Origin of the sequence: Leptolinea tardivitalis (genome assembly GCF_001050275.1) — a bacterium.
GTDB lineage: Bacteria > Chloroflexota > Anaerolineae > Anaerolineales > Anaerolineaceae > Leptolinea > Leptolinea tardivitalis.
The window spans coordinates 1-57,671 of record NZ_BBYA01000004.1 but is presented as its reverse complement, the minus strand read 5'-3'; the positions used below and the strand labels follow the sequence as shown (position 1 = coordinate 57,671).

Below are 57,671 nucleotides of genomic sequence, written 5' to 3'. Positions count from 1 at the left end.
CACCAAATCCGGCAAGGAGATCACCGGCAGAAGCTATTGCTTCTGTTATGTTGATCCCTTCTATTGAACGGGCTGATCCACGCATAAGGCCATCTGTTGATTCATTTAAAAGAATTGCAGGTCTGTTAAATTTCCCGGAAATTTGCCCGGCTGCCAACCCGAGGACACCCCCTGGCCAGGAAGAATGGGAAAGTATGATCACGGGTGCATCCGACAATTCTTTTTGCCTATCAAGTTGTTCAACTGCGGCATGAAATACCTGGTCGCACAACCACTTCCGGTTGGCGTTCATACCTTCAAGCCGGTCAGCCAATGCTTTTCGTTCATCCGATGATCCCTGATCCATTAAAAAAGGCACCAATGGGTTGGCATCTTCCAGCCGGCCGGCAGCATTCAATCGTGGTGCCAGGAAATAACCAATTAACTGTTCATCCATCGTCGGGTTCTTCAGTTTGGCCGTTTCGATCAATGCGCGTATACACTGACGAGGATTTTCGCCAAGCCTTTTCAACCCGAGTTGGGCAATCAAACGAGAATCCTGTTTTAAAGGAGCCAGGTCAGCGATTAATCCAATAGCGGCCAGATCGATACTCTCAAAGGCAATCTCTTCTTTTCCTGAGCCTCGGCAAATGGCCAGCATTAATTCAAAGGCCACTCCGCTGCCGGATAATGAGCTCAGTGGATGATCTTCAGGCATACGGCGCGGGTTGACACAGGCCAGTGCTGGCGGCAGTACATCTGGCAGGGTATGATGGTCGGTGATAATTACGTCTACCCCATTATCTGCAGCATACTGTACGGCTTCGGCCTCAGAGATACCCGTATCACAGGTTATCAGCAATCGGATTCCCTGCTTCAGAAAGTTTTGCAGAGAAGAAACATTGATACCGTGAGATTCTTTCCCCCGGATGGGGAGGTAAAAAACCACATCGGCCCCGAGCTTTTGCAGGCTCTCAACCAGAACTGCTGTGGCCGTCTGCCCGTCAACATCGAAATCACCCCAGATGCCGATTTTTTCATGTTTATTAAGGGCATAACTAACACGGTCGACAGCCGTTGACATATCTGTCAGTAGTAGAGGATCTGTAAGATTATTGCGATCTGGTTTCAGATAGCGGGCTGCCTGTTCAGGTGAGGTTATTCCTCGCTGCATTAAATAACAGGCAATAGCCGTATTCTGCCCGACATACTCCAACAGTTCTGCCGGTGGAACGATTGACGGACGAATCTTCCAGATGCTTTCCATATGGGTTAAAAAGGAATCTCCTGAATATCATCGAAGTTTATTTCGGGGGATGCCTCTTCTTCGGCTTCGTTATCCTCATCTCCCAAATTTCCTGCTTTGATTCCCCGTTCACACAAAGAACGATACCGGCAGAACTGGCATTTGCGTGGATCGATTGTTAACGGGTATATTTCGCGATCCATTGTTGAAATTTCGTGAACCAATCGGGATAATGTCTGCCGGGTTTCTTTAAGCCAGTTTTGATCAAATGTAAGAAGCACAGGGGTATCGGGGTACACCGGATACCAGTAGATCATTGTGACTTGAGATGGATCAAAAGGCTGGTTGTTATTTAACGATGTTCCGGTTGAAATGACCAGAAATGGATACACCTGAGACTGAATTCGTTTGATAAGAAAGGACGGTTTAGGCAGATTCTGGGTGGTTTTCCAATCCACGATCACAGCCCGTTTCCCCGGTTCGACTGCCAGCAGGTCGATCTTTGCAGCCAGACGATAATTTTCGAACGGCATAGAAATATCCATTTCAGACCGGGTTGTCTCTGGAAGGTCTTTGGGTGGATTCTGCAAAAATGCATTCCACCAGGCTTTCAGGTTTTCATCACCCTGGAAGCGAGAAATCTCTTCATCTGAAATTCCAATATAATGCTGGTGAACCATTTGATGAAATTTCAATCCCAATCGGATAAGACGGTCGTTTTCTTCGATTGGTTCACTGACAGGTGCCGGCCAGACTGTTTTTTCGAGATATTTCAATTGAAACCGCCGTGGACAATCGACAAAGTCTTGAAGGTTATTCTGTGAAAAGATGAAGTCGGCTGGTAAAGTCATTTGAAACCTCGATTCACAAAATTCGCCAGTTCAGCGACCGGGAGAGCAATTATCTGATCACCCTGCCGGCCATTATTCCAGGTGATGGCCAGCTCTTTTTTTGCCCGGGTAATACCTACAAATAACAACCGCAGGCGTTCTGCACAGTATTTCCTGCGGGCTTCTAAAGTGGCGCTGCCCGGCGGAGAAAAGAAAGCCAGGGGATCACCATCTGCAAATCGTTGCAGGAACGCAACCGCTTCTGCGGGTAAATTGATTTGATCACGGATATACCATTTTTCGGATGTGTACCGGTCATTACTTTGTAGTGATGGAAAGTCATAATTATTGGCTGAAAGAAGATATACCCGATCCCATTCCAACCCTTTGGCTTTGTGAATGGTGGTTACCAGCACCCGGCCTTTATATTTTTCGGGATCAAATCCGAGGTCTTCATCGCTGAAACCAGATATCTTGGATTGATTTTTCGCAATACTATCAAGTTCAACAGAAAACTCACTTAATCCCCAATTGGGATTGTTCTTTGAGGCGCGTTCAAGGACAGCCGCCACTTTTTGCGCCAGAGCCAGATCAGCCGGTTCTGTAAAAACATCCTGTGAAATGGTCAATATGAGCTGGTCGATGGGTAAGAGCGTTGCCTGCATCCATCGTTCCATCCGTGTTTGAAACTGAGCCAGTATCACCAGTATTTCATCTGAAGAGGCAGTCTTCTGGATATGGGAGCGCCAATCTTGTACAGGAGTAGGCGAAAGGTACATCTCCAGAGGGTCCAACCTCAGGATCAATTGTGATAACATCGCCATACGGGCTTCGTCCAGTTCTTCTTCTTTTATTTGAAACCTGTAATACAGGTTAAACACATCTGCCAGAAATCGATTGGTTGGTCTGTAGAAAAATTTTAAACATTTTGACAGGAAGTCGGCGGTTTTACGCGTTGAACGGCTGACCCGAAGTAATTCCACTGGTTGGATGCCCATAGTGCGAAGTTTGTCAGCCACTGTTCCGCCGCGTTCATTGCTGGTGACCAGAATAGCGGCGGTTTCATCCTTGTGATCTGCCAGCCAGTTCTTTACGTTATTGCAAACCCGGTTAATTTCCTCTTCTGAATCGGCTTTGCGGGTATCGATGACGACATTATTGGGAGAGTCAGCTGGATTGGGTTTGGGGTCATTGGGATCGGTAGGCTGAATTAATGGCCTTACCAGGGCATTGCGCAATTCTTCTGCCGGGTGGTCTTTTTGCACCCACTCGATGAGATGGTTGGCCAGAGCAATGATCCGTCGTGCAGATCGGCCGGAATTTGGCAACTCCTTTGAGATAACATCCGGCTCATTTAAAAAGTTAATGAGAAATTTTGGATCGGCCGTCGTGAAGGTTTCATAAATTGCCTGGTTTGGGTCACCCACGCGAACCCAGTTGCCGCTCTTTGATGATAAACGTCGCAGAATCATTTCCTGCAACCGGCTGCTATCCTGAGCTTCATCTTCCAGAATATACGGCCAACGATATTGCAGCCGGGCCAGATATTCCGGATCAGTTTCTAAACAGCGCAAAGAAAGACGGATCAGATCGTCGAAATCAACGGCGCCGCGCATATGCAAGGCAAGCTGGTAGTCTGAATAGATACTGGCTGCCATCTTCAACAACAATGAATCACTTCGTTCCATCTGGTCGTTGATGGTTTGTGGTGTAAGTCCGAGGTCTTTAGCCTGGCTGATGAAATTTCCGGCTATGGAAACCAGCAGATAGGGCAAATCTTTTGACACCCTGTAAGGATCGACTCCTTCTATTATCCATTGTTGTTCAAAATCACTGTGGCCACGCCGCCAGGCCTCAATTTTGTCCAACAGGATGTGGTTGGCTTCCGTTTCATCCAGAATCCGAAAATCTGCGGGCAAACCGGCCAATTCTGGTCGTTCCCTGACAATATCATTGGAAAGTCCGTGCAGTGTCCTTACCCTGTAACCAAAATTTCGCGGTAAACCAAGAGCCTGCGTATATTTGCTGATTTCTTTGGAGAAATTGCCTACAGCACTATTGACCAGGGTGACGATCAGTATTTCCTGGTTATCTTGAAGAACGTTTTTCTGGATCAGGTTGGCGGCCAGATACGATAGCGTGAATGTTTTTCCGCTTCCTGGAACCGCGGAAACACCCATCTTCCCTCCGGAATAGGTGAGCACTTCTTCCTGTGCGCGTCGTAGTTTAGGCATCATAGAGAGTCAAACCTCCCGGGTTGTACCGGAGAAAACGGTTGATGGCCTGCAAGAGTGGTCCTCGAGGTTCATTACCCTGTTCATCCACCTGGATCAGGAAGATGTGCAGGCTGTCTGTACAGCGGTTTAGCAGTCCGCCTGTGTGGGAGACAAGTGAATTCTGATTATGGTTCAGTTCCTCCGCATCAGTCCACCTGGCATCCGGCGGCCAATTCAGGCTAAGTACAACAGGGTGGGTCAATGGTTGATTTAATCTTTCCCACCATCCGGTGTTGCCGGGGTCAAGCCATATCTGATAGGGGCAAGGTTGGTTACGCATGAGAAAAGTAAATGCCGGAGAAAGCAACACAGCATCTTTCCTTTCGTCTAACCAGGATGGTAAAAACTGTGCCCCGGTAATGCCATTCTCCAACAATTGAAGGAATTCCGCCCCCGAATTTTCCTGCGGAAGAACAGGTCTGATAACCGAATCGAACTCTCTGGCAGATTGAATTAATCGTTCGGTTGCATCTGCCATATCATACGACTGGTGAAATCCAAATCCCTTTTGCGAAAGCAATTCTCCAAAACATCGGGTAAAAAAAGCCGGTAAATCCTGCATCGTATTGTCATGTGATGCTGCCAACCATGCCCGAATAATTTCATATTTTTCGCCAACCTGGTATGTGATGCGTTCAGCCATTTCAGGTTTCAATTGAGAGAATGGATTAAGGACATCACCTTCGGTTTTATGGGAGAGTAATGTATTTGCCAAAAAATCGGCACGAATCAAATCAAGACCTTCAATGGCCGTCATCAATGCATTCCGCCATTCAAGTGATTTGATTTTTAGCTTCCATTGCGGGTGGGCTAATTTGGCCATAGCAAACAGGCATCGCACGGCCGGTTCATTACGCAATTCGCGCCCCGGGCGGTGGGTGGTCAGCTTGATGTTCTTCTCTTCCAAACGGGTCTGCAAAGAGAAACGCAGAGAATCAGAAACAAAGGGAGAGAGAACGGCAATATCACCCGGATTTGTTCCAGCCCTGGTCAGGTTTTCGATGCAATTGACTACGGAATCCAGCATTTGGGGGAAAAAGCGGCAGTAATGTAAATTTACATTCTCGACCCGCAATGGTTTCGCTGATGGCGGCACAGGTTCCATACGAATATGCACTGCCAATTGGTGACGAAAATCAACCAACGAAGGAGGCACATTAATAGGTTCAGTCAATCGGATGGTTTTTTCTGTCATGTCGGCGAGTGTAGCGGCTGAAAGTGGATCTGCCCCCAGGAATGACCGGTAACCCCCATTCTCGTCAAGGATCAATAGAGTTCCCCGTAATCTGGGGATCCATTCGCGAACTATGGTATGTGCGATGGGGTAATCCTCTTCTACATTGTCATAGATCAGATACTGATAATTTTCCTTTAGATATTTTTGAAAAATATCATTTTGCCAGAGATGATGGTAAAACACATCCAGTTGAAGAGAAAAATCCAACAGAGAATGTTCAAGACAATAATCTCGAAAGAGGTAAGCACATTCCTGTGCCTGATCAAAATAACGGGTATCCGCCTGACTGCCAATCCATGCAGAGCGAAGCCGGGGGGCGATCTCATTTATTGGAAAGCCAACTACTGCTGTTTTATTCAGGTTATCCAGAATCTGACTGTATAAACGCAGCGGTTCAATCGAAATCCCGTCGAAGTAGCCTTTTTCGCGCAAGGGATCTACAATCAGGCTGAGGAAATACTGGGTTGATTCCACGGTGAGGAATTGCGGTTCCATCTCCGGGTTTCTAAACCCAGCAGTTTCACGCAAGAGAGGCCAGAAAAGTTCGTCCATACGACGGGCTAAACCGCCAATTGTCAGAATGGATGGACGGGTGCCCGCAGGGAGATTTGGATTGGAAAGTGCCTGCATATACGGACGGGCAAGCGGTCTCTGGGGAACGAGCACAAGAATCGATTCAGATGGAATACCCTTTGAAATCATCTGTTCGAGATGGGCAATGGCAGCTGTGGATTTTCCGGTACCGGCCTCACCCCGAACGAAGATTTTCTTATCGAATGGTAAGTCTCTAAGCAGAATTTGCTGCGATGTCAGTTCCATTCGTTAAATGGTGCTCCATGCTTCTTAAGATTTGAATACATCCCGCCTTTCGGTGAATAAACCGTGAAGCTATATGATTGTCTCGACGATTTACTGGTTCCAGAAGGCAATTTCGTCCATATTTACCGTGAATTTGGGTGTGTTGACTGAAACGATGAAAGCACCGAACAGTCCGGCATCCATGAAGGTTGAATCTTTTGTTTCCTGAAGTTTCTTCCCATTGGCATAGAAGGCAAAGCGGTCATTCTGGGCAAGAATACCGATGCGATTTACCTGATTGGGACCTGAATTAATTGCCGGATTGCCTGTTGGTGAAATCAAGAATCCTTTTTGTGAATAGATGCGCAGGGAGAATTTTCCATCGCAGGTGATTCCAAGGAAATAACCATCTTTATAATCGGGTGACCGGAAAACCAGCCCGTACTGGTCAGCACCGGAACAGGTTTGCGTTTTGAATGTGGCTTCCAGATAGAAATTGTGCGGTTTGGGATAAGACATGCTCCAGCCTGTCCAACCGTTGGCGTTTTTAGCCGTGAGAGACAGAGCGCCATTTTCATAGAGGAACCGGGTTTGATCATCTTCGTACTGGTAGAAATTTTGATTGGGTTTATCAAACGTTTCCTTCCAGGTCGGTTCACCCAGACGAGTACGTGGGTCATCCGGCGAGAGGGTGGGCGTCAACGTGATGGTTGGTTCCAACGTTTCTGTTTCAGTGGGGGTGATGATTTCCGTGGCAGCCAGGGCTGTCTGGTCAATGGTTTGTGTTGGCAGGACGATGGGTGAGGCAGTCAATTGTTCGCTTACCTGAGTTGAGATGGCTTGCTTGTGTTCAGGGTTCATAGCTCCGATAAAATTACAGGCTATTAGCAGGCAGAGAGTGGCTGCCAGAATTAGTGTCTTTTTCATTCGAGGATTTTCCTATTTGTTTTTATAATTATAGTGTCACTGGTGACCCTTGGAAAAATCAAAAAGAAATCTCTATCTTATTCTCAATAAGCCATACGGAGTATTATCCAATTTTACTGACTCTGATGGCCGCCCGACGTTGAAATCTTATGTCCCTGTTCCGGGAGTATATGCCGCAGGACGCTTGGATTTTGACAGCGAAGGTGCTCTTATTCTAACAAATGATGGAGATTTGATTAGCAAGATTACACAGCCTGTACATCATATCCCAAAAACGTACTGGGTAATGGTTCTGGGAGAGATAACTGATAAAGCACTGGTAGATTTAAGCAATGGCGTTATTATTGAAGGTGTAAAAACAAGGCGGTGTTCGGTTATGGAAATACCGGATCCTGGCCTTGTCGAACGGGATATTGCGGGGACTCGAAAGGGAGCTGTCTGCTGGCTTCAGATTATCTTACGAGAAGGCCGGAAACGACAGGTCCGCCGGATGACAGCGGCTGTTGGATTACCCACTCTTCGGTTATTTCGGGCTGCTATCGGGAATGTGACGGTGGAAGGACTTGATCCGGGAGAGTGGCGTTACCTTACGGCGGAAGAAGTAGAAAGTTTGCGCCGGGGGAGCTGGCGTCATCGATGAAAACTCTGGTCATTCAACTTGACAGCTCTGAAGATACCGGTTCCATTCGAGATAAAGTCTCCTGGGGAAAAGCCAGCCGGGTACTTCTGGTCTGGCCGGTAAATTATTCATTATTTGATCGGAAGGTGGATCTCGTAACAATCAAACGGATATGTTCATCTCAGGGATCACGATTGGGTATCGTATGTGATGACCCTGTGGTATGTGCCGAAGCCGACGATCTACAAATTCCCGTGTTTGATTCTGTCAACCGTGCCATGCGTAAAGGATGGGATAGACGCAAGCATAGACGTATTCCTGTTTTACGAGACGAAGACCTGTCTGAAAAGCCAACGGTTGAAGAATTGCGGACTCATCCAGTCCTGCAAAAAGAAGACCACCCTATTTCAGCGTTGATGCGACGGGTTTTATTTACAGTTGGAATTATTGCCGTCCTGGCACTTATCCTTTACCTGGTGCCTTCAGCAACCGTGCGTCTCTATCCTGTTTCTCAGAATGAAGAATTGACGGTAGAATTCCAGGTTGACAGCCGTGAAGGCGGGGCAGAAAACCCCGGGATTCTTCATGGTTCTGTTGTGAATGTGACTATTGAAGGCAAAGCCAGCAAGGCGGTGACAGGCACCTCATCGGTGCCGGATAAAAAGGCAAAAGGAACAGTCTCCTTTACCAATCAAACCAATAAAGAAGTGATCATTCCTGCCAGGACTCTGGTGACCAATAACACCAATCCGCCAGTGCGTTACTATGTATTGAAAGATATACGTATTCCTCCCGATGAAACCGTATCTGGAATCGAAATTGAAGCGGTATACGGCGGAGAATCTGGGAACTCACCGGCCAATGCGATTACCCGGATTGATGGTGAGGTTGGCTTACAGGTACAGCTGACCAATCCAGAACCGGTTTCCGGTGGTACAGATAAAACCATTCCAGCGCCATCAAATGAAGATGCCATTGCCTTGCGGGCTGATTTACAGCAAAAACTTGCAATTGAGGCTCAAAAACAACTATCCGCCGGGTTGAAATCAGATGAGATCCTGTTACCGGTTTCTATAAAAGCAGGTGAATTGATTTCTGAAGAGATGACTCCAACCATCGGGCAGGCAGGAACAACAGCCACAATGCGCCAGAAAGTGGAATTTTCTGCCCTGGTTATCCATCATTCTTCCTTGACAGCACATGCAGAGGAGCTGTTGGCTGCCAACCGATTGCTCCCCGGGTGGATGATTTCCAATCGTGAAATGGTTGAAGTGCAGATTGTGGATCAGACATTTGATCATGTGTCAAACACTGTAAAAATGAGAACACAGATAAAAGGGCAGATGATCCCAAAAGTGAACACAGATTCCATTCGCCACAATATTGTTGGATTGAGCCGGCGCAGTGCATTATCTGCCATTTCTCTGCAAATGCTCTCAAAACAGCCTCCAGAAATTGAGACATGGCCAGTCTGGCTGCCTCTCTTACCCTGGCTTGAAACCAGAATAAATGTGGTTGTGCCATGAAGACCTACCTGTGCCTTGATCTGGGTGAGAAACACATTGGACTGGCTTCGGGTTCTGCCGAAGTTCGTCTTGCACAACCACTGGAAGTCATTGAACACACATCAAGAAAAGCGGATATTGAAAAAATTCTCAAAGCCTTACATAGAATTCAGGCCAGCCATGTAGTCATTGGTATTAGTTACCAGGAAGATGGCATACCGAATTCGATGGGAAGACATGCCCTGAGTTTTGGCACTGCCCTACAGGAGGCATGTGGTCTGCCTGTGGAATACTGTGATGAGGCACTTTCGACCAGAGATGCAAGGTTGATAACTCTTGAATCACGAAAATCCAAGAAAGATCGGCGCGGTCATCAAGATGCTCTCGCTGCTGCAGTGATCCTTCAATCTTTTTTTGATAACATGACAATACATGACTGAACCGACCGGAAAACCTACTCGACATACTGTCTTACGAATCACCGTGATTTTCTTTTTAATTTGTATTGCCACTTTGATATTTATTGGTGGACAGTTAATCCGCCAGCAGGTGCGTGAACTGGTTGGCAACCCGGATCCTGGATTGCGATCTTCACAACTTGTTTTCCTTGAAACAACCTTCTTTATAAAACAATCAAAAATTTCCCACAGAGGTGACATCGGACAACCTCGAGATTTCATCATCAGTGATGGCGAACCTTTAGATGATGTAATTAATGATCTGGTAAGCCAGGGATTAGTGACTGATCGGGCGTTATTTCGAAGTATGTTGATCTACACAGGGGCAGACAGGCGTATTCTGCCAGGGAAATACCTCATATCAGGCGGGAGCAGCCTGCGAGAGGTCTTATTTATCCTTCAAGATGCCAGTTCCAGTCTGGTAGATTTTGTGATATTACCCGGATGGCGAAAAGAAGAAATTGCCGAAGCCTTACCCACATCAGGTTTGAATATCTCGATAGAAGAATTTCTGGCAAAGGTAAACCAGCCAATAAATGATCCTGATCTGGTTGGAAGTGAAACACTTTCACTGGAAGGATTTCTTACGCCGGGAAATTATTCCTTTCGGCGTGATGTGACTATAGATGACCTTATTGCTGCCTTTGTCAATCGATTCAAACAGACGGTTACAGCAGAGATGCAGGAAGCATACACCAGCCGGGGATTGACGATCTACCAGGCGGTCATTCTTGCTTCCATAATTCAGCGAGAAGCCATGATCGATGAGGAAAAACCCCTGATAGCATCTGTCTTTTTAAACCGGCTGCAAACCGGTATGCCACTCCAAAGTGATCCCACCGTTCAATATTCTCTTGGGTATTCACCGGAGTGGGGATGGTGGAAAAGCCCTCTAAGTTTGCAAGACCTGGAAATCGATTCGCCCTATAATACATATAAGATTAATGGATTACCACCTGCACCCATATCCAATCCGGATTCTTCGTCATTGCAGGCAGTGGCATTCCCGGAGGATTCTACATACCTTTATTTCCGCGCCGAATGTGATAATTCTGGCAAGCATGTATTTTCCGAAACAATGGAAGAACATACTATGAACGGATGCTCAAAATCTGGTTCATAAATTCTCTGGAGGCAAAATGGAAGTACTGGGACTTGATATTGGTGGTTCTGGAATTAAGGGAGCAATGGTTGATGTGGCAACCGGTCTGCTCACGGCTGACAGGTTTCGATTGCCTACACCGGAAGAAGCCAGACCTAAAGATGTAGCAAACGTGGTCAACCAGGTAGTCAAACATTTTTCATACCAGGGAGTTTTAGGCGCAGGATTCCCTGCAGTGGTTCATCATGGCGTTGCCTATTCAGCCGCCAATATTGATAAAAGCTGGATAGGTACGGATGTAAGTGCTTTATTGACCGGAGAAACGGGATGTAAATCGTATGTTTTAAATGATGCCGATGCAGCAGGTCTGGCGGAGATGGAATTTGGGGCAGGAAAAGCCTATAAAAAAGGGGTGGTCGCCATGCTGACCATAGGAACGGGGATTGGATCAGCTCTATTTATAGACGGAAAGTTGTTCCCCAATACAGAATTTGGCCATATCGAAATTCGGGGGAAGGATGCAGAGCGCAGGGCATCTGATGCCACCCGGGAACGCAAGAAATGGACCTGGGAAGAATGGGCCATGCGGTTCCAGGAAGTCCTCAGCACGTACGAGAGGCTGTTTTCGCCGGATGTATTTATCATCGGCGGAGGAGCCAGTAAGAGTTTTGACCAGTATGTACGGTTTTTGCGTATCCGCGCCGAGATCATTCCAGCCAAGTTGCTAAACCAGGCGGGACTGGTAGGAGCAGCCGTGTATGCATACAGGAGCAATTCCCTGCTGAAATCAGCCCGAGGAACCAAGAAACCGGAATAAACTGATTTTACGACGCCATTAAACCGCCCCTGGTCATTGCATCAACTGACTGGAGGGCGGTTTTTATTTCTTCCAGAGTAACCGGAGTTCCATCCAGGCGGGATAATTGCCCATTCTTGATTTGCTGTTCAGCTACTGCCAGAATGGATACATCCTGTCGGCGGGCTTCCTGGGCCAGTTTTGCACCTGCCTGATAGCCAATAATGGGATTAAGCGCTGTTACAAGAATGGTATTGCGTTCCAACCAGAACCGGCAGCGTTCCGGGTTGGCTGATATACCATCAACACAACGGTTGGTGAAGGCGTTAATGCCGGATGTCATGATCTTCATCATTTCAAACAGGTTGTAGGCGATTGAAGGCATCATGACATTTAATTCAAGCTGACCGGCTCCGGATGCCAGGGCAACGGCTGTATCCATAGCGCAAACCTGAATCATGACCATATTCAACATTTCTGCCATCACCGGGTTGACTTTTCCCGGCATGATGCTTGAACCTGGTTGGACGGCCGGAAGGTGGATTTCATCCAGGCCGCTCGCTGGGCCGGATGAAAGCAGGCGGAGGTCATTGGCGATTTTCGTAAATGTAACAGCGCAGGTGCGCAGAGCCCCGCTGAAAGCTGTGAAATCTGCCATTGATTGCATGGATTCAAACAGGTTTTCGGAGAGTTCCAATGAAAATCCGGTGATGTTTGCCATCTCTGAAACCATACGGGAGGCGAAATCGGGGTGGGCATTTAAACCTGTGCCAGCGGCTGTTCCACCTATACCCAGGCGACCGAGATCTTCAGATGCCTCCAATATTCGATTACGATCACGTTGTATGGCAGAGGCATACGCACTGAATTCCTGTCCCAGTCGGACGGGCACAGCATCTTGCAGGTGTGTGCGCCCAGATTTAATCACATTGTCAAATTCGACAGATTTTCTTGTAAAGGCATTGGCAGCCGAAAGGAGTGCCTCATCCAGGTCATTTAAACGCCATAGACAGCCCAGTCGGATGGCTGTGGGGATAACGTCATTCGTTGATTGAGCCATGTTCACATGGTCATTCGGATGAACTTTACCCTGTATCTGGTTTTCCTCCAGAATCTGATTGGCGCGGGATGCCGTCACTTCGTTAATATTCATATGATGGCTGGTACCAGCACCAGCCTGGAAGGGATCAACGACAAAATGTTTATCCCATTTACCTTCCATAATTTCTTTTGATGCATCTTGAATGGCTTCCGCAATAGGCGGAAGGAGCAATCCGAGAGAGAGGTTTACCCGGGCAGCTGCCAGTTTGATCACCGCTATGGACCAGATGAATGCCCTGTCAGGAAGATATCCGCTGATGGGAAAATTTTCTACAGCCCTTTGAGTTTGAGCTCCGTAGAGCATGTCTGCCGGGACATTAATCTCTCCGAGGGAATCTTTTTCGATTCGATATTTTTTTTCTTCCGTCATCATGACCCATCCCTTCCAGAAGAGAATTTGTTTACATTCTACACCGAACCAATCCGGTTAATAATAAAAGAGGCGAACCCATTTTTTGAGTTCGCCTCTTTGTTGATCAATACTGATTCGCTTATCCTGCCGCTTTGTAACCTGGTCCGTCTTTAAAGAAACTGGCATTGGCTTCAATTGCTGGAGTCAAATCCACCACCTCGCCAGCCGTCAGTTTTCGTGTACTCTCCAGGTGAACCGGATCACCGTCATGATTCTTTCCGTTGAATACTTCGGAAAACCCCGGAGTACCTTTGGGCATGGAAAGATATTCACCTCCCTTAGCCGTATAGGCTGATGGGACTTCATCTTCTGTGAAAATGGCATTCCACGGGCATTCTGCCACGCAGGCATCACAATCAATACAGGTTTCCGGATCAATATAGAAGGTGGGATATTTATCTGTCGGCTTGCCGGGAACTATGCATTCAACCGGGCAGACTGTGGCACATCCACCATCGCGCAAACAAAGACTCGTGATTACGTGTGGCATGCATCCTCCATTATCTGAAAATCAGGATTTGAGATACCGTTTTTCTACTACATCCCAGTCTACCACATTCCAAAAAGCAGAAAGATAATCAGCCCGGCGATTCTGGTAGTTCAGATAATAGGCATGCTCCCAGACATCTACTGTGAAAAGAGGTTTTAGACCTTCAGCCAGAGGTGTATCCTGGTTGGGGGTAGATGTGATCACTAAAGATCCATCCTTCTTAACACTCAACCAGGCAAATCCACTGCCAAATCGAGCCAGACCGGCTTTTTCCATTTCCTGTTTGAAGGTATCGAAACTTCCAAACGATTTATTAATAGCTTCTGCCAGTTTACCTTTTGGTGCTCCGCCTTTTGGTCCCATCCCTTCAAAATAGAAATTATGATTGAAAACTCCACCGCCATTATTCCGTATAGCCAGACGGATATCTTCCGGTACTTTCTCAAGATCAGAGAGCAGGGATTCCAGGCTCTTCTCAAATAATTCTGGATGTTTTTCGACAGCCGAATTTAAATTTTTGAGGTAGGTGGCATGGTGCTTGGTATAATGGATTTCCATGGTTTTCGTGTCAATATGAGGTTCAAGAGCATTGAATTCATACGTTAACTTTACCTGTTCGAATGGCATAATAATCCTCCTGAGGATGCCTCGCGATAATGTAATTTTTTTCTTCTCCTAATTAGAGAAAAATAATCTTAATTAGAATTCTAGTCAGCAGGAATCTCTTTGTCAAGCAACGGTATACAACAAAAACCTCTACCTGATTCAATCTGGTACAAATCACCTGCCCTAATCCTGACAATTGGCATTCTGGCAGTTTCTTCGGCTTCCCTGTTCATCCGCTATGCCCAACAAGAGATGCCTTCTCTTGTGATTGCTGCTCTGCGCCTGGGGCTGGCTTCCATGTTGATGACTCCCTGGGTGGTTCGAAAACATGCGAAAGAAATTGGGAAAATTGGCAGGAAGGAATGGGGACTAATTCTTGCGGCTGGTTTCTTACTGGCTCTCCATTTTTCATCATGGATTACATCACTGGAATACACCAGCGTTTCAAGTTCTGTAGTTCTGGTGACAACAACGCCAATCTGGGTGGCACTTTTCTCGCCGTTTATCCTTAAGGAAAAATCAAGCCGGATGACTGTAATCGGGTTATTTGTTGCTATAGCCGGCGGCTTGATCGTGAGTCTGGCCAATGAATGCAGCGTTACTGTCAGTGGTCTTTCATGCACGATCCAAAATGTTTCGGGCAACCCCAATGCATTATGGGGGAATTTTTTAGCCCTGATGGGAGCTGTTTGTGCCGGGTTTTATCTAATCATCGGAAGAATATTGAGAAAGACGATTGATCTTTCAGTCTATGTCTATTGTATTTTTGCCTGTGCTGCCCTGTTTCTTGTATTGTTTGTTTTCCTTACGGGAAATAGTTTTTTCCCATATTCTGTGTCCGCCTATTTATTTTGCCTGGCCTTGGCGATATTTCCACAAATTGTCGGTCACACAAGCTTAAATTGGGCTCTGGCCTATTTACCGGTTGGATTGGTAGCCATTGTTTTGCTGGGTGAGCCGGTAGGTTCAACCATTCTTGCCGCCATATTCCTAAAAGAAATTCCCACCGTCTGGGAATTGATCGGTGGGATCATCATTTTGTTCGGGATTTTTCTGGCTTCACGGAAATAAATCAGCGTGGCTTCTTCTTTTTTACCTGCAACTCTGGAAGACGGTTGTAAAGCCAGTTGATTTCATGGATTCGCCGGATCAGATCATCTGAAAGACCATTGGTAGTCATTCGCCAGCTCCAATTGCCACCCGTGCGTCCTGGATAGTTCATGCGGGCACTTGTATCAAGGCTCAAAAAATCTTGCAGAGGTGCAATGGCAATTCGAGCTACCGATTGCCATACGGCACGAATCATCTCCCAGGGTATGCCGTTTGAATCACAGGCCAGGTATCGCCGACAAAAATCACGTTCCACTTCTGGGGCTGTTTGATACCATCCGATAGTTGTGTCATTATCATGTGTGCCAGTATACGCCACACAGTTTACCGGGTAATTATGAGGTAGAAATGGATCGGTTGGATCAGTGGCAAATGAGAATTGAAAGATTTTCATCCCTGGAAGATTGAACTTGTCACGCAATTCTACAACATCAGGTGTGATTTCCCCGAGGTCTTCTGCAATGATGGGAAGACTTCCCAGCACTCGGTTAACACTGGATAGAAAATCAGCTCCCGGACCATTTACCCACCGGCCTTTTTCTGCGGTGGGCATACCGGCAGGAATCTCCCAATAACCGGCAAAACCACGGAAGTGGTCAAGCCTGATGAAGTCAAACATCGCCAGGGTGGATTTAATCCGGGCAATCCACCAGGCATATCCAGTCTCACGATGGTAATTCCATTTGTAGAGTGGATTTCCCCAAAGTTGTCCGGTGGCAGAGAAATAATCTGGGGGCACTCCGGCAACAAATTGCGGGTTGCCTTCTGGATCGAGAAAGAACAGGTCTGGATTTGCCCAGACATCCGCAGAATCATAGGCTACAAATAATGGAATATCACCGATGATCTTGATACCGGTCTCGTTTACATAGGTGTGAACCTGATTCCATTGACGGAAGAACAGGAATTGTCTGAATTGATGGTATTGAATTTCATCCGAAAATTCATTGGTGAAGGCTGCCAAATCATCTGGTCTTCTCTTGCGAAGACCTTTCGGCCATTCATTCCAGGATCTACCACCCATTGATTCCTTTATGGCCATAAAAAGACTGAAATCGTTCAGCCATTCTTTTTCTTTGACTTGAAATTCATTGAATTCATCTGTCAAAAGAGGGGGGTGGATTCGGCAAAACCGGTTGTACGCTGTGTGAAGAAGTTTGTTTTTCCATTGAATCGCCGAACCATAATCCACCCGGTCAACTGGAAAGGAAGGGCGTTCGGCAAGGTCATCCCGGTGAAGAAGACCCTCATCCAATAATAACGCCGGGCTAACCAGGTATGGATTTCCCGCAAAAGCGGAAAAACACTGGTATGGGGAGTCGCCATAGCCAGTGGGCCCAAGTGGTAGTACCTGCCAGAGGGTAAATCCGGCTTTCTTGATCGAATCGACCCACTGATATACTGCCGGACCCAAATCTCCTATTCCATCTGGTCCGGGCAGACTGGTAGGATGAAGCAAAATACCGGCCTGACGATCATAACTCATGGGGTGATCTCCGAGTTTGCAGAATTTGATTATCCAGAACGATATTACTTGAATAATCGTTTTTTATCACATCCGGGCCGATCATGGCACCCGGAAGAAGGACTGATTTTTCCGGAACGATGCTGTTCTTACCCACCATCGCGATTTTCATTTGATCGGTTGCGCCCAGATTACAATTCTCACAAATATACACACTTTTATCTAATATTGTACGGCTAATGTGACTATTTTGCCCTATAAAGGCATCTGTGAGAATTATTGAGTCTTCGATTGTGACACCACTGGCTACTGTTACACCCGGCGACAGGATGCTGCGGATTATTCGTGCTCCACTGGAAATCTCACATCCGTCTGACACCATGCTGTTTTCTATCAAAGCATTTCGAGAAATACGCATTGGCGGTCGTTCTTCTGTACGGGTATGAATGACCCAGTTCCGGTCATTCAGGTTGAGGGAAGGCGGTTCGCTCAACAGGTCCATATGCGCCTGCCAGTAGGATTTTACTGTACCTACATCCACCCAGTAGCCGTCATATGGATACGCGTAAATACTCATTCCCTTATTAATCAGGGTTGGGATGATATCTTTACCGAAGTCGTGCGACGAATGTTCGTTTTGATGATCCGCCCATAAAGCGGCATCTAAAAATTCGCGCTTGAACAGATAAATACCCATATTCGCCAGATTGGATGGTGGTTCTTTGGGTTTTTCTACAAATCCTGTAACCCGTTGATTATCATCCACCGTGACAATACCAAAACGGGAGGCTTCATCCATTGGCACACGTATGGTTCCCATGGTCATGTCTGCCCCACGTGAAAGGTGGTATTCGATCATGGGTTCGTAATCCATGTTGTAAACATGGTCACCTGAGAGAATGAGGAGAAGATCGGGATCGCCGCGCTTGATAAAACTAAAATTCTGCTGGACGGCATCTGCTGTTCCCGTGAACCAGCCGGATTGTTGGGCTTTATACGGAGTATAGATACGAACGCCACCGGTAAAATCACGGTTCAAATCCCAGGGACCTCCAGAACCGATATGTTCAATCAAAGAATGAGGCCTGTACTGGGCGATGATCAAAACATCAAAAATCCTTGAATTTACACAGTTAGACAAAGGAAAATCAATAATCCGGTACTTACCCGCATAGGGGACTGCCGGTTTGGTTCGTTTGGCGGTCAGAACTCCGAGTCGAGTTCCTTCACCGCCGGCCAGAATGACGGCGCGTGTTTTCATAGATTATTCCAGAGATCGAGATATTCTTTTGCATACCTTGCAGCAGAATTTTTCCAGGAGAAGTCTGTCTTCATTCCATTCTTCTGGATTTTTTCCCATGTTGCCTGATTAATAAATGCGTTCAAGGCTCGTTCTACAGCTTCTTTGCAGGACTCCTCTTCTGCTTTTTCAAAGAGAAAACCCGTTTGACCTTCTTCTGGTGGTTGATCAATGATCGTGTCACTCAATCCTCCCGTATTACGGGCTACTGGTACACAACCGTACCGCATGGCGATCATTTGAGTCAGGCCGCAGGGTTCATAGCGGGAGGGGATGATGATCATATCTCCTGATCCGTAAAGTTGGTGTGAAAGCGCCTGGTCAAACCGCTGGAGGAAACGGACCCTTTCAGGGTAATTCTCTTCAAGAGCTTTGCAGGTATCTTCCAACACCGGGTCGCCGACTCCCAGAATAATCAACTGAAATTTCCGTTCCATCATATTCTGCAGAGCAAACAGGGCAATATCAATTCCTTTTTGCTGGTCAATCCGGGAAATCATGATAATCAGGGGCGTACGGGGATTAAATTCCAATCCAAGGCGGGAAAGCATTTCCTGTTTATTTTTAATTCGATTCTTCAACGTCAGCCGAGAGTAGGTTGAAACCAGGTACGGATCATGCGATGGATTCCATACTTTGGTATCCAATCCATTCAGGATACCGCCAACCTTTTCCTTGCAGGTAAACAGGAACCCATCCAGACCGCAGCCGAATTCTGGTGTGAGAATTTCCCTGGCATATCCAGGTGATACAGCCAGAATCCGGTCTGATTCTGCCAGTCCCATCGGGAGCGGCATATGACGGGCCCATTTGGGAAGGCGAAAATTCTGACTGGCAGAAATTCCCAATTCTACCAAACCTCCCTGCGTTCCTCCCCCCATGAATGGTAAGTTGTGAACACCTAGAATGGTCCGAGTTTGGGAGAAGATTTCTTTGTATTCTTTTTGAGTACGAATCAGATAGGGTAGTATTGCCGTATGCCAGTCATTGGCATGTACTATATCAGGCACCCAGTTTTGAAGCCGGCAGAATTCAAGGATAGACAGTGTGAAGAAGGTGAACTTTTTTCCATCCACAACCGGATTGGGATCATATACGGCGCCATCTGGTGGAAGCGGTTCTCCTGCAATTAAGTAAGCCGGGAATTTCAGGTCAGTACATAGATACACGCTGGATAAAAGTTCGGATTTCGCTGTCCGAATTGGAAAAGAGGCTACCTTTTCCAGATGGAAGCGGGAGGATTGGATTTTACTGTGGAAAGGAATGAAAAGCCGGATATCCAGAGTGGGTAGGTCTGGAGTCCCTTTGAAATAATCCACCAGAGCACCGGGCAGGGAACCTGCTACATCACCAAGACCACCAACTTTAATGAATGGTTCTGCTTCTGATGCGGCAAACAGAATTTTTAAGGTTTCAGATGGTGAGGCATTCATTCAAATCTTTCCTAACACACGAATCGGATCAAGATTTTGAGGCCATTTCAATATAATCGCTTGCGATTACATCACTTGGAGAGGCTCCCAGAGCTTTGATCAGGTCTTCAGCTAGATGCGCTTTCTTCTCGGCGTCCTGCTTGCTCCAGGTGCGGCTTTTGACTTCAAGGAATGATCCGAGGTTTGGTTCTGTAAAGTTATCGACATTGATAAAGAATTCGGTATCTTTGAAATTCACAAGATAGCGCATGCGATTCTTTTCTATTTCAACGGTCTTTTGTGGTTTGAAGTATTCTTTGTAAAACCTCAAACTCTGGGTGGCTGGCGCCAGGAAACGGCTGCGTGAAAGAAGAACATCTTCCCGGAAGGGGTGTTCACGAGTTTGTCCGACCAGAGTCAGCCGACTACGGACACCTGTAATTTCACCCGTATCTGTAATCGAGTGGTCTTCGCGGTAACGTACATAACCCTGGGATGGATCATCAAATTTCATGTAAGTGTCGAATTGATGATAATGGCGTGTACGAACAACCTTGATCTCAGGATTGGTCTTTATGGCGGTTAAGATTGGATCTACAGAAGGAATGGCAATCTTGGCCTGAACTTCGAAACTTTCTTCTTCGGTGGCGCCGCCAATGGCGATTAGTTTCGATAATACTGACTGTTCGCGCTGGATCAGGAAGGAATCAATTTTTCGAGCGTATTCGTTACCGGCAGTCAGCAGATCAGCCTCGTTGAGGGTCGTGAGTACTCTGTTTTGCATTACCCATTGACCATTGATGATGACATCGGTAACATCATTGGCTTTAGCGGCGTAAATAATTTGCGCATAGACATTGTGTGGATCACGTTTAAAACGGGGTGAATTATGCGTGGGAGAAACATCTACAAGAATCATATCTGCCCGTTTTCCGGGTTCCAATGAGCCGGTAATATTGCCTATATGCAGGGCTTCAGCACCCAACCGTGTGGCCATCAATAATGTGGTGCGTGCCGGAAGGGCAGTTGGGTCCCCTGAACTGACTTTGGCAAGAAATGAAGCCAGCCGCATCTCTTCGAACATATCCAGATCATTATTTGACGCCGGACCATCAGTGCCAATACCTACTTTGACGCCCAGTTCAATAAGGCGCTTGACAGGTGCAATGCCCGATGCCAGTTTCATATTTGAAGATGGATTGTGGGCTACACCTGCATTGGTATGCAGGAGAGTACGCATTTCACCTTCATCAATGTGAACACAGTGGGCGGCAATCACTTTAGCTTCAAATAAGTTTTGTTTCTTCATGTATGGAATTACTGGAATTCCATGCTCATTGCGCATATTTTCGACTTCACCGGCGGTCTCCGCCAGATGGGTATGCAGTGGAACGTCAAATTCTACCGCCAGAGAGGCCGATGCATTTAAGATTTCAGGAGTACAGGTGTAAGGCGCATGTGGTGCCACAGCGGGGACAATGAGGTCATTATCTTTCCACCGGATAATGAAGTCTCTTGCCAGAGCCAGTGAATCTTCGAAAGACTTGGCATCTGGTGTGGGAAATTTCATCACTGACTGGCCACAAACGGCGCGCATTCCCGCCGATTGGGTTGCCCGGGCAATATCATCTTCAAAATAATACATATCCGCAAAAGTTGTAACACCCGAACGGATCATTTCTGCACAGGCCAGCTTTGTCCCTAATTGGACAAAATCCGGTGAAACAAATTCACGTTCCACCGGCATCATATATCCCATCAACCATACGTCCAGGCGGAGATCATCCGCCAGTCCTCGCAGAAGTGTCATGGGCACATGGGTGTGCGCATTCACAAGTCCGGGCATCAAGACTTTATGGTTGCAATCAATTTTCTTTGAAGCTGAATAATCTTTCAGGATATCCGCTTCCATCCCTACTGCCGCGATCGAATTCCCTGAGACAGCAACAGCTCCGGGTTCAAACGTGTGGAATTCTTCATCCATAGTCAGAACGACCGCATTTGTAAGGATAAGATCAACAGTTTTCATTTTTCCCTTTCTCTATTCTTGTCTATTGTTTTTATTGTATAGATAACGCCGGATAAAATCCAGCAACATGTTTTCTGCCCAGGTCTGTGCCAATTCGGGGTGGCCGCCATGGGATCTGGTTATGGATTTTTCTTCCTCAGGTGTGATAAATGTAAACGCCAGATTTGTTTGGTCTGTCATTTTAAAGAGATCCGCCCGGATGATGATCTCATATCCTGATGTTCGAGCAATTTCCAATTCCGGCGAAGATGGATTATCTTCAGTAGATGTAAAAACAAAAATTTGTCTGGGTTCTAATTTTTCAATTCTGGTTTCAAAAGTTCTATCGAATCCATTTAGAAGGATAAATGCGCGCATATCTTTGTCAGCCAGCATCTGATTGACGACCTGTTCAAGGGTAGTCTCGTCATCGCCAAAGTAAGACTGGCCTATGCGCTTTATTACTTCTTCACGTAATCCGGCAATCATGTGATTGGCTTCTTCTTCCGAATCAGCACGGGCGGTGATACGGATATCTGTTATTCCCGGATGGGCCAGTAATCCAACTGTTGGATTGGCACCAGTTTCAAGGTCAGCGACCCATTCATCGATCTGAGATTCACCGGCTGTTGCTGCATGAATGACGACTGATCGGAGAACTGCTTTCAAATGAAAACGATCATGGAATAACGGAATGACCGTGTCAACCAACAAGGTTTCCAGTTCACGGGGTACACCGGGAAGACTGACCACGATACAGCCGTCAATTTCGATATAAAAAGCGGGGGCAGTGCCGACCGGGTTTGTTATGGCAGTAGCTCCACGCGGAATATAAGCCTGACGTCGGTTGTTTTCAGTGGGTTTTCTGCCATATCGACGAAAGCGGTCTTGAACCTGATTCCATAATTCCTCATGAAATTCCAATTCCACACCGGCTGCCAGGGCTATAGCTTCGCGGGTTGGATCATCCACGGTAGGACCCAACCCTCCCGAAGTGATCACAATATCTGCACGGGTTGCAGCTTCTTTGACCGCTTTGGCAATTCTGCCGGGATTGTCTCCCAACATTGTTGCCCGGTAAAAATCAATGCCCGCATTTCGAAGTTGTAGGGCAATAAAATGTGTATTTGTGTCTTGAATTTCTCCCAGAAGGAGTTCTGTTCCGATGGCAATAGTTTCAGCAATAGGCATTTTTATATTTGAATATAGCAGGTTAAGGGTAGAATAAAAAGTTAGTGTAGCACGATTTGGATAAAACTCCAAAATCACACTCAATCCGGGGATGCAGTGAATCGATTTCTCGTCGTTTATTTATCCATAGGCAGCGGACATTCCTCTGCAGCCAATGCCATAAAATCGGGCATTAGACTTGTGGGGGACAATTATAAAGTCTTTTGTGAAGACCTGTTCACACCTGCCATACGTGATTCAGTCCTTCCGGAATTTTTATCACTATCGTCAACAGTTTTTGCTCCAAGATTGTATGATGCTGCCTGGCAATCTGGTTCCATGATGCCGGGATATGAATTCCTACAAAGTATGCCGTTGCTGAAAAACCGGATGATGGAATTACTCGAAAACAGAAAGCCTGATTTGGTGATTTGCACTCATTCGCTGCCCTGTTCCATTCTTGTCAACCTGAAAAATGAGCGTGATGAAATTCCTCCGATAGCAGCAGTATCAACGGACTTTATGATTCATCCATATTGGCCGGTGACTGGAGTTGATGGTTATGTAGTAGGTTCCACAAAGGCTTATGAGCGGCTGATTGAGCTTGGCGCTCCGAAAAACAAGATAAAGTTATTCGGGATTCCTGTAGACCCGGCGGCAGAAATTTTGTCACATCAACGCAAGGAACGCCTGGATGGAAACGAACCTGCTTTACCACTCCAGGTTCTTGTTCTGGCTGGTGGAAAACGACTGGCTCCGTATGTGGCAACCTGGCCAAGAACTCTTTCATTGTTGGTTGACTCAATCTCCATGGAAGAGAAGTTGGTCCACTGGAATGTAGTGTGCGGAAGACCTTCCACTTTCAGCAAAATTCTGAAAGAAACGATAAGGGACCGGCAAGATATATCAATGTTTGATTATGTCAAAGATTTTCTGACCTTGTTAAGTCGGATGGATTTTGTCATTACCAAACCTGGTGGATTGATTCTGGCAGAGGCGATGGCACTTGGTGTACCAGCCATTCTGGTAAACCGTGGAAGCGGTCAGGAGGCGGCCAATAGTGAGGTTCTCTTAAATCATCGCAGCGGTTTCCTTATTGAAACTGAACAGGAGATTTTTGATTTTCTCACCGATGCTGTACGATACCCGTATATTTATCAGGATGCTTCACGGTCAGCATTTGCCCTGGGCAAACCGGCAGCAACAAGGCTGGCAGTAGATTGGTTTTTAAAGGGAATGCCAGAAGATTATGAACCATAATCAGAAAATCGGAAAATGGGGCGAAGAAATTGCCGATCAATACCTGCAAAGATGTGGATATACCATTCTGGCGCGGAATTGGAAGTCACCATATGGCGAAATTGACCTGATAGCCATCCGAGATAACGTAATTACCATGGTTGAGGTAAAGACCAGAATTGGCACCCGTTATGGCTGGCCAGAGGAAGCTGTAACACCCGTCAAACAGGAGCATTTAATGAATGCCGGTCAGACATACATGGATGGTTCGACTGAGTTTTCTCAATTACCCTGGCAGGTTGATGTGATTGCCATTCTGGTAGAATCGCTGAAAGATAACCGGTATCAACTCAAACATTACAGGAATGCTGTCAGCGGTATATGAACAAAAATAGCCAGGTTATAGTCATTGTTGGGCCTACAGCCAGTGGAAAGACTGAAGTGTCCATCAAGTTGGCGAAGCGGTTTAATGGTGAGATCATTTCTGCCGATTCACGTCAGTTCTATGAACGCATGGATATTGGAACGGCTAAACCTACCAATTCCGAATTATCCCAGGTTCCACATCATTTAATTAACGTTGCTCAACCAGAAGATATTTGGTCACTGGCCAGATTTAAAAAAGCTGCGATGGAGTGTATTGAAGACATTCACTCACGCAAGAAAATTCCTTTTGTTGTTGGAGGTACCGGACAATACATCTGGGGAATGATCGAAGGATGGACCATTCCATCTGAACCGGTTGATCAGAATCTACGAATTGCGCTGGAAAAATGGGCTGAAGACCTGGGACCGCAGGGAATACATGAAGTTGTATCCCGTTTGGATCCTGAAGCTGGTAAATTTATCCAGATTGAAAATGTCAGGAGGAGTATCCGAGCTTTGGAGGTTATCTTCAGCAGCGGTCAACGGTTTTCTGCTCAAAGGATGAAACAACCACCAGAAGATCTCGATTTCATCATACTCGGAATTGAGTGGGACAGGCCGGCTTTGTATCAGCGAGTGGATCTACGGATTGAAACCATGCTGAATATTGGTCTGGTGGAAGAAGTGCGCAGTCTTATCAATTCAGGAATTGACCCTGAATCGCCTGCCTTATCCGCCATCGGGTACAGAGAGATCACCGGATACCTCACCGGGAAACATAGTCTCGATGATGCTGTGATGCTCATCAAACGCAACACCCGGCAGTATATACGCCGTCAGGCAAACTGGTTTAAGAAAGACGATCCGCGCATCACCTGGTTTCCGGCAGGAGATGATTTGGCTGATCGCATGGAACAATTTTTGACAAATCTGAACTTATCACCTGCTTCATCAAGCTGACTGATTTGCCCAAACGGCAAATCACAGATGGTTGTATGTTGTATACGGAAAAACAAAAATGACCACCGTTCGAGTGGTCATTTTTGTTGTTGTTCTTAAGAATTATGAAGCATATGTTGGGGTGCCGCTCCGTTTTGGAGTGGGAGGTGGGAAAATCTTTTCAAATTCTTCCCTGGAGATCGTTTCCACTTCTAACAGACGATTGGCTACGGCATCCAGCTTATCGCGATGTTCTTTAAGGATATCTTTTGCTTTCGCATACGACTCGTTGACCAGTTTCCGGACTTCACCGTCAATCTGTTCGGCTACCTGTTCAGAATAGTCACGCTGTTCAGAAATTTCACGGCCGAGGAAGATCAATTCTTCTTTTTGACCGTATACCATGGGACCGAGTTTTTCGCTCATACCCAGGCGGGTGATCATGGAGCGGGCAAGCTGGGTTACGCGTTCAATATCGTTGGAAGCTCCGGATGTAATATCATCAAATACGATATCTTCTGCAGCACGTCCACCAAGCAGGCCGATAATCTCAGCCTGAAGTTTCTTTTTGGGTGTGAGCGTGCGGTCTTCAAGAGGAAGAGCCAGAGTGTAACCTGCCGCCATACCGCGGGCGATGATGGAAACTTTCTGAACCGGGTCAGCTTCAGGGAGTGAGTTCATTACCACAGCGTGACCAGCTTCGTGATACGCCACAATGCGTTTTTCTTCTTCACTGATGAGGCGGCTTTTGCGTTCCGGCCCGGCAATGACACGTTCAATGGATTCTTCAAATTCCGATTGTCCGATGGTAGTCTTGTTTCGACGGGCAGCCAGAATTGCAGATTCATTCACGAGATTTTCCAGATCAGCACCTACAAAACCAGGTGTGGCTTTGGCAATGACGCCCAGATCAACAACTGGTTCCAATGGCTTACCTTTGGAGTGGACTTTCAATATGGCTTCACGTCCGCGAACATCTGGACGGTCCAGAACAACACGGCGGTCAAAACGGCCGGGGCGCAGTAGAGCTGGATCGAGAATGTCGGGGCGGTTGGTGGCGGCCATGATAATGATATTGGTGTCTGTATCAAACCCATCCATCTCAACGAGCATCTGGTTAAGGGTTTGTTCTCGTTCGTCATGGCTTCCACCCAGACCGGCACCACGCTGTCGGCCAACAGCATCGATTTCATCAACAAAAACGATACAGGGAGAATGGCGTTTAGCCTGGTCAAACAGGTCGCGCACACGGCTGGCACCTACGCCGACAAACATTTCAACAAATTCAGAACCAGAAATGGAGAAGAAAGGCACTCCGGCTTCTCCTGAAACAGCTTTCGCCAGTAACGTCTTACCTGTACCCGGAGGACCTACAAGCAAAACACCCTTAGGAATACGGGCTCCCAGTTGGATGAACTTTTGCGGTTCGCGCAGAAATTCAACCACTTCCTGTAATTCTTCTTTGGATTCATCCACACCGGCTACGTCGGCAAAAGTAACAGTAGGTTGATCACCGGTGAACATGCGGGCACGCGACTTTCCAAATGACATGGCAGCATTGTTGCTGCCCTGTGCCTGCCGGAAAATGAAGAAGAATGCTCCCGCCAGCAACAGGAACGGAAGGATATATCCCAGAGCAGTGGCTACACCTAGCCAGGCACTGGGTGGTTTAATCTCAATCTCTACGTTATCCGGAGACAGTTTATCAGAGGTAACACCCAGCGCTGTCAGTTGATCTACAAGCGTGGCTCCAGTCTCTTTAGTGGATGTAGCAGATTTTTGAGTCCCGTCTTTGTAAGTAACCGTCAGCTTGTTTTCATCGGTCACAATACGGGCAACTTTTCCATTTTGAACTTCAGATGCTAGCTGATTAATAGTAAGCACCCCTGAAGTTGTGGCATTCTGGCTGAAACTGTAGATCACCATGGCAATAATGGCGATGAACAGCAACACATAAACCACATACGATTGATTGCGAGAATTCACTTACACCTCCAAAGCTGGAAAAATCTAATTTCCAGTGAGGATTATACCAATCTCCACCCCTGGATGATAGCGGATGGAGATTGATTGTCTAACAATTTGTATATGAATATTATTAATTCTTTCCGAAAATCCAATCATCTGAACAACGCTGCCATTCAACCAGCTCGGTAGGGGAAAACCAGAGGGCAATTTCTGCCTGTGCGTTTTCTACCGAATCTGAAGCATGGGTCAGATTTCGGCCAACTTCCAATGCAAAATCATGACGGATGCTGCCTGGTGCCGCTTCCCAAGGACGGGTGGCGCCCATAGTTTGACGGACCACTGCCACTGCATTGGTGCCTTCCCAGACCATTGCCATTACAGGTGCAGAGGTGATATAGCGAATCAAACCTGGATAGAAATCTTTTCCTTTATGAACCGCATAATGTTTTTCGGCCAGATCGTTGGAGACTGCCAGGAATTTGGCAGCAGTTAATTTCAAACCGCGTTTTTCGAGGCGGGCAATCACCTCACCAATCAAACCGCGTTGAACACCATCCGGTTTTACCAGCACAAATGTACGTTCCATGAGAACTCCAGAGGTAGTAGATTAATAGCCGGATTATTTTAACAGATCAGCAGCTTTCGCGTAGGCATCCAATGCTTCCTGAATGCGGTTTGAGCGCAGACGTGCATCACCGTACGTTTGCCAGGCAAGAAAGTTCTTCGGATTTTTCCGGGTTATTTCCTTCAAGTCAGCCGATACAGCATCCAGAGCCTTATTTGAATTGATCAACTTAATGTACCGGCGCAAGGCTGTGGCAAGATCACCATGGGTGACGGCCTCACGGGCTCGGGTGAGATCAGCCGCTCCGCTGCCTTTTCTGGGTGCGGTGGGAGTAGTGTAAACGGGGGTTGCTGGTTTTTTTTCAACTCGATAAACCGGCCGGGGTGTTGAAGGTGGTTTTACTACTTTTCTCGGAGCAACCTGTTTGGGTTCTGCCGGTTTTTGAACTACTTTGGCAGTCTCATAAACAGGTTCAGGTGAGGCTGGAATTTCGGGTTCAACAGGAATGGTTTTCTCTGCTTGAGGAGCTACTTCCACAGGAGCCGAAATTTCAACAGGTTTAACGAATTCTGCTGGAGCCGGTTTTTCTTCCATCGGTTTGGCAGGTTCAATGACAACAGCCGGTTCTTCTTCTTTCACAGGTGATGGAATATCTGGCTCAAGTTTGTGGCCAGGCATAACCAATATTTCATGGGTAGGCGTGATTTCTTCCGGCGTTTGCTCGGTTTCCAGGACATTTGTTTGATCTTCTGCCTCAAATCCATTGGCAAATTGAGGGGCCACTTCTGGTTGTGAAGGTTGAGCTTCATCACGGAAGATTTCAATGGAAGGTGCCGATTCTTCTTGAATTGGCGAAGTTTCTTCCATCAAAGGAACAGGGGCTTCCTCAACAGCCTTCAGATTGATGGATGGTGCAGGAATCGTCGGAACTTCAAATGATGCGGGAGCTTTTTCGATGGGTACAACAGGTTCTTCTGCTAATGGCTTCTCTTGTTCAATCGTTGTGGGGACTTCTGGTGCAGCAATTTCAGAAGTGGTTTCAATGGCAGGTTCGGCTGCGATGGGTGTCACACTGGACGGTACTTCCATTTCGGGTAAGGCAGTTTCACCAACACCAGTTTCTACCGCTGATTTGTCTTCCGATAATTCCGGGATATTCAAATCGAACGAGAGTCCGGGGGCTGGAGATGTTTCCACTTGTTCCCCTTCAAGCGGTGACGTGGTTATATCCTGCATAGCCTCTTCACGTAGCAGGGCAGCCAGATCTGCCGGTAAATTTTCTGCTGGCTCCGCTTTTGTAAAATCAAGTCCGCTGCCTGTTTCAACCTGTTCCGAAGCTGCCAGATTATCTTCCAAAGGTTCCCGGTCGGCTTTCATGAAATCTACCGGTTGAGACTGAAGGAAGCTAAGGTCAGGGGCTGCTGGTTCAGCTGCGGGTGTTTCTTTCGCCGGAGTCTCTGGTGGAGTCTCCTGGAGAAAACTGGAAAAATCAAACCCTGACGAAGTTGTCTCGGATTCAGCTGGGGCGGCTTTCTCAGTTTCTGATTCTTGATCGGAATCCAATATGTAATCTCGCGAGAAAATATCCGGACGGGCTGCCGCCAGCCAGTCTGGAGGTGGTTGGTGGGTAATAGGTGTCTCAGATTGAATGGGTGCGGTGGCACCATCGGTTTCTTCTGAGGCAAACAACCAGTCAGGAACATTACTGGGAAGAGGTTGTGAAGGTTCGGGTGCGGCAGACTTTGAAAGATCACCCGATTCTTCCTGTTTTAATTTGAGCATCCAATCGGGTTGTTCCGATTCAGGTTCAGGTTTGGGTTCTGGCGTCGCTGGTTTCCTGGTCTCTTCAAACAAAGCTTCAAGATCACTTCCCAGATTTTCTCTTTTCAACCAGTCTGGTTGGTCACTCGGGGTGATATCTTTACGCAATTGTTCAAGGTATTGTTCAATTTCGGGGGTTGGTACTTCTTCATCATGAACAGGTGCCGTGATTCCATCTTCAGGTTCCGGGATCTGAAATTGACTTTCAAACGACGGGGAAACCTTTGAAGGTTCGATTGGTGGCAGATTCTCCGGTATGAAATCCTGGCGGAGATCAGAAACAGATGCCGATTCTGCCGATGGTTCCACGGCCGACCGCAGCCAATCAGGCATCTCACGCTCAACGGGTTTGGGAGCTTCTGATGTGCTGCCTTCTACCGGTACAGGTTGGGTGGATTCACTCGATGATAGGAATGGGCTGGGAGGAAGGATGCCGGGTAATGATTCGATCGGGCCGGGAACAGGCGTTTCGAATTTTGGTTCAGGTGGTTTAGGAGTTGGAGATTCACCTGGAATATTCCTCAAAAAATCGAGGTTTTCTTCTCCAGTTTGCAGAACCCCTGTTTCCCCCGGTACGCGTAATGGTGCGGTCACCGCATCTGAAGATGCTGCCGGAGGTTCAGACGCGAGTGCCTTTAACCATTCAGGAATATCCCCGGGTTCAGCGGCCGGAATGGATTGACCGGGCACGGGAATAAATGGATTAGGATTCCCACCTTTATCTTCCGGTAACGGAAAGGGGGAATTGGGTTTTTCATCCGGGGATGGGAATTTGGAGGACGTATCTTCAGTTGTCATAGGTTTTCCAGAACCGTTTCCGAAATTTGGGGTGGCTGGTGTTTGCCCAGCTTTTATACCGGTATCCATGCCTTCATTCAATGATTGAAACGAGGGCTTCTGCCATTCTTCCATCCATGAAGGAAGGTTTTCTTCGCTTTTAAAGGCCGATTCAGATTGAGCTTGTTGTTTACCAAAAGCACCATTTGTTGCTTCAACAGAACCAAATGGCGAAAACACTTCTTTTGGCGTCTCGTTCTCTGTTGCAGTTTTTGGGCCTAAATCATCAGGAACCTCAATTTTCACATTTTCTTCGGGCACTTTTGCCGCATCCGGTTGGTTTGAACTGGTGAACTCATAATATGGGTCAAGTTCTCGAAGATGCTGCTGGAAGGTCTGCATCTCTTCAATTTTAATGGATGGGGATCTGTTTTCGTATAGCAACCGGTTAGCTTCAAAGCAATATGGATATTCGCTTAATATCTGACGGCAGATCTGGATGGCTTCATCCGTTTTACCGGCTTTAAAACAGGCAACGGCATGAAGGATTTTTATATCCATTCGGGATGGATCTTCTGCCAGAATGGCCTGGATTTCTGCCAATGCATTGGAGATCATATCACCGCGAATGTACATGCGCACAAGCGCCCCACGGGTTAGCAGGGTGCGGGTTGAATCTCTGCCATCTCTTTGGCGATATAATCTGCGAAGTTCGCTTTGAACAGCAGCATTGGATTGCTGGGCTTCATTGGCGCGTTCCATATGCCAGATGGTGCCTTCCAGGTTAGTTTGTTTCTCACGCAAAAGGCTCATACCGATATTGGCAATAAAATCATCGGGCACTGATGAAAGCACTTTTTTAAATGCATCTTCCGCTTTATCGTATTGATGAAGCTCAAGGTAGGCTTTTCCCATCAGCCTGAAAGTTTCCAGACAGCGCGGATAAATACTAATAATGCGTTGACAATGCTCAAGAGCTTCCTGCGAGCGTTCATTATCAATGAGTTGTTCAATTTCGAGGTGGTAGGCTCTTAATGGGATTTTTCTCATAAAAACATTTCCTCCCAATAGCCTAGTATGCACCAAACGAAAGATTAATGCAAGAAAAATTTAATAAAAAAGGAGCGCATAGGTTAATGCGCTCCTTTTGGTTGAGAAATTGCGGTTATTCACCCAGGTAATCACGCAAACGACGGCGGATGGTGGGATGGCGCAGCCGGCTGAGCGCCTGGGCTTCGATTTGACGGACACGCTCGCGGGTAACACCCATCTTACGACCAACTTCTTCCAGAGTGTAAGCCTGTCCATCCAACAAACCATACCGCAACTGTAGAATGCGCACTTCGCGCGGCGGCAGGGAATTCAATACATCTTCCAGATGTTCTTTAAGCAGATTGTATGTAGCGGTATCATCCGGCGGGGGAGCTTCATCATCTTCGATGAAATCGCCCAGGACAGAATCTTCTTCATCATCTGTAGGTGTTTCCAACGAAAGCGGCCGGCGGGCAACCTGGATCATGTTCTCAACTTTTTTGGGCGGCACTTCCAGGGCATCGGCGAGTTCGTCTACACTCGGTTCTCGACCCAACCGTTGGGTTAACTGGTGTTGAACGCGCAGCAATTTGTTGATTTGATCGCCCATATGGACTGGAACGCGAATAGTGCGTCCTTGATCGGCAATGGCGCGTGTGACCGCTTGACGGATCCACCAGGTGGCATATGTGCTGAATTTATGTCCGCGGCGATAGTCAAACTTCTTTGTGGCACGGATCAGACCGATGTTACCTTCCTGGATCAAATCTAGAAAAGGAACACCGCGCCCCATGTATTTTTTGGCTACAGAAATGACAAGGCGGGAATTGGCTGTGATTAAGTGCTCACGGGCAGCCCATCCATCTTCAATGAGGTGACGAAGTTCAAGACGACGGTGGGTGTTTACATTGCCCCGGGCCAATTCCTCACGAGCCATGCGGCCGCGCTCTATGCGCTGAGCCAGTTCCACTTCTTCTTCGGCAGTCAGCAGAGGAACCCGACTGACCTCTTTGAGGTACAGGCCAATGGTATCATCGGTATCAATGTTCGCCAGGTCATCCAGAAAAACAGACTGTCCCTGTTCCTCTTCTTCTGCAGCTTCTTCCTCTTCAAGAGTGAGTTCATCTTCTGCTGGTTCTTCAATTGCTGAAGGTTCTTCAATGTAATTGATCCCTGCACTTAACAAGGCAGCAAACGCTTCTTCAAGCTGTTCCACATCCTGTTCAGCTTCAGGGAAGAAGTGAAGAATATCATCTATAGTGACAAAAGATTTCTGGCGGCCAAGTTCGATCAATCTTGCGATTGCTGAATACTCTTCATCTTCATCAACTACATTCAAAATTGCATCATCCATAGAAATTTGTCATTACCTCATTCTTGAGAGTTCAATCAACCATTCTGGCACAAAATTACCAGTATTCAGAATACTCTTTTTCAGACGGGTTTTCAATACCTGAAACCCCAGGATTACGGGGTTGGGGTACCCGAAACTAAAGTGGGTGTTTCTGTCGGTTTGGCAAGACCTTCAACCGTCAAAATCTTGGTGATCTCTTCCACTACTGGTGTATTCACTATGTAATAACTATCGGCAACCTTTACATATGTTCCACTGGTTGTAGCAGTAGGCTGACCCAGTTTCATTTCAATTGTGGCACCTTTATCATCCACCAGGGTGATGATCTTTGCCCCGGCATCCAGTCCCATTGCGTCATCTGCTGTGGCTGATTCAAGTTTAGCAATAGGTTTCATGTATTGCAACTCCGAAATTAATTGCATCACCTTGCCGGAATTTACAGGTATGGCTGAATCCTGATCAATACTCCAGGAATTGAAATCCTTACCCATGCGCAGATCGAGTGGTGAACCATCAGGGTTCTGATACTTGATCAGGCGGGTGTTTTCAAATTTCCAGGCAGTGAATGGACTGGGGACTGTTGTGGGTGTGGCAGTCATATCTGCCTTCAAAAAGTCGGGCTGGGCTTTCTGAGTCCACCATGCAACCGCTCCCAAAATTATGAGAATTCCCAATAATATCAGAGTTGGTTTCTTAACCATGGCTTACCCTCTCTTTTTCCTTTGAATCCAGGTGATAATGCCTGCAGCCAGAATAGCTCCTGGAATAAGGAATACAGTCACAAGCATGACAGAGCCAGTTGTAAAGACGGTTGGAGGAACCAAAACCCGTTGTGTATTATCTCGCGGGGTCAGGTTGATGAGGTCTTCCTGCCCGGCAGCCCAGTCGATGGAATTGATTAACAGAATACCATTCCCATACTGGGGATAATTGTTATCGTTGGCGAACTCGGCATCGCCAATAATCACTAACCGTCCGTTGGTATCGATGTTCTTGGCTGCCAGCGCTACATCCAGAGGCCCCATACGGTCAGTTTTCTGATCGGGCGAAACCTTCTGACTGGCGATGCTAGCCTGGTCTGTTTCACCCCAGGAAGCCTGCGATGAGGAAACCAGCGGATACCCGACAACTTTTTCATGCTTGGAATCATATTGCACTGACCGTGCGCCGGGGAACAATGTCACCAGGTTTTGAAGTTTGTTGGTAATGGGGTGATTGCCATATTTATCTGCCACAATTACTGTTGGCGGATTGACATTGGTATCGATCACCAGATCATCGTCAACGGTGATGCCCCAATCAGACTTCAGGTAGGCGGCAAATAGATCATCAGATGATTTAATGCCGCTTTCTGCAGAGGGATTATCCAGCCAGACGACTGCCTTGCCTTTTTCAAGAAAGGCCTTAAGCAGATCAACTTCTTTATCGTTCAGGGCAACTTTCCCACCGGCTATGACAATCGCCAGGGCGTTATCCGGAATACTGGGAGTCTTCAGCAGATTCAGTGAGTTAACTGTGTAATTCTTGGCTTCGAGGGCGGCTTTTACCCGGCTGTATTTATTTTCCTGGGTGGTTGTTTCCAGCTCATATTCACCATGTCCGGTGAGGAAGTAAATATTGCGTTTATCCGGGTTGGATAGACGAATCAATGCACCGGAGATTTCTTTTTCATCCAGATAGGTGATCTGTTCTGAATGTCCGTCCATGGATAGTACCAGAGTACCATCGCGGGTGATCTGCGCTGCTTTCGCTGCTACGGGATCGGCATCTGGATCGACAAATTTATAGTCAAACTTGCCATTGGAGGAAGACTTGTAATTCTCCAACAATTGAGTGGCCGCTTCTTTGGACATGCGAGGAGAAAAATAACCGACCACTGATACTTTTGATGGTAATTTTTCCAGAATTTGCAGGGATTCTTGTGCCAGTGAATTCTGCTTGTCTTCCGTCAGATCCCAGCGGCGGGAATAAGTGTTTCCGAGGTAATTCAGTACAACCAGGATGCCCAGCACAGCGACCACCATCAGGAAAGCGTTGGATGTGTTCTTTCCCTGACGGCCTGTTATTGTCTCTTTCGCTTTCTGGGGATCCAGAAAAACGGCCAGCGCCAGACCAAGCACGATGACAGCCAGAGATATTTGAAGAGGCAGAGTCATCTTCCGTTGGACAATGAACAACCCCAGCGATGCGGCCGCTGCAAGCAACGATAGATAAAGCCCATAAGGGGCGAATTTTTTGTAGTTATTCATTACCGCCACCTTCTCGATTCAACAGATGCGCTCCCAAGGAAGAGAGCAAATGTAATTAAACTGAGAAAATAGACCAGGTCTTTAATTTCAATGACACCGGCATAAAACGAGTTGAAGTAATGCTGTGTTAACCCCAGGTATTGCATGACACTGCCGGCAACACCGCCAAAAGCCTGCCCGGGATAGTCAATTAACCAGAAGATCAACAGGATGCCCAGAGTGGTAAAGAATACGGCGATCTGGTTGGAAAACAGAGAAGAAGCAAAAACCCCGATGGCGATGAATGAACCAATCAGAAGGAGTAATCCAAGGTATCCTGTGATTACGCTGCCCATCTCGATTCCCGGTTTCACCACGATATTGAGGATCAAAGGATAAATCCAGGTGAGGAGCAGAATAACTATGAAGAAAAGCATGGCTCCCAGCCATTTACCCAGAACCAGTTCCCAATCACGAATGGGTTTGGTCATTAACACTTCCAGCGTGCCGGTCTTTTGTTCATCTGCCAGCAGACGCATGGTAATGGCTGGAGTAGTGAACAGGAAAATGGTCACCATGGGAGAAAGAATTTCTTTCATAGAGGGGACATACTGCTGTGTTGAAGCAGCAAAGTAAAAACTTGAATAAAAGATCAAACCAAGAACAAATAGGATCAAGAACATGACGGCATAAGCGATAGGACTTATGAAGTACAGTTTGAATTCCCGTTTGGCTATTACCCAGATATTTCTCATACGATTATTCTCCAGAGGTATCAGGCATCCACCGTGCCATCGAGCGACGGACGGGCGGGTTCATCCTGGGTTAATTGCATAAAGATATCTTCGAGGCTCAGGCTGGCAGCCTGCATTTCCAGTAAATCAAAGCCGTTCTTCACGATTAACCGGGCGATTTCTGGCCTGATATCCTGCCCGGCTGACATAGAGACTTCGAGTTCGTTTTCCTTCTTTGCTTCGACATTCATCACGCCTGGCAGGGGGGTGATGAGCGGCAGCAATTCGCTGGCTTCTCCCTTAATCTTGATGTTCACGCGGTCAGCACCGGTCAGGCGGGCCTGTAAGCCGGAGGGAGTATCTTCGGCTACGATATGGCCTTTGTTGATGATGATCACCCGGTTGCATACCTGCTGAACCTCGGTGAGAATGTGGGTGGAGAGCATGACTGTGTGCTCTTTACCAATTTCTCGGATCAGGTTGCGAACTTCAATAATCTGAGCGGGATCCAGTCCGATGGTGGGCTCATCGAGAATGAGCACTTCAGGGCGGTGCAGGATGGCCTGGGCAAGACCAAGGCGTTGACGCATACCTTTGGAAAGATTGCCCACATACCCGCCGGCACGATTATCGAGATGGACTTTCTCGAGGACTTCATCCACGCGGTCATCCAGGTCGGGGATGTTATGGAACTCGCCCATGTAGGTGAGATATTCCATAAGGGTCATCTCATTGTACAGGGGGACAGATTCCGGCATGTAACCGACCAGCTTGCGAACTTCGAGAGAATTCTCGACAACATCAAACCCGCCAATTTCAGCGGTACCACTTGTGGGGGGCATATAACCGGTAAGCATGCGCATGGTGGTTGTTTTCCCTGCGCCGTTTGGACCCAAAAAACCCAGGATTTCGCCTTTGGCAGCACTAAATGATATCTGATCCACTGCCCGGCGTGAACCATAGTCTTTGCTTAGACTCTTGACACGTATCATCCTTTACTCCTTGGAGCATGTCTTACAAACACAACAGCCGTAAAGGCTGCCGGTTGAATTGGGATCAATTTAAGTGATATAGAATGCAGTCTCTGAAAAGAATTTCACAATAGTCGCTATATTTTATACATCTTTCAGATACCGAAAGTCAATCACTTCAACCTGTTTCTAATCATTTCCTAATCTTTCTTATATCGGTGGAAATAAACGATCCCTTGCCAAAAGGAGGACGGATACACTATAATGTTGGCTGTTCGGGGTGTGGCTCAGTCCGGCTAGAGCACACGGTTCGGGACCGTGAGATCGGAGGTTCAAATCCTCTCGCCCCGACCAGAAGAAGACCTTTGAGTAATCGAAGGTCTTTTTTTATCTCAGCAAAAAAGAAAGCTAATTCTTCTCATTAAGCAAAAAACTTAATATGAAAAAAAGGTAATTATTACGTTCAAATTTCCGATTTTTCGTAATATATCAGGCTGTGTAAAATCTGCGTAAAATCCGGTTAACCAGCTGGCATAAATTTCAAAAATGTACTATACTCTTTTTTGCATGACCCTCGGCTGCCCCCCTCAGTCGAGGGTCATGCAGTTTTAATGTGCGGAAATATTCCTGGACTTCTTCATTCGGATTGTTGTCTGGTTCAGGCAATATACCAGGGTATTTATATTCATTAACTTGCGAAATTTATCATATTGGTATACACAGGTAGATATGATTAACTCAAGGGCAAAGTATTGTATGAAAAAACTTTTCCTTGGCTTTACTTTTTTTCTTATCTCGATAGCCTGCCTGGCCGCGCCCACCCCCGATATTGGAGCGGTAGAAACAGAAGCGTCAAGACAGTTGACGGATATTGCCGCGCAGGAACCAACTGACGTCATTCTGCCGGATCTACCCACATTGGAACCTCCCGCTGTAGGCGCGCCTACCCGGATGGCAACGGCCACATTCGATATGCTACCCTCCCCGATGAATTTCATGGTGGCCACGTTACCTTCCAGTACCCCCAAACCAACAGCAACGAGTACACCCGATCCGAATATCATTGACCAACAGGTTAGTTATACAGTATCCGGTGATGCGGCTGTTGTCGAAATCACCTTCACCAACCGGGATGGCAATATCGAGAAAGACCTTTTTTCTCTGCCCTTTGAACAAACGAATACCTTTAAGCAGGGAACTACGGTTACTCTTTCCGTAAAGATCATCAGCGAAAGCGGCACAGTCACCAGCCAGATAAAATCGGCTGATAAAGTACTCTGTCAGAAGGATGCTACAGGGAAAGACCAGACAGCCGCCTGCACAGATGTTGTGGTGGAATAGAGTTGGATGATGAACGGCCGGAAAACATTCTAAAACCTGGTTCACAGAATTAGCAATCTACAATGAACATGCCTGGCAAACGGTTAGGGCACACGGTTGACATCTGTATGATCGCAGGTTTGAGCTTTCCGTCCTCTTAAACAGGGGAGAATGAACCTGCCATTACACGGTTTTAAACCAGGGAAAATATATCCACTCCAATAAAATGTTAAGGAATATATCCACCTGGATCGCTGTAGAATATAGGCATCACTTACCTGGAGCATGAATCATGACTGAACTTCTCTGCCATACCGATGCATACCTGAAAACCTTTAAAGCCACCGTCACGGCTGTTGACGAAGAATTGCATGCCATCATCCTGGATAAAACGGCGTTTTACCCGGGCGGTGGTGGACAATTATGCGACACCGGTACTATCACGGCTGACGGAACGGTTTATCCTGTCATCAAAGTCAAGAAATCACCGGAGGGTATTCTGCACGAAATTGATGCCGCAGCAGGTCTGCCGGCTGTGGGAACAATCATCAATGGCGAAGTTGATTGGGAACGCCGCTATAAAATGATGCGCACTCACACGGCCATGCATATTCTGTGTGGTGTGGTTTTCCGCGATTATGGCGCTCAGGTGACCGGCGGCGATATGGAACCGCTAAAAGGGCGGATGGATTTTGAATTTGAGAACCTGTCAAAAGATCTGGTAGGTGTGATCGAAGAGGCTGTGAACAAAGAAGTGGCTGCTGCCCGGGATGTCAGAGTCAAGATACTGCCGCGTGAAGAGGCATTTCAGATCCCGGATCTGATCCGTACCAAGATCAATTTATTGCCGCCCGGCATCCCGGAAGTACGCACCATTGAGATTGTGGGACTGGATCTTCAAGCGGATGGGGGTACGCATGTAGCCAATACCCGTGAAGTGGGACGGATGCGGATTGTTGATTACAAATCAAAAGGCAAGATCAACAAACGCATATACGTTGAACTGGACGAATAATCCGTCACGGAACTTTTGGGCAGTCCACCTGGTTGAAGAATTCGGCTGCCTGGGCAGGTAAGCCGGTGGATGAATCCATTTTTTCATAACGCTGCCACAGGCTGCATAATACGGGTGTCATTCCATACGTCAGGGTGTTGGCGGTGAGGCTGGTTTCGAGAGCCTTGTCTGCCATGCCGGTTTGCGCATAGCCTTCGATGAAGGGTAGATATTCCATGCCATTCTTGCTGCGAAGTCCCTTATCGGCGGCTTCTTTTGCGAGTTTTGGGATTTCTGTCCATTGCTGGAATTGTCGTGCCAGGTCGGCTTTCTGGTAGTAATAACACCAGTCATGGGATGGTTCGGCCCCGAACACATCACTCCTCAGAAGCGGCGAATTGCTTTCCGGAAGAATACGGTCTATGTTGGATATGGGCTGCATGTCTTTTTCAATGCCGCCGAGGTCTTCTGATAAACGGGGAGGGGCTGACGCGTAGAACGGATCAAGCACCCGCAGGCATTCTCGTCCGGCGGCAAAAGACACACCAAGAGTCTGGTCAGTCGTCCCGTTGAAATGGATATCCCGGAGGGAATAGTCAACCGGCAGGCCGGGAAGGTATTCTTTGAAATAATCTCCCTGGGCGCGTGGACCTATGAAGAACCAGTATTGGGCTTGCTTGCCGACCGGTTCTTTTGCATACATAGCATTCAGTGCAAACCCGACAGCGTAATCAGAGATAAAGCTGGTGGGCAGTTTGGGGGCCACGATGGCGGTGTTTGGTTTCAGATCAGGAATACGCCATTTCATCTGCCAGTAGTAACTGCGTTGGATTTCCCAGTTATCGGCGTATTTTTCGGCGGTCAACATTTGCGCATAGGCTGCCATGGCGACGAACACCGAGAGGACAACGGTTGTGCGGGTGCGGTTTTGAGTCAACCAGGCGGCGGCAGCCATCAGGAGTAAGGCCGATCCGGCCATTGGAGCCAGCGTGAACCGGTCTGACCACAGTCCGACCAGTGCCTGCCGGTTGGTGCTCCAGACAGGAAGTCCGCCCAGAAGCAGGAAAAGAACGGCTGTTATGAAGGCCTGGGGAATAAACCTATTATGCAGTGAGGGTTGATCGTCTGATTCTGAAGAGGTTTTCCAGAACCATAGGGCAACCACAAAAGCTCCTGCAATGGCAAGTAATAGTTGAAAGATTGTCCGGAAATCCAGTGTAGACGGTTTGAAGGCATCCACCCAGACGCTGAAGGCGGTGGAGAAGGTATCCTGCAGGGCAAATTGGACAAATTGCTTGATGGTGTCCAATGGATGGGACATCAATGAACTTAAGAGGGTGGGGGAATTTTCCACCGATAGACGCGGATAATACCCGAACCGCCAGACACCAAACAGGATTAACGGGAGAAGATACGGCAGCCAGGTTCGTAATGATTTGCGAAGACAGGGTTTTGATGGCAGATGTTCCCTGTTCTGGATGGCGAAGAAAAGCAATACCGGGCGAATCAGCTCTGAAGCGGCAAAATACTCCATCGTCAACATTTGGATCAATGAGAAAAGACAGGCCAGCGTGACCAACCAGAGCCGGTTTTTTTCATCAGAAAATGCCTTAAGCATGAGCCACAGGCTGGCAAAAAACAGGGCTTGTGAGATGAAATGCTGACTGTAAGCAATTGAAATAGTGGTTTGTGAAAAGCCGGGAAAAACTAATAAGAGCAGAGCTGCCCAGCGGCATTCCCATTTTTGTTCAGGCCAGATGATTGATAAAGCGGCAGCAAAAAACCATGCGGCGACAATCCGTACGGCGAGAGTAAAAACTTGCCAGGGCAGCGGTGAAACCCCAAGAATGGGTACAGTCAGCAGATACGTCCAAATTGAAAAAGGACGGTCAAACATAAAGTAATTCCAGTAGTCAACCGGCCTGTGCATCAGGTTTAGAAAAACAACCTGCCAGTCATCCCAGTAGATTCCCAGCCTGGAGAAATACGGCAGATAAATCACAGCATAGGTGAAAACGAGGATGATAGGGAATAACCAGGGGGTTTTCCAGGTGATTTTATTTTTCATGGAACCTCAATGTGAACTGACTAACGGCTAGATTGTATCCGAAATGCCGTCAAATCAACCGGTGAATCTGAATATGCTACAATCAACACGAAGAAAAGGACATCTGCCATGACCCGAGATCACCGTCATTTGCCACTGATTATCATCAGCCTAGTACTGGCTGGTTCGTCAATTATGTGTTCCATCTTTACCATGGGCAATTCGCAGAAAGTTTCTCCTGGCGAAAAATCCGCCACCATAACCAGTCTGCAATTAACGGTGGCAAAACTGGAAAAACAGGCAATCACACCGACAATTGAACCGACGGATCCGATTACGTTTCCCACAATGGTTAAGCCGGAGACCGGGAATATTTCTGGCACATTATCTTATCCATCAGAACAAATCCCACCACTCAGAATTGTGGCGATAAATATAAAAACCGGTGAATATTATGCCACCGAAGTGACAGATAATAATCTGTATGGTTTGGATGGAATTCCCACAGGAACATATCACGTCATTGCATACCAGCTTACAGAATCTGGAACAACTATGAATATGGCTGGCGGGTACACGAAATATGTCACCTGTGGAATGTCAGTGGAATGTACGGATCATTCTCTGGTTGATGTGGCTGTTGAAGCCGGGAAATTGACTACTGGTATCGATCCGGCTGACTGGTATGCACCACAAGGTACCTTTCCTCCCGACCCCAGTCAATAAATCCGCAAGATTTGCATACAATTCACGCTTATTCTTTGACCGTTTGTGCTAGAATATTTGTGCTGAATTGAGTGGATTGGAATTTAGAGGAATACTATGGATTTTAAACTGACCGCCCCTTATATTCCGACTGGCGACCAGCCGACGGCTATCGCTCAACTGGTGGATGGGGTAAAAAAGGGTATGCAACATCAGGTCTTGCTGGGTGCCACGGCCACTGGTAAGACTTTTACAATGGCCAATATCATTCAGGAACTTCAGATGCCGGCACTGGTAATGGCTCATAACAAAACCCTGGCTGCCCAGCTTTATGCCGAGTTTAAGGAATTCTTTCCGGAAAACGCTGTCGAATATTTCATCTCTTACTACGATTATTATCAACCGGAAGCCTATGTACCGCAACGGGACCTCTATATTGAAAAAGAGACAGATATAAATGAAGAAATTGACCGTCTGCGGCTGGCAGCAACTGCTGCATTGATGTCACGGAAAGATGTTGTAATAGTGGCATCCGTTTCTTGCATCTATGGTCTGGGTGATCCGGCTAACTATGGCCGCGTGGTTGTTCATCTAGAAACTGGCACCATCTTCCGGCGGAATGCTTTGCTGCGGCAGCTTGTGGAGAGTCAATATCAGCGTAATGATATGGAACTTCGGCCAGGAACTTTCAGAGTACGCGGTGATACCCTGGAAATTTTTCCAGCCTATGAGGAAAAAAAGATCTACCGGGTTACATTCTTTGGCGATGACATCGAGAAAATCACTGCACTGAACCCGGTAACCGGGGAAGTATATGATCACCCAATGTCCGTTGATATTTATCCAGCCAAACACTATATTGCCAATGAAGACCGATTGAAGAAGGCTATAAGTGATATTGAAGAAGAATTGGAAAATCAATTGGCGTATTTCAAGGCAAACGGCAAACTGCTTGAAGCGCAGCGCATTGAGCAGCGAACCCGATACGACATCGAAATGTTGAAAGAAGTCGGGTATTGTGCCGGTATCGAAAATTATTCACGTCATCTTGACCAGCGTCCTGCCGGGTCAGCCCCATGGACCTTGATGGACTATCTGCCGAGTGAATATCTGTTGTTCATAGATGAGTCACACATGACCATTCCGCAGGTTCGGGGGATGTTCAACGGCGATCAATCCCGCAAGAAAGTATTACATGAATATGGATTCCGGCTGCCGTCGTGTCTTGATAACCGGCCGTTAATGTTTGAAGAATTTGAGTCTCGCATGGGGTACACCATTTACACATCCGCCACCCCTGGTCCGTATGAACTGGGACGGGCGGAACAGATTGCCGAGCAGATCATTCGTCCTACCGGATTGATCGATCCGAAGGTGGAGGTCAGACCAACAAAAGGGCAGGTGGATGACCTGATCGCCGAGATTAACAAGCGGATTGCCCAGGGTGAACGGACGTTGGTCACCACGCTGACTAAGCGCATGTCTGAAGATCTGGCTGATTATCTGAAGGAAATTGGAATAAAGGTACATTACCTTCATTCCGAGGTGGATACACTGGAACGCGTCAGCATTTTACGCGATCTGCGGTTGGGCACCTATGATGTATTGGTGGGAATCAACCTTTTGCGCGAAGGACTGGATTTGCCGGAAGTATCTCTTATTGGCATTCTGGATGCTGACAAGGAAGGATTTCTGCGGTCGGGGACGGCCCTTATTCAAACGATTGGGCGTGCTGCCCGCAATGTGAACGGTACGGTCATCATGTATGCCGATAAAATAACGGATTCCATGAAGTTTGCCATAGAAGAAACCAACCGACGCCGCGAAAAACAATCGGCTTATAACCGAGAAAACAATATACAACCGGTAACTGTGATGAAAGCAGTACATGATCTGACGGAACGGTTGAGTCAGTCACCGAGTATTGCTGAGAAGAAAGCAGAATACCATGCCGGGCAGGGTGATGGTGCTATGCCTGTGAAAGAAATCCAGCGAGTCATTCATGAAATGGAAAAACAAATGAAACAAGCAGCAAAAGACCTGGAATTTGAAAAAGCGGCTGCCCTTCGCGATCAGATTTATGAATTACGTAATGAACTGGCGGATGCTACTGAGATGCCACCATGGAAAAAAATTCGACTACTGACCGGTGAAGACTGATCAGAAGGATGATCGAACGTCGAAAATTCGAAATTCGCCGAGATGTGGTTCCCAGTTTTCCCGCACTCTGGTGACATATGATGATCGTGGTCCTTGATGGAGGGCTTCCAGAAGCACATCCAAGACCTCCCGTTCACCTTCGGCCACCACTTCCACATCTCCTTCGGCGGTATTGCGAACCCAACCGGTAAGGTTAAGTTCCTGGGCGCGGTTAAGGACGAAATAACGGAAACCGACACCTTGAACATGCCCTTCTACCAGGGCATGCAGGCGGGCGGGATGGGTAAAAGATTTCGGTTCAATCATAGTCATATCGGGCTGATTGTTCGGAAGGAGGCTCTTGATCATAATCATCATTGCCATAGCCTTCTTCATCCAATTCATCTTCTTCATAGAGTTCATCATCTGAATCCTGATATGTAGAAGCATTCTGGCGCAGATCGTCAAGATCAAGGAAATCAAGTCCCAGCGAGCTGTCACCGTAACCGATGTTGTCTATGGCGTCTTCAATAAAATCTGCTTCTTCATCTGTGGCAGCATTATCCAAAAGTGATTCAAGAGCGGCATTGGCTTTTTCTCCACCGATTTCAGAAAGTGCCCAAATAGCGGCAAATCGCAATTCTTTATTGGATTCACCGGCATCAAGAAGCTCCAGCAGCGGTTCCACAGCTCGGGTGAGGTTCAAGGAGCCTGCAGCTCGTATGGCTTCAATCCGGACGACGGGATCGGGGTGAAAAAGACTGCGCAGGATGTGCATTTCCCATTCGTCCGAAGCCGATCGGCCCATGGCAACCAGTGAACTGGCAACCCAATCGGGGTCATTCTCTTCAAAAGCCTCGGAAATCAGGTTCACCATCTCTTTTCGGCTGGAATATCCCATGGCCTCCAAGGCACTGCGTCTCACCAGGTCGTCATCAGTGCCAGTGATTCGGGAAAGCAACACTCGCTCTATATGGGCCAATTTTTCAGCTGATATTTTATCGAGTTCACCTAGCAATACAAAAGGTCCTAATCCACCGGCAGCGGCAGCCCGAACAATCAACTGCTTGTCTTTTTCAAGCAATTTAATCAGACGTTCCACGATCCGTGGATCTTCCGATTCCCGGAGCAAACGAATGGCGGCAGTTCGGACGCGGGCATCATCGTCTGTTAGAAAGAAGACCGCCACGTCATCAAAGCAGGCAATTGTGGTTTTCTCATTGAATTTGATCAGGTCTTCCACCAGGTTAAGGCGGCGTTTTGGTTTTACATCTTCCCAGGTCTTCTTTAATAATGCTAGATCGGAAGATTGGATATCAGAAAATCGGGTCAGGTAGCTGGCGGGAAATGGCTTACCATTTTCCACCAGGGCATCGAGAACAGATTGAAATGGGATGGAATTGCTGTTTTGAGGCATGCGTGCAAAACCTATCAGGGAAGGATAATTCTGTTGGTAATATCCTGCGAGGTAATGTACACCATAAGAGCAATCAACGCAGCAAAACCAATCAGATGGACCATGTTTTCATATTGAGCGGGAACACGTTTGCGGAAAATCAATTCGGCCAGCACAAAAATGATACGGCCGCCATCAAGTGCAGGAATGGGGAGCAAATTGGTGAAACCAAGAGCAACCGAAATGATCCCTAGCAGCCAAAAGCGATTCATGGTATCTGCGGCTGTACTGGCGGGTTTGGATTCGGCTGTGATATCGCGGGATCTCACCTGTGAGTAAATGTCATACATGCCTACCGGGCCAACCATACGGGCATCTTCGGCGGCTACCTGCCCGCGCATCAGTTGAATGGGCATGGTGATGAGGGCGGCACCCTGGGCGCCTGTGGTGATGAGTGAATACGGAATTGCCTGGAATACTGAGATTGGTTTGATGGGATTGCCCATCACAATCCCAAGCGAACCCTGATTGGGTGGCGGATTTAATCTGGGGGTTGCTTTTACATTAATTATTTTGTCCTGCCGAATAAGAGACATGGTAATCTCTTTTCCCAGATTCGCCTTTACTATTGTGGAAAGCTGTGTAGTACTGGTAATTTCTTCCCCATTGACTCTGGAGATAATATCGTTCGCCATAATCCCGGCAGTCTCGGCGGGGGAATTTTTAGCGACTTCCATAATCTGGACAGTTTTTACATCCGGAGCTCCGGTACGGGTGAAAAGGATGGTAAAAATAATTATTCCGGTCAGGATGTTAAAAAACGGTCCACCAACCAGTACAACCAGGCGTTTCCAGGGGTTGGCTGCAGCCAGACCTCCCGGTACCTCCGGGTCATTTTCACCTTTCGGACGGACAAATGCGCCAAAGGGAATCCAATTTAGCGTAAATTCGGTTCCTTTCCAGGTGAACAATTTTACCAACCGGGGAGGAAATCCAAATCCGAATTCTTCTACTTCAATTCCAAATAGTCTGGATGCAATGAAATGGCCAAACTCATGCAGAAAAAGTAAAAGCCCAAAGGCAATAATAAATTCGAAAATCGTTGCTAAAAAAGTTAAATTCATTTCTATTCCTGATAAAAACGGATCAGGTAATAAATACCTGCTTTTTGTATTATAGCCATTTTAGCGGTAATTTGAATCGTTCTTATAAACTTTTAATTAATCCACCAGATGAGTCGGGCCGCCGACTCCAGCTGTAAGTATCTGTGTGATGCCTTCCATTTTTGTTAGCCTTTTTTCTACATCCGGGGCGATACTGGCAGGGCAAAGAATGTGGACATTCGGACCTGCATCCAGAGTATATGCGCAGGGTAGGCCATTTTTGCGCCATTCTGGTACTGCTTTAATGATGCGAAGCGATGCCGGTTCCCAGTAAAACAGGGGAGGTTTTGAAGTCATCATAACTGAGTGCATCATATCGCTATCCAGTTCCATTACGGCGGCCAGAGAATAAAAATCTTGATGAAGGATTGCATCTCGGCATAATGCTATGCGGCGGGGAGCATCTGAAACACGAGCATTCTGAAATGGACTGGTATTTGCAAGATTATGGCCTTCACTTGAACCGACTTTCTTTTCACCTGCCGCTACAACGGCGATTACATCGACCAGATTCCAGGCATTGGCGGGAGCGATGGACATTGCATACGAATCTTCATCTGTTGTACCTGGAAGCCATTCGACAAAGCCATCTGGAATGGAACGGCAGGCAGAACCAGAACCCCGACGGGCAAGACGAGACAGAGCTTTTTCATCCAAAGAAAGTCCGGCTGCCCTGCTGCCAGCCAACGCCAGTGCTGAGAAGGCTGCCGCCGATGAAGCAATTCCAGCGCCTGTGGGGAAATTGTTGGTACTTGTGACGCGGGCATGTAATGTCAAATCCGCCAGAGAACGAATTAAATCAAGGAAGGTGGAAACACGTTGTGTGGCATTACTGTCTGCTGGAGCTTCATTCAGAACAAATTGGTCGGCGGATAATGCAGGATCGAATTTAACAAGAGTGCGGGTCTCTAAACCGGCCAGATTCATGGAGATGGATCCATTTAACGGTATGCGCAAGTCAGAATTGAGGTTCCCCCAGTATTTAATAAAGGCAATATTGGGATGTGAAACGGCAGTGGCAGTTAGATCAGTCATAAATGGTTATCCTGGGATTGTTCTCACATCAGTTTACCATCGGATTCTGAACTGAAAATCAACAATCCTGGATTTTTTGAACAAGGATTATTCGATAATCTCGATTTGTTCGAGAGCGGCATTCACATCCGGTACAATATTCGCATCCAATTTCTGCAATTCGCTCACCTTATTGGGATCTGTAGAAATTCCCCATTTGGTCAACCGAACAGTGACCCCCTGCATTTCAAGCAGATCGACAGCCCGCATGGTTCCCCTGATCCCTACGGGCGAATCTTCAAAAATATGAACATCCAACTCCGGAAAGCCGTTATAGAAACTTGTTTCTTCATTATTTAATAGATCCCAACCGGCTTGAATGGATGGCAGCAGACTATTAGTTACCACCATGCCGATGGCGCCCAGAGCATGTACCGGGGAGGGTTTGATTAAGTCGACAGAGACACATCCCAACTGGTCAGCCGCATATTGAAGCTGCCCCTGACCAATTACTGGAAAACGATTCCAGCCCAACTGGTCAACAATAATATCGGCTTCTGGGGAAAATTCAATACGTCCCTCACCAGCCGGATAATTATGATAAGAAGGTCTGGCTGTAATAATGGCTGGATCCACAAGTCCATCCTGCCAACGTTTTTTCAGGGTGGTATTCCATTCATCTGTAATTAATTGAGGATCGATGATGTGCTCGGTAACCCGGTCAAAACAGATTGCCGGTAGGTAAAACGTATTCTCAAAGGCGTTTTGCCCGAGGAAAACTTCTTGAAAAACCCGGGTGATCAGATTCTGGTGCACATTTCGTGATTTTTGCAGAATACTGTCAAGAAGTGAGGTGCCTGAAAGACGGCCGAATGCCTGCCGTGCAGGACCGGTTTCGATCAGATACAGGACCAGATCACAATAAGTGAAACCGGATTTCTTCAGGCTTGGGAGCTGCCCCACAATCTCCTTGACATTAAATTCTGGTTTAGGTATCCCAGATTTTTTTACATATTCACAAAAAGAAAGTAAATCCGGTGGTATAGGCCAATTGGAATACTGTTCAAGAACGCTCTCAACAACGCTGGCGATGTAAATCGGGGCGATATCCCATTCACTGATGATCCCCCTGGATTCAAACCAGGCGATCGTTTCTTCTCCGGGATAGAGCTCCTTCCACCCCATGATCCTGCCGAAATAATTAATGGTGCTTTGAAGCGAAGCCCGGTATCGTCTGGGCTCAACCAGAACACCATCCATATCAAACAGAAAAATCGTCTTTTTCATCTATGGCGTTTTTCCAGTTCTCCCAAAATATCATCCGGTGTGACCTGATTTTGTGCCATGAGAACAAGAACATGATAGGTCAGGTCTGATACTTCTTCCACCAGACGTTGTTTCCCCTGGCCTTTTGCCGCTATTATAACTTCAATCGCTTCTTCCCCAACTTTCTTGCAGATTTCATCCTGACCAGCTTTGAACAAACTGGTTGTATAGGATGATGTTGTGGGATTTTCTTTCCGATCCAAGATTACTGCGTATAGGTCATTGATATTCATATCCACCTTGATCTAATATAACTATTTTAACTCACGATAAAAGCATGATGTATTACCTGTATGACATGCCGGACCGGCAGGTTTCACCTTAACCAGAAGGGTATCGGCATCACAATCCAGCCAGAGAGAGACGAGTTCAAGCGTATTTCCCGAAGTGGCTCCTTTACGCCATATCTCCTGACGGGAACGCGACCAAAAATGCACCTGTCTTGTTTTCACTGTTAACTGGCAGGCTTCTTGATTCATCCAGGCAACCATTAAAACCATGTTGGTTTCAGCATCTTGAACCACAGCCGGAATCAAACCATGGGAATCATATTTCAGGTTTTTAATCTGATCCATTTTATTTTTCCTGATTATTCATATTTATACCCGGCGAATCGGGATTTTTCGTTCAAAGAGAAAACTTTTAAGAGCAGGAATTGGCAAGATACCATCATGAAAGAGGGAAGCGGCCAATGCAGCTTCGGCTTTGCCAATTGTCAAAACATCGGCGAAATCCTGCTCTTTACCTGCACCACCAGATGCAATGACCGGGACGGCAACCGCTTCTGCTACAGAACGAGTCAGTTCTAAATCGTATCCATTCAATGAGCCATCACGATCCATACTGGTCAACAGGATTTCTCCGGCGCCCAACTCAACACCACGTCGGGCCCATTCAACTGCATCCAGATCTACGGGGGTACGTCCGCCGTGAATCGTCACACCATATCCTGAACGACTATGGTCAGTCTGTTTCCGGGCATCAATAGCCAGGACAATACACTGGCTTCCGAAGGCTTTTGCCCCGGCGGAGATCAAATCGGGATTCTGAACGGCAGAGGTATTGATACTGATTTTATCGGCACCAGCCAGAAGGAGATTGCGCATATCCTCAACCGTTCGGATACCTCCACCCACAGTAAATGGAAGGAATACGGCTCGCGCTACCTTGCGAACTACATCCAGACAGGTATCTTTACCGGCTGCACTGGCAGAAATATCTAAAAATACCAGTTCGTCCGCACCGGATTGGTCGTAAATCTTTGCCTGTTCCACCGGATCACCGGCATCTCGAAGATTTACAAATTGCACACCTTTTACAACACGGCCGTCTTTAATGTCCAGACAGGGAATAATTCTTTTTGTCAGCATGATTGGTCTCCTACCTGGCACATTCCAGTAATTCTGGTAATCCAAGCGTTCCTTCATACAAGGCCCGCCCGATAATGGCACCGGCTGCTCCGCCGGTTTTCAGGGCTTTCACCTCTTGTATGGTGGAGACTCCGCCTGAGGCAATTATGTTCATTTTTGTCTTTCGGGCGAGGGAAATGGTTGTCTCAAAATTGCTGCCCGATTGCATTCCATCCCGGTCAATATCTGTGTAAACAATCCACGCAAGCCCCATGGACTTCAAGTTATCTGCAAGATCAAAAACAGTGATCCCTGATGCCTTTTGCCATCCAGAAACCATGATTTCGTTCTTACGGCCATCCAAACTTACGCCAATTTGTTGTGTGTTAAATTCCGAAAGAAGCGTGCGGATATTTTCAGGTTCTTTCACAGCCATACTTCCCAGGATAGCCCGGTCGATACCATTGGATAGTACCGCCCGAACCTGATCCAGCGTATGTAATCCACCTCCAAATTGGATATGGGCTTTGAATTCCCGGGCAGTCTGAATAATTTTCGCAAGGGCAGATAAATTCGATGTGGATGATTCTCCGAAAGCACCATCAAGGTTGATAACATGCAGCCATGTGGCGCCCTGTTCCAGCATTGATCGAGCCACAATTTCAGGATCAGAACTGTAAACCTTTTGTTTATCGGGATCACCCTGACTGAGACGGACTACCTGCCCGGCGCGCAGGTCAATAGCAGGGAAAATGGTAAAAGCGGTCATTGGTCTTTCCTGTTACGTATTTTATAGTTTAAGAAAATTATTCAGCAATATCTGGCCCATTTTCTGGCTTTTTTCAGGGTGGAATTGAACTCCGTAAACAGATCCTCTGGATATGGCAGATGAAAATGGCTGTATGTAATCTGTCAGTGTCAGAGTATCGGTATCATCCAGAGGCTGGCAATAATAGGAATGGTTGAAATAAAAGTATGACCCATCTTCAATGCCTGTCAACAACGGGGAAGGTTTGGCGGCTGTTATATTGTTCCATCCGGTATGTGGCACTTTGAAAGAGGTTTGATCTGGAAAACGTGTAACTTTTCCATGAATAATCCCCAGACCAGAAAATTCACCCAATTCTTCTCCTGTATCAAACATGGCTTGCATTCCCACACAAATACCTAACAGTGGTACGCCAGATTGCGCAATTTGATGTACAGGCTCCGAAAAACCACGACCTTGCAGGCCTTCCATAAATTGCCGAAATGCCCCCACGCCTGGCAGAATTGTGCGTAATCCTTTTTTTAATTCAACCGCTTGAGAAACCAACACAATCTGCGCTCCCAGGTTGGTAAGAGCATTATGGACAGATTGAAGGTTCCCGGTTCCTGCATCAATCAACTGTACGGTTGTGCTCATGGTCAGACTGTCCCTGAGAAACCGATAGTCCCTTTGCTTGAGGGAACAACACCGGCTCTTCGCGGATCGATGCGGGTGGCTGTCAATATGGCTCTTGCCGCTGACTTGAAAATGGCTTCAGCCATATGGTGGTTATCCTGACCTTCAAGAACCCGGATATGAATATTACAGCCAGATGTGATGGCAAAAGATGACCAGAAATGTTCCAGAAGACTGGTGGGAATGGCTGCGATCGATTCCCCCTGCCATTTTGATTTGATCACACAATATGGACGACCGGAAAAATCCACACAGGTGAAGGCCAGGCTTTCATCCATAGGGACAGTGGCTTCCCCCATACGTACGATGCCTTTTCGGGTTCCGAGTGCACGTGAAAACGCTTCTCCCAATGTTAATCCCACATCTTCGATGGTGTGATGGTTATCCACATTAAGATCACCGGCAGCCTTGATGTCAAGGTCAAACAGACCGTGACAGGCCAGTTGATTTAACATATGATCGAAGAATCCGATGCCTGTTTTAATATCACTTCGACCGATTCCATCCAGATTGATCTGGATGTTTACATCGGTTTCTGATGTTTTGCGTTTTACAGTTGATGAACGAGATATATCTGATTTTGTTTCCACAGTCATAAAATTCCCTCCAATTGATGAATTAACTCATCTGTATCTTCTGGTCTTCCTACAGAGATGCGGATGCAATCTTTCAGAAGAGCATTATCATAATGCCTGATAAAAACACCTCTGGATGCCAGTTTTCGTTTTATCTCTATGGCGGAGACATTTTTAGTTTTGCATAAAATGAAATTCGATTGTGATGGATAAGGTTGAAGTGTGGGTAGCGACTGCAATTTGGTAAATAGACGGGCACGTTCCTGTTGAATTCTGGCGACATTACCGGCAAGATATGCATCATCAGACAGGGAAGCCAAAGCAGCGGCAGATGCGGCAATATTCACATTGTATGGCTGTTTGGCTTTCCAAAGTGAATCCATCAGCCAGGATGGAAAGGCGCCAAATCCAACACGCAAACCTGCCAATCCAGCCCATTTACTAAAGGTTCGCAGAACCACCAGATTTTCACGTTTGGGTGTCTGTGTAATGATGGATCGGCTGCGGCCTAAATCAAGGTTTTGCTGGGTAAATTCAATATAGGCTTCATCCACTACAACCAATGTATGAAGCGATAACAAAAAGTCAATTTCCTCGCCGGTCAGCAATCGTCCGTCAGGATTGTTTGGGGAACAGGCAAAGATGATTTTCGGTTTATTCTTTCGGACAGCTACCTCGATTGCTTCCTGATCGAGTGAAAAATCTGCATTTCTCTGGATGCTAATACATGTGCCATAGTTCAAGAGAGTGTCAAAACTGTACATCCCGAAAGTGGGAACACAATTAATTACACAATCACCCGGTTCCAAAAGGACCCGTACCAACAGATCAATCAATTCATCTGCTCCAGAACCAGCCAGCAGATTTTCCATTGGGACTTTATGAAAGTTGGATAAACCGTCACGCAGTTTTCGGCTTTCCGGATCGGGGTATATATTGACCAGATCAAGCCGGGCGAGAGCCTCTTTCACCAAAGGTGACGGCCCATAGGGATTCTCGTTGGCATCCATCTTGACAATCTTTTCTGCCGGGATGTTCAGGCGGGCAGCCAATACGTCGATGGGTTCGATAGGAATATAGGCCGGCATTTCTACTATCCGTTTTCCGATACTGGCAGTCATGATTGATACTCCATCAATGTTTTCAATAAAGCTGTGTACCTGGGAGGTTCTTCATCAAAAATATATTTCACAGGTGTTACCACCACACCGCTGCCGCCAATGGAGCGAAGCTCTGTAATTGCCTGGAACAGATTACTCCGTTGAACAATGATATTAACGGCATACCAGTTTTCACCCGGCTCACGCACGATCACTCTAGAAATTGTAGGACCCTGCAAACCGGGGATATGACAGGATTTGAAAATCGATTCGGCGATTGCTTCCGGTGATTCTCCGCGTATATTGGCAAAAATGGAGAGGTTCTCGTTAGCTCGAAGGTGGGCTTCAAAAAATTCCAGTAGAAAACGAGCTGCCTGTAGAGCTTCGGGTCTGTTGACCAGAGAATCACGGTTTGCAATGAGTACTGCCTGTGAATTCAGAAGGCAGCCATCGGGAAGAGCCACCAGACGATTGTCTCGCAATGTTTGTCCTGACGAGACAATATCACAGATCATGTCGGCGTACCCGATGGATGGAGCAGTTTCCAGGGTGCCTTCTGCTGGGATCAAGATGTGTTCAATATTTTTTGATTGTAGAAATTTTCCCGTAAGCTCCGGGTATTTTGTAGCCACCCGAAGTTTTCGGTTAAAAGTTTTCACTTTTTGGGCTAAAGTATCTACAGTGGAAACATCCGACCAGGCTTCTGGAACAGCCAGATTCAGACGGCATTGACCGAAATTGAGTGCATCATGAATCACGAGAACTTCGTTCTGGTCACCTTTGCGCTCTTCCACCACATCCAGACCGGTTATGCCGAAATCGACTGTCCCTTCACGCACACTGACCACAATATCCGGCGGCCGTTGGAAGAGGACACGTACAGACGGGAGTGCCGGGATAACGGCTTCATATTGCCGGGGATTGGGTCGGTAGACTGTCAGACCGCAATCAGACATAAAATCCAATGTTTCTTCTGCTAATCTGCCTTTGGACGGAAGTGAGAGTCGAAGGTCGGTTGTTTCGCGATTGAGCATTATGTATTCCCTTCTGGATAAAAAAATCCCCCGGTTGACCGGGGGTTGATGTTTCTGCCTTATGGTAAACGAAAACAGCTCCGCCGATCAATTGGGGGAGAAATTGTGATGATGATGCAAGGCAATACAAATCTGTTCCATATAAATGAAATTATAAGGGAACGATGGCCCTTGTCAAGGAATAACGAAAAATTGATTTCTCAGATGGGATTATTCTTCAATTTAATGACATTCATTTACTGGAAAGCAATATCTTAAATCGTGAGCCATAATCTGGTTTATTAATGCCGGGAAAAACAGGACTTTCAACGGTGATCTTCCCACCGTGGGCTTCAACCAGCCTTTTCACGATGGCCAATCCCAGGCCGGCTCCTCCACTCAACCGTGTTCGTGATTTATCCACCCGGTAAAAACGGTCAAAAATATAAGGAAGATCTTCTGAAGAAATCCCAATCCCTGAGTCTGTTACACTGATCTCCAATTCATTATGTGTCGGATGATAGACGGCATCAACGATGATTTCTCCATTTTCCGGTGTATATCGAATCGCATTACTCAGCAGGTTGTTGAGAATCTGTGTAAAACGGTCAGGATCCAGCGACCAATCTGGAAGCCCGATTGGCAGATTCGTTTTCAAAGTGATGTTCTTGGGAATTGCCAGTGGTTTTAGGCTGTCCACAGTTTTCTGAATAAACTCTGAAGGCGAGAGAGAGATCTTATCCAATTTAAGATGACCTGTCTCTGCCAGTGAAAGCAGGCGCAGGTCGTTCACCAGACGGTTCAGTATGGTTGTTTGATTATGGAGAATTTCAAGTTGTTCATCATCCAGAGGAAGAATCCGATCTTGCATGGCTTCTATCGTTCCCTGAATGGCTGTAAGAGGAGTACGCAATTCATGGGCAATATCTGCCATATAATGAAGACGACTTTCTTCTGCTTTTTCAAGACTTTCCGTCATCTGATTGAAAGAATGCGCAACTTCGGCAAATTCGTCATGTGATTTGATGGTAACTCTCTGGTGGAAATTGCCATTTCCCACTTCCACGGCAGCTTTTTTTAATTGACGCAATGGAGAAGTAAACTGGTTGAAAAGCACAGCTCCAAGAATAATGGAAATAATGGCGCCGGCAAGAATGGAGAGAATAATGGAATGATTCACCGAATTAATAAATTCGGCTGCCGGTGTTCCGCTTCTCATCGATTCTGAAGAAACCAGGATCGTCCCTACCTGTTGATTCTCCAGAGAAATGGGAGTTCCGGATTGCAATTCTGTATCGGGTAATTTTTTCCCAGTCAGTTCAGCGGCTGAATCAAACAACACATTTGAATTGGCATCTGACAGGATCAATCGCTGGGTAGATTCCATCATGCCGCCCATGACGATTGGAAAACCCGTTCTTCCGTTTTTTCCCTTTCCCATCATCATGCCGGAATTATGGTTTCCTCTGGTGAATTCAGATGTTAGAACCTCATCAATTCCCTGCCAGCTGCCATTGGATTGGTAATAATCTGCCAGGTTCTCTGCCAATCGTTGAGTCCATGTTTGACGATTGTTGTCTGAATATCGAACAAACGCTTGTTTGGTAGCCTTTGTAGTTGCGGTAAAGATAATCAGAGCGCAGATTATGATCAGCAGAAAAAAAGCTCCCATCAATTTGACAATTAGACTATGACGCATGTTCGCTCACTTCAAATTTGTACCCAATACCGAAAACTGTTTGAATATATTGTGGTTTTCGTGGATTGGGTTCCAGCTTGTTCCTCAAATTTTTTATATGAGTATCAATGGTCCGATCATATCCTTCAAATGATTCCCCAATAGCGCTCTCGAGCAACTGCGCACGAGTGAATACCCGCTTTGGCTGTCTGGCCATGGTAACCAACAGGTCAAATTCGGTTGGAGTCAGGTCGATAATCTGGTCAGCCAGTCGGACAATATGTTTGTCGATATCAATAAAAAGATTTCCAACGCGAATAGTCTCTGGTCTGGCGGCATCACCGGAAACGCGGCGAAATATTGTCCGCACACGGGTGACAATCTCACGAGGGCTGAATGGTTTGACTATATAATCATCCGCTCCCAGTTCGAGGCCGATTATTTTATCTGCTTCTTCCGAACGAGCTGTTAACATTAGTATGGGGACATTTGATTTTTCGCGAATGGCTTTGCAGACTTCCAGACCGTCCATCCCAGGAAGATTCAAGTCGAGAATGACAAAATCGGGTTTTTCTACCATAGTAATTGAAAGGGCATCTTTCCCGTTCCCGGCACAAAGTACCCGATAGCCGGCATTTTCGAGATACCCTTTCAGAACCCGGATAATCTGGGGTTCATCATCCACGATTAGTATGTTCTTATCCACAGAAGTCATAGGTATAGGATAATCAAGGAATTTGAAGAAATTGTGAATATCATGTAATCTATTATCTAATATTTTCTCGATTCGATATAAAATCTACATCGGAAGTCCATGAAACGTATTGCATAATAATCCATCTAAAATACATGAACATTTTTGCCAGCAGGAGAAGACAATGACGACTTCACAAAACCGGAAAAAGAAAAAAGCAGAAAATACGAACCGTATCTGGTTATGGATTGCAGCAGGTGTAATTATTGTAATTCTGGCTGTCATTTTTCTGATTCCAGGAACACAAAAAGGTACAGGAAAAATGGCTGCTGAGATCAACGTTGCGGAAGTGGCAAAATTACGAGATCAGGGTGCATTCATCCTTGATGTGCGGGAGCAAAGTGAATGGGATGAGTTGCATATACCAGGTGCTACATTGATACCTTTGGGAACTTTACCAAACGAACTTACAAAAATACCCAAAGACAAAACTGTCGTGGTTGTTTGCCGAACAGGCCGTCGAAGTGCACAGGGGAGGGATATTCTTCTGAATGCAGGATTTGAAAATGTGACCAGTATGGCCGGTGGTGTGACAGAATGGAAAGCCAGCGGATACCCGATCGAAACAGGTAAATAAAACCCGGAGAAAAATCTGTTAATCATAAACGGCTGCCATTCATTGGCAGCCGTTTATTGATTCTCGCATTGCCTCAAATTAAAAGTAACTTTAGGAGAAACGTTGCCTCACAATAGATGTTACCTTGGGCAGAGAATAGAGAGCTGCCGAGGGAGCTATGATGAGTCAACAAAGCAAGCGAGAATTAGTAGAAACCATCCGACCCCGCTATCAAAAAGGGAACAAAACAGAAAAAG

General features: G+C 46.8%; 51 protein-coding genes and 1 tRNA gene (1 of these 52 running past the window's edge). 15 read left to right on the top strand and 37 right to left on the bottom strand.

Translation table 11 applies throughout. From position 1 onward, the window contains the following. From recJ to LTAR_RS03580, 5 genes are all read right to left on the bottom strand, one after another. A protein-coding gene (gene recJ, locus LTAR_RS03600) for a single-stranded-DNA-specific exonuclease RecJ (protein ID WP_062420805.1) crosses the window boundary here: on the bottom strand, window positions 1-1,246 show its 5' portion. The gene continues 1,127 nt to the left of window position 1, outside the view; 1,246 of the gene's 2,373 nt are visible here — the first part of the coding sequence; the start codon lies at window positions 1,244-1,246; the stop codon falls past the left edge of the window. A gap of 5 nt (window positions 1,247-1,251) precedes the next feature. Then, the gene (locus LTAR_RS03595; RefSeq protein WP_062420804.1) at window positions 1,252-2,076 is read right to left on the bottom strand and encodes a PD-(D/E)XK nuclease family protein; all 825 of its coding nucleotides are present in this window, start codon (window positions 2,074-2,076) and stop codon (window positions 1,252-1,254) included. Continuing rightward, the gene (locus LTAR_RS03590) at window positions 2,073-4,292 is read right to left on the bottom strand and encodes an ATP-dependent helicase (protein WP_081419779.1); all 2,220 of its coding nucleotides are present in this window, start codon (window positions 4,290-4,292) and stop codon (window positions 2,073-2,075) included. The genes LTAR_RS03595 and LTAR_RS03590 overlap by 4 nt, the downstream gene beginning before the upstream one ends. Then, a complete protein-coding gene (locus tag LTAR_RS03585; RefSeq protein WP_062420802.1) occupies window positions 4,282-6,387 on the bottom strand; it encodes a PD-(D/E)XK nuclease family protein in 2,106 nt (701 codons plus the stop codon). The genes LTAR_RS03590 and LTAR_RS03585 overlap by 11 nt, the downstream gene beginning before the upstream one ends. A gap of 90 nt (window positions 6,388-6,477) precedes the next feature. Then, the gene (locus LTAR_RS03580) at window positions 6,478-7,293 is read right to left on the bottom strand and encodes a hypothetical protein (RefSeq protein ID WP_062420801.1); all 816 of its coding nucleotides are present in this window, start codon (window positions 7,291-7,293) and stop codon (window positions 6,478-6,480) included. Window positions 7,294-7,342: 49 nt separating this feature from the next. On the opposite strand from LTAR_RS03580, the gene LTAR_RS03575 reads away from it, so the two are divergent. Genes LTAR_RS03575 through ppgK form a run of 5 tightly spaced genes read left to right on the top strand, consistent with a single transcriptional unit; the run spans window position 7,343 to window position 11,794 of the window. Continuing rightward, window positions 7,343-7,933: a pseudouridine synthase gene (locus tag LTAR_RS03575; protein ID WP_062420800.1), complete on the top strand. Its 591-nt coding sequence runs from the start codon at window positions 7,343-7,345 to the stop codon at window positions 7,931-7,933. Continuing rightward, the gene (locus LTAR_RS03570; RefSeq protein ID WP_062420799.1) at window positions 7,930-9,438 is read left to right on the top strand and encodes a baseplate J/gp47 family protein; all 1,509 of its coding nucleotides are present in this window, start codon (window positions 7,930-7,932) and stop codon (window positions 9,436-9,438) included. Before LTAR_RS03575 ends, LTAR_RS03570 begins: the two co-directional genes overlap by 4 nt. After that, window positions 9,435-9,857: a Holliday junction resolvase RuvX gene (gene ruvX / locus LTAR_RS03565; protein WP_062420798.1), complete on the top strand. Its 423-nt coding sequence runs from the start codon at window positions 9,435-9,437 to the stop codon at window positions 9,855-9,857. Before LTAR_RS03570 ends, ruvX begins: the two co-directional genes overlap by 4 nt. Continuing rightward, the gene (gene mltG / locus LTAR_RS03560) at window positions 9,850-10,998 is read left to right on the top strand and encodes an endolytic transglycosylase MltG (protein WP_062420797.1); all 1,149 of its coding nucleotides are present in this window, start codon (window positions 9,850-9,852) and stop codon (window positions 10,996-10,998) included. The genes ruvX and mltG overlap by 8 nt, the downstream gene beginning before the upstream one ends. A gap of 16 nt (window positions 10,999-11,014) precedes the next feature. Further along, window positions 11,015-11,794, top strand: a complete 780-nt coding sequence (ppgK, locus tag LTAR_RS03555; RefSeq protein WP_062420796.1) for a polyphosphate--glucose phosphotransferase — start codon at window positions 11,015-11,017, stop codon at window positions 11,792-11,794. A gap of 7 nt (window positions 11,795-11,801) precedes the next feature. Here ppgK and LTAR_RS03550 read toward each other — a convergent pair whose 3' ends face one another. The 3 genes from LTAR_RS03550 to LTAR_RS03540 form a co-directional block, all read right to left on the bottom strand. Next, window positions 11,802-13,244 (bottom strand): aspartate ammonia-lyase, encoded by a 1,443-nt coding sequence (locus LTAR_RS03550; protein WP_062420807.1) that lies wholly within the window; start codon window positions 13,242-13,244, stop codon window positions 11,802-11,804. A 121-nt stretch (window positions 13,245-13,365) separates the two neighbouring features. Then, window positions 13,366-13,776, bottom strand: coding sequence for a 4Fe-4S dicluster domain-containing protein (locus LTAR_RS16805; protein ID WP_081419778.1), 411 nt, complete (start codon window positions 13,774-13,776; stop codon window positions 13,366-13,368). A gap of 21 nt (window positions 13,777-13,797) precedes the next feature. Next, window positions 13,798-14,403: a superoxide dismutase gene (locus tag LTAR_RS03540; RefSeq protein ID WP_062420795.1), complete on the bottom strand. Its 606-nt coding sequence runs from the start codon at window positions 14,401-14,403 to the stop codon at window positions 13,798-13,800. Window positions 14,404-14,502: 99 nt separating this feature from the next. Here LTAR_RS03540 and LTAR_RS03535 point away from each other — a divergent pair, with 99 nt between their 5' ends. Further along, entirely contained in the window at window positions 14,503-15,453 is a 951-nt protein-coding gene (locus LTAR_RS03535) for a DMT family transporter (RefSeq protein WP_081419777.1), read from the top strand. Window position 15,454: 1 nt separating this feature from the next. On the opposite strand, the gene malQ is transcribed toward LTAR_RS03535, so the two are convergent. Genes malQ through LTAR_RS03510 form a run of 5 tightly spaced genes read right to left on the bottom strand, consistent with a single transcriptional unit; the run spans window position 15,455 to window position 22,868 of the window. Further along, the gene (gene malQ / locus LTAR_RS03530) at window positions 15,455-16,978 is read right to left on the bottom strand and encodes a 4-alpha-glucanotransferase (protein WP_062420794.1); all 1,524 of its coding nucleotides are present in this window, start codon (window positions 16,976-16,978) and stop codon (window positions 15,455-15,457) included. Then, complete coding sequence (locus tag LTAR_RS03525) at window positions 16,968-18,218, bottom strand: glucose-1-phosphate adenylyltransferase (RefSeq protein WP_062420793.1); 1,251 nt, start codon at window positions 18,216-18,218, stop codon at window positions 16,968-16,970. The genes malQ and LTAR_RS03525 overlap by 11 nt, the downstream gene beginning before the upstream one ends. Next, window positions 18,215-19,690 (bottom strand): glycogen synthase, encoded by a 1,476-nt coding sequence (locus tag LTAR_RS03520; RefSeq protein WP_062420792.1) that lies wholly within the window; start codon window positions 19,688-19,690, stop codon window positions 18,215-18,217. The genes LTAR_RS03525 and LTAR_RS03520 overlap by 4 nt, the downstream gene beginning before the upstream one ends. 28 nt (window positions 19,691-19,718) lie before the next feature. After that, window positions 19,719-21,698: an amidohydrolase family protein gene (locus LTAR_RS03515; RefSeq protein ID WP_062420791.1), complete on the bottom strand. Its 1,980-nt coding sequence runs from the start codon at window positions 21,696-21,698 to the stop codon at window positions 19,719-19,721. A gap of 12 nt (window positions 21,699-21,710) precedes the next feature. Beyond that, a complete protein-coding gene (locus LTAR_RS03510) occupies window positions 21,711-22,868 on the bottom strand; it encodes a competence/damage-inducible protein A (RefSeq protein ID WP_062420790.1) in 1,158 nt (385 codons plus the stop codon). A 96-nt stretch (window positions 22,869-22,964) separates the two neighbouring features. Here LTAR_RS03510 and LTAR_RS03505 point away from each other — a divergent pair, with 96 nt between their 5' ends. From LTAR_RS03505 to miaA, 3 genes are read left to right on the top strand one after another with little or no spacing between them, the layout of a single operon-like run. Continuing rightward, the gene (locus LTAR_RS03505) at window positions 22,965-24,107 is read left to right on the top strand and encodes an MGDG synthase family glycosyltransferase (protein WP_062420789.1); all 1,143 of its coding nucleotides are present in this window, start codon (window positions 22,965-22,967) and stop codon (window positions 24,105-24,107) included. Next, window positions 24,097-24,471: a YraN family protein gene (locus LTAR_RS03500; protein WP_062420788.1), complete on the top strand. Its 375-nt coding sequence runs from the start codon at window positions 24,097-24,099 to the stop codon at window positions 24,469-24,471. The genes LTAR_RS03505 and LTAR_RS03500 overlap by 11 nt, the downstream gene beginning before the upstream one ends. Then, window positions 24,468-25,412, top strand: coding sequence for a tRNA (adenosine(37)-N6)-dimethylallyltransferase MiaA (miaA, locus tag LTAR_RS03495; protein ID WP_062420787.1), 945 nt, complete (start codon window positions 24,468-24,470; stop codon window positions 25,410-25,412). The genes LTAR_RS03500 and miaA overlap by 4 nt, the downstream gene beginning before the upstream one ends. Window positions 25,413-25,514: 102 nt before the next feature. Here the strand turns inward: miaA and ftsH are convergent, their stop codons facing one another. The 8 genes from ftsH to LTAR_RS03455 form a co-directional block, all read right to left on the bottom strand. Further along, complete coding sequence (gene ftsH, locus LTAR_RS03490; protein WP_062420786.1) at window positions 25,515-27,377, bottom strand: ATP-dependent zinc metalloprotease FtsH; 1,863 nt, start codon at window positions 27,375-27,377, stop codon at window positions 25,515-25,517. 112 nt (window positions 27,378-27,489) lie between these two features. Beyond that, the gene (ndk, locus tag LTAR_RS03485; protein WP_062420785.1) at window positions 27,490-27,945 is read right to left on the bottom strand and encodes a nucleoside-diphosphate kinase; all 456 of its coding nucleotides are present in this window, start codon (window positions 27,943-27,945) and stop codon (window positions 27,490-27,492) included. 33 nt (window positions 27,946-27,978) lie between these two features. Beyond that, a complete protein-coding gene (locus tag LTAR_RS03480) occupies window positions 27,979-31,572 on the bottom strand; it encodes a tetratricopeptide repeat protein (RefSeq protein WP_062420784.1) in 3,594 nt (1,197 codons plus the stop codon). 115 nt (window positions 31,573-31,687) lie between these two features. Then, entirely contained in the window at window positions 31,688-32,908 is a 1,221-nt protein-coding gene (locus tag LTAR_RS03475) for a sigma-70 family RNA polymerase sigma factor (protein ID WP_062420783.1), read from the bottom strand. A gap of 113 nt (window positions 32,909-33,021) precedes the next feature. Continuing rightward, window positions 33,022-33,609, bottom strand: coding sequence for a DUF4340 domain-containing protein (locus LTAR_RS03470; RefSeq protein WP_062420782.1), 588 nt, complete (start codon window positions 33,607-33,609; stop codon window positions 33,022-33,024). Window positions 33,610-33,612: 3 nt separating this feature from the next. After that, entirely contained in the window at window positions 33,613-35,157 is a 1,545-nt protein-coding gene (locus LTAR_RS03465) for a GldG family protein (protein ID WP_062420781.1), read from the bottom strand. Beyond that, a complete protein-coding gene (locus LTAR_RS03460) occupies window positions 35,157-35,891 on the bottom strand; it encodes an ABC transporter permease subunit (protein WP_062420780.1) in 735 nt (244 codons plus the stop codon). Before LTAR_RS03460 ends, LTAR_RS03465 begins: the two co-directional genes overlap by 1 nt. Window positions 35,892-35,911: 20 nt before the next feature. After that, complete coding sequence (locus LTAR_RS03455) at window positions 35,912-36,862, bottom strand: ABC transporter ATP-binding protein (protein ID WP_062420779.1); 951 nt, start codon at window positions 36,860-36,862, stop codon at window positions 35,912-35,914. A gap of 255 nt (window positions 36,863-37,117) precedes the next feature. Between LTAR_RS03455 and LTAR_RS03450 the strand changes: the two genes are divergently transcribed. The 3 genes from LTAR_RS03450 (at window position 37,118) to LTAR_RS03440 (ending at window position 39,176) form a co-directional block, all read left to right on the top strand. Further along, a tRNA-Pro gene (locus LTAR_RS03450) sits at window positions 37,118-37,195 on the top strand. Between the two features lie 402 nt (window positions 37,196-37,597). Further along, window positions 37,598-38,182, top strand: a complete 585-nt coding sequence (locus LTAR_RS03445; RefSeq protein ID WP_062420778.1) for a hypothetical protein — start codon at window positions 37,598-37,600, stop codon at window positions 38,180-38,182. Window positions 38,183-38,453: 271 nt separating this feature from the next. After that, window positions 38,454-39,176, top strand: a complete 723-nt coding sequence (locus LTAR_RS03440; RefSeq protein ID WP_062420777.1) for an alanyl-tRNA editing protein — start codon at window positions 38,454-38,456, stop codon at window positions 39,174-39,176. Between the two features lie 4 nt (window positions 39,177-39,180). On the opposite strand, the gene LTAR_RS03435 is transcribed toward LTAR_RS03440, so the two are convergent. Beyond that, entirely contained in the window at window positions 39,181-41,223 is a 2,043-nt protein-coding gene (locus tag LTAR_RS03435; protein WP_062420776.1) for a hypothetical protein, read from the bottom strand. 108 nt (window positions 41,224-41,331) lie between these two features. Here LTAR_RS03435 and LTAR_RS03430 point away from each other — a divergent pair, with 108 nt between their 5' ends. Both LTAR_RS03430 and uvrB read left to right on the top strand, forming a co-directional pair. Then, window positions 41,332-41,928: a hypothetical protein gene (locus LTAR_RS03430; RefSeq protein WP_062420775.1), complete on the top strand. Its 597-nt coding sequence runs from the start codon at window positions 41,332-41,334 to the stop codon at window positions 41,926-41,928. A gap of 96 nt (window positions 41,929-42,024) precedes the next feature. Next, a complete protein-coding gene (gene uvrB, locus LTAR_RS03425) occupies window positions 42,025-44,067 on the top strand; it encodes an excinuclease ABC subunit UvrB (protein ID WP_062420774.1) in 2,043 nt (680 codons plus the stop codon). On the opposite strand, the gene LTAR_RS03420 is transcribed toward uvrB, so the two are convergent. The 15 genes from LTAR_RS03420 to LTAR_RS03345 all read right to left on the bottom strand — a co-directional run bounded on the left by LTAR_RS03420 (window position 44,068) and on the right by LTAR_RS03345 (window position 56,810). Then, entirely contained in the window at window positions 44,068-44,373 is a 306-nt protein-coding gene (locus LTAR_RS03420; RefSeq protein WP_062420773.1) for an acylphosphatase, read from the bottom strand. It lies immediately after the preceding gene. Next, a complete protein-coding gene (locus LTAR_RS03415; protein ID WP_062420772.1) occupies window positions 44,366-45,463 on the bottom strand; it encodes a HEAT repeat domain-containing protein in 1,098 nt (365 codons plus the stop codon). The genes LTAR_RS03420 and LTAR_RS03415 overlap by 8 nt, the downstream gene beginning before the upstream one ends. A gap of 14 nt (window positions 45,464-45,477) precedes the next feature. Next, window positions 45,478-46,566, bottom strand: coding sequence for a M50 family metallopeptidase (locus tag LTAR_RS03410; protein WP_062420771.1), 1,089 nt, complete (start codon window positions 46,564-46,566; stop codon window positions 45,478-45,480). Between the two features lie 96 nt (window positions 46,567-46,662). Further along, window positions 46,663-47,640: a diphosphomevalonate decarboxylase gene (mvaD, locus tag LTAR_RS03405; protein WP_062420770.1), complete on the bottom strand. Its 978-nt coding sequence runs from the start codon at window positions 47,638-47,640 to the stop codon at window positions 46,663-46,665. Between the two features lie 87 nt (window positions 47,641-47,727). Next, window positions 47,728-48,906, bottom strand: a complete 1,179-nt coding sequence (locus LTAR_RS03400; RefSeq protein ID WP_062420769.1) for a hypothetical protein — start codon at window positions 48,904-48,906, stop codon at window positions 47,728-47,730. Then, complete coding sequence (hisE, locus tag LTAR_RS03395) at window positions 48,903-49,178, bottom strand: phosphoribosyl-ATP diphosphatase (protein ID WP_062420768.1); 276 nt, start codon at window positions 49,176-49,178, stop codon at window positions 48,903-48,905. The genes LTAR_RS03400 and hisE overlap by 4 nt, the downstream gene beginning before the upstream one ends. Before the next feature lie 21 nt (window positions 49,179-49,199). Further along, window positions 49,200-49,520, bottom strand: coding sequence for a phosphoribosyl-AMP cyclohydrolase (gene hisI / locus LTAR_RS03390; RefSeq protein WP_062420767.1), 321 nt, complete (start codon window positions 49,518-49,520; stop codon window positions 49,200-49,202). Between the two features lie 24 nt (window positions 49,521-49,544). After that, complete coding sequence (gene hisF / locus LTAR_RS03385; protein ID WP_062420766.1) at window positions 49,545-50,315, bottom strand: imidazole glycerol phosphate synthase subunit HisF; 771 nt, start codon at window positions 50,313-50,315, stop codon at window positions 49,545-49,547. A 10-nt stretch (window positions 50,316-50,325) separates the two neighbouring features. Beyond that, entirely contained in the window at window positions 50,326-51,063 is a 738-nt protein-coding gene (gene hisA / locus LTAR_RS03380; protein WP_062420765.1) for a 1-(5-phosphoribosyl)-5-[(5-phosphoribosylamino)methylideneamino]imidazole-4-carboxamide isomerase, read from the bottom strand. A 21-nt stretch (window positions 51,064-51,084) separates the two neighbouring features. Then, complete coding sequence (gene hisH, locus LTAR_RS03375; protein WP_062420764.1) at window positions 51,085-51,699, bottom strand: imidazole glycerol phosphate synthase subunit HisH; 615 nt, start codon at window positions 51,697-51,699, stop codon at window positions 51,085-51,087. Between the two features lie 2 nt (window positions 51,700-51,701). Next, entirely contained in the window at window positions 51,702-52,334 is a 633-nt protein-coding gene (hisB, locus tag LTAR_RS03370; protein ID WP_062420763.1) for an imidazoleglycerol-phosphate dehydratase HisB, read from the bottom strand. Then, entirely contained in the window at window positions 52,331-53,434 is a 1,104-nt protein-coding gene (gene hisC, locus LTAR_RS03365; protein ID WP_062420762.1) for a histidinol-phosphate transaminase, read from the bottom strand. Before hisC ends, hisB begins: the two co-directional genes overlap by 4 nt. After that, window positions 53,431-54,447, bottom strand: coding sequence for an ATP phosphoribosyltransferase (gene hisG, locus LTAR_RS03360; RefSeq protein WP_062420761.1), 1,017 nt, complete (start codon window positions 54,445-54,447; stop codon window positions 53,431-53,433). The genes hisC and hisG overlap by 4 nt, the downstream gene beginning before the upstream one ends. 232 nt (window positions 54,448-54,679) lie before the next feature. Continuing rightward, entirely contained in the window at window positions 54,680-56,125 is a 1,446-nt protein-coding gene (locus tag LTAR_RS03350; RefSeq protein ID WP_062420759.1) for a sensor histidine kinase, read from the bottom strand. After that, window positions 56,115-56,810, bottom strand: a complete 696-nt coding sequence (locus tag LTAR_RS03345; RefSeq protein WP_081419780.1) for a response regulator — start codon at window positions 56,808-56,810, stop codon at window positions 56,115-56,117. Before LTAR_RS03345 ends, LTAR_RS03350 begins: the two co-directional genes overlap by 11 nt. 172 nt (window positions 56,811-56,982) lie before the next feature. On the opposite strand from LTAR_RS03345, the gene LTAR_RS03340 reads away from it, so the two are divergent. After that, window positions 56,983-57,435, top strand: coding sequence for a rhodanese-like domain-containing protein (locus tag LTAR_RS03340; protein WP_062420757.1), 453 nt, complete (start codon window positions 56,983-56,985; stop codon window positions 57,433-57,435). Window positions 57,436-57,671 lie beyond the last annotated feature (236 nt).

Coding starts and splice junctions, on each gene's coding strand:
- LTAR_RS03540 (WP_062420795.1), bottom strand. CDS start 14,403: ATGCCATTCGAACAGGTAAAGTTAACGTATGAATTCAATGCTCTTGAA.
- LTAR_RS03525 (WP_062420793.1), bottom strand. CDS start 18,218: ATGAAAACACGCGCCGTCATTCTGGCCGGCGGTGAAGGAACTCGACTC.
- hisB (WP_062420763.1), bottom strand. CDS start 52,334: ATGACTGTGGAAACAAAATCAGATATATCTCGTTCATCAACTGTAAAA.
- LTAR_RS03520 (WP_062420792.1), bottom strand. CDS start 19,690: ATGAATGCCTCACCATCTGAAACCTTAAAAATTCTGTTTGCCGCATCA.
- hisA (WP_062420765.1), bottom strand. CDS start 51,063: ATGACCGCTTTTACCATTTTCCCTGCTATTGACCTGCGCGCCGGGCAG.
- LTAR_RS03515 (WP_062420791.1), bottom strand. CDS start 21,698: ATGAAAACTGTTGATCTTATCCTTACAAATGCGGTCGTTCTGACTATG.
- hisF (WP_062420766.1), bottom strand. CDS start 50,315: ATGCTGACAAAAAGAATTATTCCCTGTCTGGACATTAAAGACGGCCGT.
- mvaD (WP_062420770.1), bottom strand. CDS start 47,640: ATGACTGATCTAACTGCCACTGCCGTTTCACATCCCAATATTGCCTTT.
- LTAR_RS03350 (WP_062420759.1), bottom strand. CDS start 56,125: ATGCGTCATAGTCTAATTGTCAAATTGATGGGAGCTTTTTTTCTGCTG.
- LTAR_RS03570 (WP_062420799.1), top strand. CDS start 7,930: ATGAAAACTCTGGTCATTCAACTTGACAGCTCTGAAGATACCGGTTCC.
- uvrB (WP_062420774.1), top strand. CDS start 42,025: ATGGATTTTAAACTGACCGCCCCTTATATTCCGACTGGCGACCAGCCG.
- LTAR_RS03435 (WP_062420776.1), bottom strand. CDS start 41,223: ATGAAAAATAAAATCACCTGGAAAACCCCCTGGTTATTCCCTATCATC.
- LTAR_RS03480 (WP_062420784.1), bottom strand. CDS start 31,572: ATGAGAAAAATCCCATTAAGAGCCTACCACCTCGAAATTGAACAACTC.
- hisC (WP_062420762.1), bottom strand. CDS start 53,434: ATGACTGCCAGTATCGGAAAACGGATAGTAGAAATGCCGGCCTATATT.
- ruvX (WP_062420798.1), top strand. CDS start 9,435: ATGAAGACCTACCTGTGCCTTGATCTGGGTGAGAAACACATTGGACTG.
- LTAR_RS03580 (WP_062420801.1), bottom strand. CDS start 7,293: ATGAAAAAGACACTAATTCTGGCAGCCACTCTCTGCCTGCTAATAGCC.
- LTAR_RS16805 (WP_081419778.1), bottom strand. CDS start 13,776: ATGCCACACGTAATCACGAGTCTTTGTTTGCGCGATGGTGGATGTGCC.
- hisI (WP_062420767.1), bottom strand. CDS start 49,520: ATGGATCAGATTAAAAACCTGAAATATGATTCCCATGGTTTGATTCCG.
- LTAR_RS03400 (WP_062420769.1), bottom strand. CDS start 48,906: ATGAAAAAGACGATTTTTCTGTTTGATATGGATGGTGTTCTGGTTGAG.
- hisG (WP_062420761.1), bottom strand. CDS start 54,447: ATGCTCAATCGCGAAACAACCGACCTTCGACTCTCACTTCCGTCCAAA.
- LTAR_RS03585 (WP_062420802.1), bottom strand. CDS start 6,387: ATGGAACTGACATCGCAGCAAATTCTGCTTAGAGACTTACCATTCGAT.
- LTAR_RS03445 (WP_062420778.1), top strand. CDS start 37,598: ATGAAAAAACTTTTCCTTGGCTTTACTTTTTTTCTTATCTCGATAGCC.
- mltG (WP_062420797.1), top strand. CDS start 9,850: ATGACTGAACCGACCGGAAAACCTACTCGACATACTGTCTTACGAATC.
- hisH (WP_062420764.1), bottom strand. CDS start 51,699: ATGAGCACAACCGTACAGTTGATTGATGCAGGAACCGGGAACCTTCAA.
- ppgK (WP_062420796.1), top strand. CDS start 11,015: ATGGAAGTACTGGGACTTGATATTGGTGGTTCTGGAATTAAGGGAGCA.
- LTAR_RS03470 (WP_062420782.1), bottom strand. CDS start 33,609: ATGGTTAAGAAACCAACTCTGATATTATTGGGAATTCTCATAATTTTG.
- LTAR_RS03460 (WP_062420780.1), bottom strand. CDS start 35,891: ATGAGAAATATCTGGGTAATAGCCAAACGGGAATTCAAACTGTACTTC.
- LTAR_RS03455 (WP_062420779.1), bottom strand. CDS start 36,862: ATGATACGTGTCAAGAGTCTAAGCAAAGACTATGGTTCACGCCGGGCA.
- LTAR_RS03595 (WP_062420804.1), bottom strand. CDS start 2,076: ATGACTTTACCAGCCGACTTCATCTTTTCACAGAATAACCTTCAAGAC.
- LTAR_RS03415 (WP_062420772.1), bottom strand. CDS start 45,463: ATGCCTCAAAACAGCAATTCCATCCCATTTCAATCTGTTCTCGATGCC.
- LTAR_RS03590 (WP_081419779.1), bottom strand. CDS start 4,292: ATGATGCCTAAACTACGACGCGCACAGGAAGAAGTGCTCACCTATTCC.
- LTAR_RS03465 (WP_062420781.1), bottom strand. CDS start 35,157: ATGAATAACTACAAAAAATTCGCCCCTTATGGGCTTTATCTATCGTTG.
- LTAR_RS03340 (WP_062420757.1), top strand. CDS start 56,983: ATGACGACTTCACAAAACCGGAAAAAGAAAAAAGCAGAAAATACGAAC.
- miaA (WP_062420787.1), top strand. CDS start 24,468: ATGAACAAAAATAGCCAGGTTATAGTCATTGTTGGGCCTACAGCCAGT.
- malQ (WP_062420794.1), bottom strand. CDS start 16,978: ATGAGTTATGATCGTCAGGCCGGTATTTTGCTTCATCCTACCAGTCTG.
- LTAR_RS03500 (WP_062420788.1), top strand. CDS start 24,097: ATGAACCATAATCAGAAAATCGGAAAATGGGGCGAAGAAATTGCCGAT.
- ndk (WP_062420785.1), bottom strand. CDS start 27,945: ATGGAACGTACATTTGTGCTGGTAAAACCGGATGGTGTTCAACGCGGT.
- LTAR_RS03420 (WP_062420773.1), bottom strand. CDS start 44,373: ATGATTGAACCGAAATCTTTTACCCATCCCGCCCGCCTGCATGCCCTG.
- LTAR_RS03475 (WP_062420783.1), bottom strand. CDS start 32,908: ATGGATGATGCAATTTTGAATGTAGTTGATGAAGATGAAGAGTATTCA.
- LTAR_RS03430 (WP_062420775.1), top strand. CDS start 41,332: ATGACCCGAGATCACCGTCATTTGCCACTGATTATCATCAGCCTAGTA.
- LTAR_RS03510 (WP_062420790.1), bottom strand. CDS start 22,868: ATGCCTATTGCTGAAACTATTGCCATCGGAACAGAACTCCTTCTGGGA.
- LTAR_RS03440 (WP_062420777.1), top strand. CDS start 38,454: ATGACTGAACTTCTCTGCCATACCGATGCATACCTGAAAACCTTTAAA.
- LTAR_RS03550 (WP_062420807.1), bottom strand. CDS start 13,244: ATGACGGAAGAAAAAAAATATCGAATCGAAAAAGATTCCCTCGGAGAG.
- hisE (WP_062420768.1), bottom strand. CDS start 49,178: ATGAATATCAATGACCTATACGCAGTAATCTTGGATCGGAAAGAAAAT.
- LTAR_RS03410 (WP_062420771.1), bottom strand. CDS start 46,566: ATGAATTTAACTTTTTTAGCAACGATTTTCGAATTTATTATTGCCTTT.